Below are 57671 nucleotides of genomic sequence, written 5' to 3'. Positions count from 1 at the left end.
GAGCAGTTGGCTTCCGGCCGGCATGGCGTCCCGGACGGTGCGCAGAATGTCCACGGCGGCAGCGTCCGGCCAGTTGTGGATGACCGACTTGAGGATGTAGACGTCACCACCGCTCGGCACCGCCCGGCGGATGTCGCCGGTCTGCACGGCACACCGCTCGTCCAGGCCGGCCTCCCGCACGGTCGCTGCGGCGTGTGCCGCCATCGAACCCTGTTCGACGGCGAGCCCCCGGGCCTTCGGGTAGCGGGCCAGGACACCACACAGCAACGTGGCGTCCCCCGCCCCCAGGTCCACCACGAGCCGCGCGGCGGTGAAGTCGTAGAGCGCGAGGACGTCGGACAGGGCCCGGGCGGAGTTCCAGCGCATGGTACGGGCGAAACCGGCGGCGAGGTCCGGCTTCCCCGCCGCCATCTCCCACAGCCCGCGTCCGTGTCGGGCGTGGAACGCCGACTCGCCGGTGAGCAGGCAGTGGTCCAGTTCCTGCCAGGCGCCGTAGTACTCGTCGCCGGCCATCAGGGCCTGACCGTGGAGCGAACCGGTGTCGCGCCGCAGCAGCCGTCCGAGCGGCGTGACGCGGTACGTGCCGTCGGGCTCGCACCGGACGATTCCGAGCCCCTCCAGGGCCGGCAGGTACCGGTTCAGCGCGGACACCGGTATCCCGGTCCGTGCGCTGATGCCGGCGACCGGGAGGGCGTCCTCGGCCAACAGGTCGGGTATCCGGAAGCGAGCCGCCGATGCGAGCAGTTGCGTGACGGCGTGTCCTTGAAGGAGCGTGGCGAGACGTTCGACCTGGTCAGGGTCGGGCGGTACTTCCACTGTCGGGCCCCTTCTCGCGCGTACGGAATCGGTGCCGCCCGCCCTTCGTGGACGCGTTGCCGGCGGTGCTGCTCCGCTCAGTCCCGGACAGGCGGGTACGCGGCCTGCCGGTCCGGCCCCGCAGCGGTCGCCGCCCGGACGTCCCGGACGTCCTCGGCCAGCCGCCCGAGCACCCACGCCACGGCGGGAACGTTGGCGTCCAGGGCCTGCCGGTTGAGGGTGTCGAGCCGGTCGCAGCTCTGGTGGTAGCAGTGGTCGAACATCTGCCCGGCCTGGCCCCCGAAGCGGGCCTGCTGCGCCGGCGTCTTGACCTGTAGGTTGCCGCCGTCGATCCCGCCGGTCGGAATGCCCACGGCCTCGAACGCCAGGTGGTCGGACCCGACGGACTCCGGGCCGGTCCGCTCGTAGGGCAGCCCCCGACGGTCGAAGTACCCGGCGAACAGGTCGGCGAGCACGTGTCCGCCGCCGGTTCCCGGGTCCCAGACGAAGCGACCGTCGTTGGGCGAGGCGATCAGCTCCCCGTTGAGCACGGCCGCGATGCGCCGCCGCTCGTCGCCGGAGAGGGCGGCCACGTAGTGCCCCGAGCCGACGTTGATCATTTCCTCCGCGCCCCACCAGGCGAACCGCACCTTGTTGGTCACGGCGTGCTGGCGGCTGGCCAGCGCCAGGGCCACCTGGAGGACCGTGGCGGCCATCGCCGCGTTGTCGTTGATGCCGGGCGCCTCGGGGACGCTGTCGAGGTGGGCACCGAGCAGCACGACGTTGTCCGGGTCGCCACCGGTGGTCTCGGCGAGCACGTTCACGGTGGTCCGGGCGACGGCCCGGGCCCGCAGCGTGAGGTGCACGCGGGCGCCGTCGCCGCGCGCGGCGCGGGCCAGCGCCTCCCCGTCCCGCTGGGCGACCGAGGCGGTCGGGATCGTGAACGCCTCCGGGGTGAAGGCGTGGAACCGGTAGCTGTTCTCCGGGGACGGGGTGACGTAGTACAGCAGCACCCCCCGTGCGCCAAGGCCGGCGGCGACCTGCTGTTGGCGGGTGTAGCCGCAGGCGGCCCGCGCGAGCACCACGACCGCTCCGGCGGCGTCGACGCCGGCGTAGTCGGCCGGGTCGCAGCCGGTGCGCCCGTCGATCGGCGCCGCCACGGACGCCTCGATGCCCTCGGCCGGCGTCGACGGGGTGAACCGGGTCATCAGCACCGGCACGTCCCCGCCGGCCCCGTCGATTCGTAGCCGCTCGGTGGTGATGTCGAAGTCGGTGTAGGGGACGGTCTGCTCCACGACCTGGTACCCCGCGGCCCGCAGCACGGTGCTGACGTACCGGGCCGAGCGGGTGAACCCGACGCGGTTGTAACCACGGTCGCCGCCACTGGCGTCGGCGATGTGCTGGAGCGCCGCCAGGTGACGGTGGACCCCGGCGCCGGTGACGGTCGCGGCCAGCCGGTCGGCCAGGGAACCCGGCGCGGCCCGGGCGGCCCCGCCCGGGGGCAGGGCGACGCCGGCCAGCAACAACCCGCCGACCAGCCCGGCCAGTCTGTGGTACACCCTCACGCTACGCACGACACCTCCGGTTGTTGTCGGGCACGGTCAGTCAGCCTGGTGCGACTGGCGCACCGATACGGAAAGCTCGGCCAGCCCGCGCAGGGTGGCCGTGGGTTCGTACGTCGCCGGGCCGGCCGGCGCGAGCCGCAGCCCGCCCGCGCGCAGTGCCCTCAGCACCTCGCGCAGTTGGAGGGTCGCCAGGCCGGCCCCCAGGCAGGCGTGCGCGCCCCGCCCGAAGGCCAGGTGCAGGCCCCTGCGCCGGTTCAGACGCACGGCGTCGGGGTCGGGGAAGACCGCCGGGTCGCGGTTCGCCGCCGCGATGAACAGCACCAGCACGTCGCCCCGCCGCACCGCCTGCCCGCCGACCTCCCGGTCGCGTACGCACACCCGCGCGTCGGCCTGCACCGGGCCGTCCAACCGGATCAGCTCGTCGATGAGGGCCTCGTCGGTGGTCGCCGGTCCGGCCAGCAGCTCCGGGTGCCGGACGAGCCGGGTGAGGACGCCGCCCAGGAGCCGGCTGACCGACTCGTAACCGGCGTGCAGCACCGCGCGCAACGAATTGGCCAGCACCGCGGCCGGCACGTCCTGAGCTCGGGCGGCGCGCCGGGCCGCCCCGACGAATCCCCGCTCGTCGGCGTCGGCCAGCCACTGCGTGACGAGCCGGCTCAGCTCCGCCCGCGCCTGGTTGCCCGGCTCCGCCCGGGCGGGTTCGATGCCGGCGTCCATGCTCCGCACGATCGCGTTGGACCACTGCTCGAACTCGGCGCCGTCGGGCGGCGGCACGCCCAGGAAGGCGGTGATCGTCCGCAGCGCGACGGGGCGCGCGAACCGGCTCACCAGGTCGACGGCCCCGGGCTGCCCGGACAGTTCGGAGAGTTGCCGCGCGACGATCGTCGCGAACTGCTGTCGCACGGTGGTCAGCGGCTGCTCGTGCAATGCCGAAACGAGCAGGTGTCGAATGGTGCCGTGCTCGGGAGGATCGAGTGACTGCACGCTCAACTGGGTGTCCGGGATTTCGACACCGATCCGCCGGAAGTCGGAGCCGAAGTTTGTGGTGTCGCCGAGCACCTGTCGGCACTCCGCATACCCCGTGACGACCCAGGAATCCAGAAACTCGTGCCAGTGGACCGTATTCGTTTCCCGGAGTTTCCGGTAGTACGGGTACGGGTCCGCGATCACGGACGGGGCCAGTGGATCGTAGATCGGGTCACGCACCGCAGCAGTGGCCTCGTCCGCCACAGGAGACGTCCCTTCCGAGGTGGTGGGCTGTTCGCGGGCACATGGCGCCGCGGCCGCCCGGACGCGCCGGACGGCCGCGGCAGCGCGACATGTCAGTGGAGGTAACGCATTTTGGGCCCCCCTTCCGCTCGGCTCTCGGATCGTCGGTGAAGCTGACGGCGACCCGGCAGTAATCCGTGATACGGGTAGGACGAGGCCAGGAGTGCCACACCCCGAAACGGCGAAAACGCCGAGATTAAGTTTCAGAGGGTGGGCGCCCCGTGCCATTCGTCAACCTGCCACAGGAGCTTCAGGGTGTCAACGTTCGACGTCGAACAATGCGCCGACCTTCATATGGTGAACCTTGTGCGATGCGTCCGACGCATAGTCGGGCGTATTTGCTAGCCGTCGATCCGGGTGATGTTGCGGATCTTGTTGGACGCGTCCAGGGCGGCCACCTTGTACGCCTCGGCCAGGGTCGGATAGTTGAAGACCATGTCGACCAGGTAGTCGACCGTACCGCCGCAGCCCATGACCGCCTGCCCGATGTGGACGATCTCGGTGGCGCCGGTCCCGAACACGTGCACGCCGAGCAGGCGGCCGTCGTCCGGCGAGACGAGCAGCTTCAGCATGCCGTACGAGTCGCCGACGATCTGGCCGCGGGCCAACTCGCGGTAGCGCGCGACGCCGACCTCGAAAGGCGTCGAGCTGTCGGTGAGCTGCTCCTCGGTCCTCCCGACGAAGCTGATCTCGGGAATCGTGTAGATGCCGATCGGCTGCAACTCGTGCAGCTCGCGGACCGGCTCGCCGCAGGCGTGCTGCGCCGCCAGCCGGCCCTGCTCCATCGACGTGGAAGCCAGCGCGGGAAAGCCGATCACGTCACCGACCGCGTAGATGTGGTCCACCGTGGTGCGGTAGTTCGCGTCGACCGCGATCCGGCCGCGCCGGTCGGCCGCCAGCCCGGCCGCCTCCAGCGCCAGGTCGTCGGTCTGGCCCTGCCGGCCGGCCGAGTACATGACGGTGTCCGCGACGATCTTCTTGCCGCTCTTCAGGACGCACAGCGCCGCGGTCTGGTGCTTCTCCACGGCGGCGACCTCCTCGCCGAAGCGGAACGTCACGGACAGGTCGCGCAGGTGGTACTTGAGCGACTCGACGACCTCCTCGTCGCAGAAGTCGAGCATCCGGTCGCGGCGTTCCACCACGGTCACCTTGGTGCCGAGTGCGGCGAACATGGACGCGTACTCCATGCCGATCACGCCCGCGCCGACCACGACCATGCTGCGGGGTACGGCCTCGAGGTTGATGACGCCGTCGGAGTCGACGATCGTGCGGTCGTCGAAGTCGACGCTGTCCGGGCGGGCCGGGCGGGTGCCCGCGGCGATGACGGCCCGGTCGAAGGTGATCCGGGACTCCTGCCCGGAGCCGCCGTCCACCCAGATCGCGTGCGGGTCGGCGAACCGCCCGGTGCCGGTGATCAGCGCGACCCGGTTGCGGGCCAACTGGTTGCGGATGACGTCGGTCTGCCGGCTGATCACATGTTGGGTCCGGGCGGCCAGGTCGCCGACCGTGATGTCCTCCTTGACCCGGTAGCTGCTGCCGTACAGGTCCCGCTGGCTCATGCCGCTCAGGTAGAGCACGGCCTCGCGCAACGTCTTGGAGGGGACGGTGCCGGTGTTGATGCACACCCCACCGATCATGTCGCGGCGGTCCACGATGGCGACCCGCCTGCCGAGCTTGGCGGCGGCGATCGCGGCCTTCTGACCGCTGGGCCCGGAGCCCAGCACCAACAGATCGTAGTCATACACGGCGTAAGCCTCGCAAGCTCACGCAAGCCCCGCCAGTGGGGTCGGCAGCCGCTCATTCTGCACCGGGACGCCGCCGCCCGAACGGGCCGGGGGTCCGCTGCCCGTACGGCCGAGCGGCGGGTGTCCCGACCACCCGGGACACCCGTCTCTGGTGGACGGGCGCGACCGCCGGACAGACTGCCGTGCGCCGCTACCGCAGCGGCCGTGGCGCGTTCACCGTGCCGCGAATCAGCGGTCGCCGGCAGCGACGGGTGAGACTCCCCGCCGGCCCGCGCGGTGCACCGACCCACACGGCCGGATCCGGCTCGTGGAACTGCGAAAGGAACCTCGACGATGGACGCTCCGGGCGGACCACCCCACGTTGTCTGTGGGCCGATCGTGCGCCGGGTCGACCCGGGCAGCGTGGCGGTCTTCGTCGCCGTCCGGTCCGCCTGCACCGTCGCCCTCACCGTGTTCGAGGTGGGCCCCGGTCCGGACTTCGCCCGGGGTGCCACGGTGGCCACGGGCAGCCGGGCCGCGGTCCGGCTCGGCGGCAACCTGTACGTGGCCACCGTCCAGGCCGTCGGTGGCCTCCAGCAGGGCCGGCTCTACGGCTACGACCTGTCCTTCCCGGGCTCCACCGGCGCCTGGTCGAGCCTGCTGGCCGCAGGGGCGGTGGCCGTCGACAGGACCGCCGCCCGATCGCTGCTCAGCTACGCCGGTGACCCGCTGAACAAGGGCGGTGCGCCCGAGTACCCCAGCTTCGTGACGCCCCCGGCGGACCCCGGGCAGCTCCGGATCTTCCACGGGTCGTGCCGCAAGCCGCACGGCGAGGGCCACGACGCGCTGGCCGTGCTGGACCCGATCATCGCGGCGGCCGGCGGGAACCCGACGCTCCGCCCGCACCAACTGGTGCTCGGCGGTGACCAGATCTACGCCGACGACGTCGCCGACGTCCTGCTGTCCATGGTGCACGGGCACGACGCGGTCCCCGCCCGCGACGGGCTGCCGGCCGTCCCGGCGTCGCCCGGCATCGGGGCCGCCCTGGGCCTGCCGCCGGAGCTGCTCCCCGACGGCTCCACCAGTCCGCCCGCCGACCGGCTGTTCACCCCCGGCAACCGGGCGGTGACCCTGGCCCGGGACGCGAAGTTCACCTCCGGCGAGGCCGACAGCCACCTCATGTCGCTGCGCGAGTACGCCTGCATGTACCTGCTGACCTGGTCGGACCAGCTCTGGCCGGCGACGTACCCGAGGTTCGAGCACGTCTTCCCGGCCGACACCCGGATCCTGCGCGACCCGCAGAGCGGCGGGCCCGGCGACACCGTCTACGACCGGCTGCTCGCCGGTCGCGCCTACGACGCCAGCAGCCAGCAGCAGAAGATCATCCACCGCTACCTGCGGTGGCGGGAACAGACCATCCGGCTGATGAACTTCCAGCGCGGGCTGGTGGCCGTGCGCCGGCTGCTGGCCAACGTGCCCACGTACATGGTCGCCGACGACCACGAGGTCACCGACGACTGGAACATGACCCGGGAGTTCGTCACCGGCGCCGTGATCACCTCGGAGCTGGGCCGGCGCGTCGTGCGCAACGCGATGGCCGCGTACGCGGTCTTCCAGGCCTGGGGCAACACGCCGGACCGGTTCGCCGAGCAGGGGGCGGCCGGCGAGCCGGGCCGGGACCTGCTGGCCGCGCTGAGCGGCTGGCTGGCCGCCCCGGGGGCGGTGGACGACCTGCGGCTGCGGGAACGCCTCGGCCTGCCCACCGCGGTCGGAACCGACGGTCGGCCGGTCCGCCCGGCCGGCGCGCTCACCTACCACTTCACGGTCACCTGGCCGCGCTACCAGCTCGTCGCCCTGGACACCCGCACCTGGCGGGAGTTCCCGGCCGGCGCCGAGCACCCCGGCGGGCTGCTGCTCGCCGACCACCCGCTCAACGAGATGATCAGCGGCGGCGGGGTGCTGGACGACGAGTCGGTCACCGTGCTGGCGCAACCGGTCGCCGTGTTCGGCATGCCGCTGCTCGAACAGGTGGCCCAGCCCGCCATGAAGGCCCTCGCCGGCCGGTACGAGGCCGACGCCGAGGACGCGTGGATCACCAGCGACGCGGCCACCCACAAGTTCCTCGGCCGGCTGCTCTCCGCCGCCCCGCCCGGCCCCGACGGGGTCCGGCGCCGGCGGATCGTCATGCTCGGCGGCGACATCCACTTCGGCTCGGCCGAGCGGATCCGTTACTCCGCGACGCTGCCGTACGCCTGCGGTCCCGACCCGGCCCACCCCTTCCAGGGGGTCAACCGCACCGAGGGCGTGATCGCCGGCTTCGTCTCCAGCGCGTTGCGCAACGAGGTGTTCCTGACCCGCATGCTGCACGACGTCGGCTACGTGCCGTTGCTGGACAGCCTCGGCCGCATCGACCTGGTCGGCTGGGCCAACGAGGAGGAGCAGCGGCAGGGTCGGCGCTTCAAGGCCGGGTTCCAGGTGAGCGTGGCCGCCGACGCCGTCTCCGAATGGTGGGTCTCCGGCCGGCCCGCGGTCAGCGACTACGACCGGCTGAAGCTGCTCAGCCGCCCGCCGGAGTGGAGCATCCAGGTGCAGTTCGCCCACCACGACGAGGCCGACCCGACGGTCCGGCGGGACGGGGCACCGGAAGGCGTCCTCGACCCGACCGGGCTGCCCCGCGACCAGGCGCTGGCGCAGTACCTGGCCGCCGCCCGCAACCTCGACGGGTACCTCGGCAAATGGGGCAACGGCAAGGAGATCGTCGGCCACAACAACCTCGGCGAGATCACTTTCAACTGGCCGGCGGGCGAGGGCAAGTCGGCCACCCAGCGCCTCTGGTGGCACCTGCCCTCGGAGAACCGGGCCGCCGCGCTGACCAAATACACCATCGACCTGTCGTACGGCTGTTCGCTGCTGGCCGACCCGCCGTACGGCTACGTGCTGCGCCCCGACGACCACGACGCCCGCTCCGGGGCCAAGGCGCACTACGACGGCGCAGACCGGCCGCCCGCCCTGGTCACCGACCGATGGGTGACCCGGTTGCAGGCCGACCTGGCCACGCTGGGGTTCGGCCCGGCGCGCAACCCCGGCGAGTTCGACTCGACGACCTACTGGGCGGTACGCGAGTTCCAGACGTACGCCCGCGCGGCCCGGGTCGCCCACGAACCCGCCGAGGCGCCCGCCACCCGGTACTCCGACCGGTTGGCGCCGGTCGACGTGCCGGAGGCCGAGCGCTATCCCGGACCGGTCACCGGGGTGGCCGACCTGGCCACCCAGCTCGCCGTCCGGCACTGGCTGGACAAGCGCTGGCGCTGCCCCGTGGTGGTGGAGGCGTGGCAGGTCGCCGGCGGCAGCCCGCAACAACTCGCCGCCGGGAACGTCTGGCACGCCGACACCGCACACCCGGCCGACCAGCGGCTCTACTCGCGGGTGGTGACCGGCCGCCCGGCCGGCGCCGGGCCGGCGCCGGCCAACCACCCCGAGCTGATCCCGCTGGGCGGCTGGAGCAGCCGACCCGCCGCGCCGCAGTGGGCCGGCCCGCTGGTCGAGCCGACGGTCGAACTGCTCCCCGAGGCGCTGATCCCGCCGGGGGAGGGGGAGACCGTCGGGCCGTCGCTGGCCGCGCTGGTCGCCGCCACGGGCAGCGCCGACCCCGCGACCGCCGACCCGGCCCGCCGCCGGCTGTCCACCTTCAAGGTGCTGCGGGCGGTTGCCGAGAACACCCGGCCCGGCTCCACCGGCGGCTGGTTCGACGTGCTGGACGGCACCGACGCGGGGGTGCTGCGGATCGGCCCGTTCGGCTGGCCGGCGGACGGGCCCCGCACGACGCCCGTGACCCTGCCGCCCCGGCCGGACTGGCGCACCGAACCCGGCCAGCTCTGGGCCTGGCTGGCCGCGCTGCGCGCCACCGACCGCGACGCGTACGAGGCCATGGGCGGGCTGGCCGGGCTGTCCGCGACGCCCGGCTGGGGCATCGACGGCAGCGCCCTGCTTTACCCCGAGCTGCGGGTCAGCCGGGCCCGACCCGCGATGAGCGACCACACCGGCGGCGCGGGCCAGCCGATCGAGAACGTCGTCGAGCTGCTCGACCTGCGCGGCTGGCACTGGGTGCACCGCTTCACGACGGGCCTGCGAACCCAGCGGGGAGTCCGGCACAGCATTTGGCGCTTCGCCCGCCAGGGCCTGCACGACCTGCTCAGCACCGCGTGGGACCCGCCCGGCGCGGCCCCGGTGACGGTGCCGGACGTGCCCGGCCCGGACGGTAATCCCCGCCGGGCCCGGGTCGGTGACCTGTTCACCTCGGAACGGGCGGTGGCCCAGCTCGCCTGCTGGCAGGCGTACCGCGCACACCACCTCGTCGCCCTCGGGCCGCCGGTCGCCGGCGAGCCGCCCGAGCAGCGGACCGTGCCCCGCGCCGCCACCGAGCTACGCACCGTGCTGACCGTGGCCCGGACCCTCGGGCCGGACTTCACCGGCCCGCCCACCGGCTGGACCGACGCCCACGAGACCGCCCTGATCACCGCGATCGGCCAGGTCGCCGGGGCCACGGCCGACGCCGGGCTGCCCGCCGCGCTGGCCGCGGTGCGGGCCTGGCCGGCGTGGCCGGGCGGCACCGGGTACCAGCTCCCGGTCGCCGCGCTGCCGGCGGCCGACCGGACGCTGTCGACGCGGCGTGGCTCGCTGCGGCTGGACACCGGCGAACTGTCCCGGGTGACCGGATGAGCCCCCGGCGCCATGACCACCACCGCAGTGAAGGAGACCCGGACGCATGAGCGACGACGTCGAGCGGAACCGTAACGTCCTCGCCCTGCTCTGGGGCGAGCTCCGCATCCTGGCCGAGCCGGTGCTCGGCTCGTACGACCCGTGGCGGCGGGCCCGGCTGATGCGGGCGCTGGGCTGGGATCTGGAGGCGATCAGCGGGGTCGACGCGCACACGTTCGAGACGTGGGTCGGCACCGTCGGAACGGCGGTCGACACGCTGGACGCGGCGATCGCCGACGGCCTGCCCGACTCGCTGGCCGACCTCAAGAAGATCGCCACCGCGGCCGGCACCGCGTTCGGACAGGTCGGCACGCTGCCCCCGACGGTGCGCGGGAAGCTGCCCCCGGTGGACGGCCTGCCCGAGGAGCTGGTCGACGACCTGGTCGACCACCTGATCCTGACCTACCTGCTGCGCCGGGCACCCTGGACGGTGCCGCTGCTGACCCTCCTCGGCCTGGTCACCCCCGGCGTCGAGTTGCCGCCGAGCCCGCCGATGCCGGCCGGCGACGCGCCGATCCGGCTGCCCCGCCACCGCGACGAGCTGCACCTGGAGCGGCTCGTCGAGCTGGTCGCCGACCCCGGCGGGTACCTCAAGGACCTGTACGCGCCCGCCGGCTGGGGCACCCCGGAGGCCGTCGAGGCGCTGGCCGCGCGGCTGCTGCCCCGGCTGGCCGCGACGCTGCGCGCGTTCGGGGTGGACGCCGCGCACGGGGTGCGGCCGGGTATCGGCCCCGACCAGGGCGAGGCCGGGCTGCGGCTGGCCGACGGGCTGCTCCGGGTCCGGTTCGCCGTCGCCGGGCCGCCCGGCGGCGGGGAGCCGGCCGCGCTCGCCGGACAGCCGGGACCGCGCCCCGTCCTGTCCGACATCCACGGCGTGCCGCACGCCGAAGCAGGCGCGGACATCGACGCCGACCCGGACGCCCAGCTCCACCTCGGCGTCACCCTCGCCCTGGCCTGCTGGGACGGCCTGCTCACCGGGATCGTCGCCCCCACCGGCGAGACGCACCTCGAAGGCGCGTTCGGTCGCTGGAACGTCGCCGCCGACCTGGCCGGGGCCGGCCCCGCCATCGCGATCAACTCGGCCGGCGTGACGGTCGCCGGCGGCGGACCGGCGGTGAAGTTCTCCGCCGAGGTCGCCCGGATCGCGCCCAAGGACGAGCCCGGCTGGGTCATCGGCGCGCCCGACGGCACCCACCTGGCCATCGGGCAGCTCGTGCTGCGCGGCCGGGCGGCGCTCGGCACCGGCCGCGACGACATCGAGCTGATGCTCGCCGCCGGCCGCGCCGAACTGGTGGTCAAGGCCGGCGACGGCGACGGGCTGCTGGCCCGGCTCCTGCCGCCCGACGGCCTGCGGTTCGGCTTCGACCTCGGCCTCGGCTGGTCACTGCGGACCGGCCTGCACCTGTCCGGGGCCGCCGCGCTGACCGCCGAGTACCCGATGCACCTCTCGCTGGGCGGCGTACACCTGGAGGGGCTGCGGGTCGCGCTCGCGGCCAGCACGCACACCGCCAGCGTCGACCTGACCGTCACCACCACCGTCCGGGCCGAGATCGGTCCGCTGCACGCGGTCGTGGAGAACATCGGCATCCGCGCCGACCTGACCTTCCCGCCCGCGTTGCCGGCCGGCACCGGCAACCTCGGCGGCGCCGACCTGGTGCCCCGCTTCAAGGCCCCGGACGGGGTGGGGCTGCGGATCGACAACGGCTTCGTCAACGGCGGCGGCTACCTGTTCATCGACGAGCCGCGCGGCATGTACGCCGGGGCGCTCCAACTGGGCATCGCCGCCAAGGACGGGCTGTCGCCGATGCGGGGCTTCCTGCTCCAGGCCACCGCGATCCTCAACACCCGCAACCCGGACGGCAGCCGACTGGCCGAGGCCGACGGCGAGCACACCTTCTCGATGCTCGTCGTCGGGACCTTCCAGTGGTACCCGGGGCTGATGCTGTTCTGGGGCATCTCGATCACCGGCCTGGGCCTGGTGGTCGGGCACAACCGGCGCAGCAACCCCGAGGAGGTCCGCAACGCCGCCCGCGCCGGAACCCTGGACTCGCTGCTGTTCCCCGAGGACGCGGTGGGCCGCGCGCCGGCGGTGATCGCCACGCTCAGCCGGATCTTCCCGGTCGACCCCACCGGCACCGTGCTCGGCGCGATGGTCCGGCTGAACTTCCTCTCCGGGCAGATCGTCGCGGACCTGGCCGTGCTGGTCGAGTTCCCCGACCCGGTCCGGGTGCTGCTGCTCGGCAAGCTGGTCATCGACTTCCGGCCGGCCGGTCGGCTCCGGCTGGACTCGGTCGGCATCGTCGACGTCGCCCGCAAGGAGATCAGCCTCGACGCGGCCCTGATCGACTCCAACCTGTTCGGCCAGCCGGTCTCCGGCGAGATGGCCCTGCGGGCCCGGTGGGGCGGGGACAAGTCGTTCGCCCTGTCGATCGGCGGGTTCCATCCGAGGTTCTGCCCGCCGGCCGGCTTCCCGTCGCTCAAGCGGTTCGAGATCAAGCTGCTGAAGCTGGGCAAGGGGATCAGGCTCAACGCGTACCTGGCGGTCACCAGCAACACCGCCCAGTTCGGCGCCGAACTGCTGATGCGCTTCGAGGCGGCCGGGTTCGTCCTCGACGGCCGGGCCTGGCTGGACGTGCTGTTCCAGTTCAAGCCGTTCTGGTTCACCGCCGAGATCGGCGCGTACGTCGCCCTGACCTACGACGGCACCGAGCTGCTGGTCATCCGGCTGTTCATCGGGGTGAGCGGCCCCGGCCCCTGGCGGGCCTGGGGCGAGGCGCGCATCAAGTTCCTGTGGTGGGAGGTGTCGGCCAAGCTCGACTGGACCGACGGGAAGAAGGCCGACCAGCCCGAACCCACCTACCTGGAAGCCGAGGACCTGCTCCGGCCGGCCCTGTCCACCCCGGACGCCTGGGAGATCCGGGCCGCCGCCGTCGGGGGCGAACCGGTGGCCCTGCGGGCGGTCGAGGACACCGGGGGAGCGCTGCTGCTCTCCCCGGGGGCCGCCCTCGGCGTACGCCAGAACGTCCTTCCCCTCGACGTCGAGTTGCAGCGGATCGGCACCTCCCGTCTCCGTGGCCCGAACCGGTTCACCCTCACCGAGGTCAGCGCCGGCACCGGCGACGACACGGTGCGTGGCACCCTCGGCGCGCCGATCCTCGACGACTTCGCCCCCGGCCAGTTCCGCGACCTGACCCCCGAGCAGCGGGTGCTCACCCCCGGCTTCGAACGGCTGGAGGCCGGCCGCGAGGTGACCCTGCCCGACGGCACCGCCCTGCCGACGGACGGCAGCACCGTGTTCGCCGGGCTCGACGGCGACGGCGCCTACGACCGGGTGATCATCGACGACCCCGACGACGCCGGCCGGGAGATGCCGGCTGCGGCGCACCCGCTGTCGGCCGCCGACGCCGTACCGGGCGGGCTGCTGGCCCTGTTCGCCGCCACCGGACCGGCCGCCAACGCCAGCGCCCGCACCAGCGGGGCGGCCCGGTTCAGCGGCGCCGGCCTCGGCCTGCGCGACGCCGGGCCGTCCTGGCTGGCCGGCCGGGGCACCCCGCACCCCGCCGGCCGGCGGGCCCGTCAGGCCCCCGCCCGGGTACGCCCACCGGTGACCGCCCTGCCCACCGCGACCCAGGCCGCCGAGGTGGCCCCCGGGGGCGACCGCGGCCGGCTGATCCGCCGGGCCGGCGTCCACGTGCCCGAACCGACCATCGTCCTGCCCGAACCCGAGAAGGTGTCCTGACATGGGTGGCCTCCGCTTCCTGCCCTGGGTACGCGACGGCGTCGCCCGGCTCGTCTCCGAACCCGACCCGCTCACCGGTCCGCTGCCGGCCACCCGGTCCGAGGTGACGCTCTCGGTGACCGCGCGCGGCACCGGCCCCGCCGGGGTCGACCCGGTGGACGTCGTCGGCACCACCACCGCGCTGCTGCACGGACCTGGTGACGTGACCGGCCTCGACGGCCAGCAGATCATCCGCAGCCACCCGGCGGCGGGCGCGGACAACGTCGACGGGACGCTGTTCGCGGCGGTCGAGTTCGACCGGCCCGACCTGCCCTGGCTGTACACCCCGGCGAGGCCCGACCCGCAGGGCCGGCTGCGGCCCTGGCTGGTCCTCGTCGTCGTCCCGGTGGGCCCGCAGGGCCGGCTGGAGACGGCGGCGGGGCAACCGCTGGCCCGGCTGGGCACCATCGTCGGGCAGCTGCCCGACCTCGTCGAGTCCTGGGCCTGGGCGCACGCCCAGGTGCTGGTCGTCACGGAGAACGAGGACGTCGCCGACGTCATCGCCGACGCACCGGAGCGCACCCTGTCCCGGCTGGTCTGCCCCCGGCGGCTGGACCCGGACACCGACTACCTGGCCGCCGTTGTGCCGGCCTTCGACGCCGGCGTGCGCGCCGGACTGGGCCTGTCGCTCGACGACGGCCCGCTGGTGCCGGCCTGGGGCCCCGGCTCCCCGGCGGCCGATCCGCAGGCCCCGATCGTCCTGCCGGTCTACCACCACTGGACCTTCCGCACCGGTCCGGACGGCGACTTCGAGTCGCTGGCCCGGCGGCTGCGTGGCCGGGCCCTGCCGGCGGACGTCGGCCGGCAGCCGGTGGACGTCGGCGCCGCCGGCGGCGGGCTGCCGGACCTTGAGCCGGCCGGCGTGGAGGGCCGCTCCGTGCTGGCCTTCGAGGGCGCGCTCGCCTCGCCCGCGATGACCCCCACCGTCTGGCAGCCGGCCGCCGCCGGGCCCTGGCAGGCCCGGATGACCGAGCTGCTGGCGCACGTCGAGGACTGGCTCACCCCACCGCTGTACGGCGAGATCCACAGCAGGCAGGGGCAGGTGCCACCGCCGGGGAGCGAGCCGCGGTGGCTGGCCGGGCTGAACCTCGACCCGCGCTACCGGGCGGCGGCGGCGCTGGGCACCCGGGTGATCCAGAAACACCAGGAGGACCTGGCCGCCGCCGCCTGGCAGCGGGCCGCCGAGCTGCGCGAGGTCAACGAGCAACTGCTGCGCGGGCAGGCCGCCCGGGACAGCGCCGCCGCCCTGTTCGCCAAGCGGGTGGACCCGGCCGCGCCGGGGAACGCCCTCGGTGACGACCAGCTCGTCGCGCTGGCCCGGCCGGTGCACGACCTGGTCGCGGCCCCGGCCGCGACCGGGCTGGCCGGCTCCGGCGCGGCCCCGGTCGAGTCGCTGGACGAGCTGCTCGACGGCAACGCCGGCGCCCGGGCGGCCACCAGCGCGCCGTTCCGCCGGTTGGCCCGCCCGCGTGGTCCGCTGGCCCGCCGGCTGCGTCCCGCCGCGCCGTCGTCGTCGGCGCTGCTGCGGCTGGCCGGCGGGGCGAGCCCGGTGCCACCGGCCCGGATCCCGGCCGGCGGCGTCGTCTTCGACACCCTGGTCCCGCCCGGGCAGGGCATCGCCCGGCTGACCCGGGCCGCCATCGAGGCTGCCGGCCGGAACCCGTGGTGGCACACCGCCGCTACCTGGGCCCCGGCGGCCTGGGCCCCGGCCGCGACGGACGATCCGGTCACCACGCTGTTCAGCAACGGCGGCGACCTGCTCGGCCCGGACCGGTTCTTCGTCGCCGCCGCCGACGGCCGGCTGTTCGAACGCCGCAGGCTCGACGGCGTCTGGACCTGGCGGGACCACGGCACCCCGGCCGGCACCCAGGTCGTCACCTCCGGCGCCACCGTGGCCCCCGACCGGGTGTACGTGCGTACCCGCGACAGCCGGCTCTACGAGCGCCGCTACGACGGCGACCGCTGGGTGTGGACGGACTGCGGCAGCCCACCCGGCGGCACGGCGAGCCGGCCCACCGCCCGCGGCACCGACGTCTTCATGCTCGGCCCGAGCGGTGACCTGTACCGCTTCGGCACCGTGGCCCGGACCTGGGCGTCACTGGGCCGCCCACAGCTCGCCACCGGAGAGCGGTTGTGGGGCTCGCCGCGCCCGACCCCGGCCGGCGTGTTCGTGGCCACCACCGCCCAGCGGCTGTTCGTCCACAACGGGCAGTGGAGCCTGGTCGCCGACGGTCCCGGCCAACCGCCGCCGATCTGGGGCTCCCCGGCGGCCTACCACACCCTCAGCCATCCCCGGGCCGACGGCTTCGGCTACCTCACCCCGACCGGCGAACTGGTCACCCGGGTGCCCGGCTGGGGCGGGTTCCTCAACCACGGCCGGGTCTCCTTCCGCGCGCCGCTGCCGCAGAACCTGCGGATCGTCTCGCTGGGCCAGCAGACCGTGGTCAGCGGCCACGACGAGGAGCCGGAGCTGCTCGTCCTGGCCCACCCCGACGCCGACCCGGCAGACCTGCGGCTGTACGGCCGCTACCAGTGGCGCAACGACGAGACCGGGGTCTACTCCTGGTACTGGGAGGAGATCGGCCGGCCGGCCAACGGGATCGCGGCGCACCGGCCCGGCCCGGTCACCGGTGACGACCGCGACGGGGAGGTCTTCGTCCGGACCGCCGACGGGCGGCTGGCCGCGTACTCCTGGGGCAACCGGGGCGGCGGGTGGGTCGACCACGGCACCCCGGCCGATCCCCGGGGCGCCGGCCCGGACACCGCCCCGGCCCCGGCCCACGTCCGCTTCGCGCCCCGGGTCGGCCTGCTCTCCTCACTGCTGGTGTCGTACACGGTCGACGAGGGGTCCGGCAGCCGGATCCGCTCGCAGGCCGCCCACCACCTCGGTGAGGACGGCGTGCTACGGGAGAACGCCCTCACCACGGCGGCGGCCGGACCGTTCACCGGCGTGCCCGCGCTGGCCACCGCGGTCACCGCCGCGCCGCTCACCGGCGGCCGGCCGTCGCAGCTGTTCGCGGTGGCGGTCCTGGCCGGCAACGTGGCCGGCACCCGGCGACTGGCCTACTGGGTGGGCAGCGGGATCGGCGCCGACGGCGCCGCCACCGGCGGCTGGGCCGGCCCGTACGACCTGCCCGACCCGGTCGGCGGGTACGCCGGCGCGCTCGACGTCACCGTCGCCGACCTGGACGGCGACGGGTCACCCGAACTCGTCGTCGGTTACGCCATCGACGGCCCCGACGCCGCCGCGAACCGGGTGTACTACCGGGTCGGCTGGGGGCTGGACGCGGCCGGCCGGGTCACCCGGGGCTGGACCGACTCGCTGCCCACCCCGTACACCTTCAAGGCGATCCGCTCGGTCAGCGTCGACGTGGTCGACATGACCGGCGACCAGGTGCCGGACCTGCTGGTCTTCGTGGCCGGCGAGAACACCGCCGGGCAGAAGGTGGCCCGGTACTTCACCGGCCGGGGCGTCAACCGGCGCGGCCGGATCGCCGACGCCGGGTGGACCAGCCCGCTGCCGGTCGGCGGCGAGGCGGAGGTGGCCGCAGGCGTCGCCGCGGGGGTCGCGGTCGTCGACGTCAGCGGCACCCGCCGGCCCGACCTGGTGGTGGCACACCGTTCCCGGGTCGGTGTGCTCACCACCAGGGTCGGCTTCGACCTGGACCCGGCCGGCGTGCCGGTGATCTGGAGCCCGCCGCAGGACATCCCCGGGGCGGCGGACGCGGCGGCCGGGCGCGGGTGCGGCCTGCTCGTCGCCGACCTGCGTGCCGACCTGGTGGCCGCCCGCGCCACGATGGGTGACCGGTTCATGGCCGCCGCCGCGAACCACCAGGACCGGCTGGCCCCGGCCCAGGCGTTGGCCGTCGACCCGAAGCCGCCGACGGTGCCGCTCGGCCCGGCGGCCGGCGCGGTACGTGCCACGCTCCGCCCGGAGACCGCGGTCGCCGGCGAGGTGCTGGCCGGCCTGAGCGTCGGCGGTGAGCTCCTGGTCGACGCGTTGCCGGACACCGGGGACCCGCTGCGCCGGCTGCTCGCCGGGATCACCTTCGACGTGCCCAGCTACGAACTGCTGCGCGGGCTGTCCCAGGAGCACGTGGTGCCGAACCTGCCGGCGGTGGCGCCGGAGACGATGACCGCGCTGGCCGCCAATCCCAGGTTCATCGAGGCGTTCCTGGTCGGGCTCAACCACGAGATGAGCCGGGAGATGCTGTGGCGTGGCTTCCCCGCCGACCCCCGGCAGACCTGGTTCCGGCAGTTCTGGGACGTCCGCGGCGCGTTGTCGGCCGGCGCGCCGCTGACCGACATACCGCCGCTGACCGACGCGGCCTGGCTCACCGGCCCGCTCGGCAGCCACCTGACCGCGGTCGGCGCCCCCGGTGAGCAGTCCCTGGTCCTGGTCATCCGGGGCGAGGTGCTGCGCCGCTTCCCGTCCACCGTGGTCACCATGCGCCGCGCCCGCTGGACCGGGCCGCAGCGGCGGGAACCGACCGGGGTGGACCTGCCGCCGATCTTCAACGCCTGGCTCTCCCCGGACCTGCTGCTGTTCGGCTTCCCGTACACCGCCGACGAGGCCCGTGGCGCGACCGACCAGGCGCTCGGCGATCCCGGCTACTTCTTCGTCCTGCGGGAGCAGCCCACCGCGCCCCGGTTCGGTTTGGACGCCGAGCCGGACGACTGGCCGGAGTCGGACCCGCCCGACATCCCCGCCTGGGCCGGCGAGCACTGGGACGACCTGCACTGGGGCCACCTGCCCGGTGGAGCGCTGTTCCTCTCCCCGTACGCGCCGGGCTTCCCGGGCACGGCGGTGGACGGTGCGGTGTTCGGCCGCAACGCCGCCGACATGGCCCGGGTGGCGCTGCAACGGCCCGTCATGCTCGCCCGCCACGCCAGTGACCTGCTGCTCACGCCGGAGACCCAACCATGACCGTCACCCCCCGCCGCTCAGTCGGCACCACCTCCGCCGCCCCGCCGCCGCTGTCCGACGCGCTCACCGGCACCCCGTGGACGCTGTCCACCGGGTACCCGGTGGCGCTGCTGCCGGTCCGGCTGGAGACCCGGTTCGCCGGCGCCACCCTGCGGATCAGGGTCTACCCCGACCAGATCCACATCGACGGCCACGAGCCCCGGCTGACCGACGACGAGGTGGCGGCCGGCCGGGCGTACTGGCTCGGCCCGACCGCCGACGGCGACCCGGCGTCGCCCGGCGTCGACGGTCCGGTCGACGGCCCGGCCGACGGTCCGCTGCGGGCCCCGCCCGGCGCGGAGGCCTGGACCGAGCTGGTCCGGCGGTTCGGGGCGACCCGGGCCGGCTGGATCGCCCGGGTGATGGAGCCCGACCCGGCCACCGGCGAGCTGCCCGATCCGCTGCGCCGGCCGGCGCCGTGGTGCGAAGCGGCCCGGGTCCGGCTGCTGCCGACCCGCTGGTACGCGGTGGGCCGCACGACCGGCAACGTGCTGTTCACCGGCGTCTCCGGGCCGGTCACCCGCGACCTGGCCGCCGGGCCGACCCCGGTGCCGCCCGGCGGCCCGGCGACCGGGACCCCGATCGGGACGGGCACCGCCGAGTCGCCCCCGGTCGACGAGGGCATGCGCTGGATGGTCGACTACCCGGCCGCGGTGGCCGCCGGAATGGCCTTCGCCGTCGACGTACCCACCGACGGTGCCGGCCGGCCCCAACCGGTGGACCGCCTGCTGGTCTTCGGCGTCGACGCCGACACCGCGCCGGACATCTCCGCGGCGCGGCTGAACCGGCTGCTGGAGGCCCACGCCGCCACCGACGGGCTGGCCTTCCTGCCGCCGGGCACCCCGACCAACAACACCGAGACGGTCACCGTGGCCGAGCGCTCCCCGGTCGCCCCGGTCACCGGCACGGACGCGGTACCCGGCGGCACCGGGCCGCAGGTCGAGAACGCCGCCGCCCTGGCCGGCCGGGCCCTGGCCGTGCCGCTCAGCGCCGTGCCGCTCAGCGCCGTGCCGGCCGGGTCGACCCCGGCCGTGGGCGCACCGCCCCAGCCGGCCGCCGAGGACCTGGCGACCGTCCGCCGCCGGGCGGTACGCCCCGACGCGCCGACCGCGCTGGCCCGCGCCGCCTCAGCCGACCGGGACGAACGCCGGCTGGCCCGACTGGTCCGCCGGGCCCTCTGGCCGGCCGGACCGGGCAGCATGCTGCGGCACCTGCTGCCGGTGGCCACCCCGGCCGAGCAGCGCAAGCTGCGCGCCCACTTCGTCGAGCACCTGCACCCGGAGGGGCCGTTGCCCACCCTGCGGATCGGCGCGCAGCCCTACGGACTGCTGCCGGTGGCGGCGCTGCGCGGCTGGCAGCCGGCCAGCCCCGCCGAGGCCCGCGCGGTCACCGTGCTGCGCAACCTCTGGCAGCAGGTCTGGCTGGCCGCCCCGGCGCCCCGGATCCGGCCCGGGCTGGCCGACCCCGAGCAGACCATGGTGGAGATCCTGGCCACCGACGCCCGGGTGCTGGAGGTCCGTGCCCGCAGCATGCTCGGCAACGAGTACGTGAGCTGGCTGTGGCGGTTCGCCCGGCTGGACCTCGGCCCGGGCTGGCGGCAGCAGGTCGTCGAACCAGGCCGGGCGCTGCTGGCCGCGCTCGGCCTGGGCGGGCCGGTCGACCCCCGGTTGTCCCTGGCGGTCTTCGCCAAGGGCGCATTCGCGCTGGGCACCCCGCTGGTGGCCGCACCCGGTCAGGACCGGGCCGACCGGATCCGCGCGTACCTCGACGCGCTCGCCGCCGTGGGCCTGCGCGGCGACCAGATCCCGGCGGCACCCGCCTCGGCGGGGCCGGTGCCGCTGTTCCACCGGCTGCTGCGGGCGGCGCTGATCGCGGAACACTCGGCCGCCGCGGGCCTGCTCGCCGAGGCTGCCGGGCTGCCGGCCGCCGCCGAGATCCCCGAGCCGGAACTGATCGACATCCGGCCGGGCGAGATCACCCCGACGCTGCGCCGACGGCTGGCGGTCACCGTGCCCGGCACCGGCGGCAGGAGCGTGGGCGAGTACCTCGCCGCCGCGGCCGGGGACGACGACACCCGGCACCGGCTGGCAACCACCGACCTGCGCGAACTACGCGACGCGCTGGCCGACCTGGCGACCGGCCTGACCCCCACCGGGGGCGACCCGGCCGCCCTCGACCCGGCCGACCTGGACCGGTACGTCGCCGGGACGCTCGGGCTCACCGCACACCGGCTGGACGCCTGGATCACCTCGCTGGCCAGCACCCGGCTGGACCGGCTGGCCGCCACCCGCCCGGCCGGGACGCCCGACGGGGTGCACGTCGGCGCGTACGGCTGGCTCACCGACCTGCACCCGGCGCCGCCGCCCACGCTGGTCGACCGGCCCGCCCACGTACCGGACACCGCCGCGCCCCCGCAGCTCGTGGCGGCCCCGGCCGGCGCCGGCCACGTACACGCCCCGTCGCCGGCGCAGGCGGTCACCGCCGCGGTGCTGCGCAGCGCGTGGCGCTCGCACGGCGGCGGCGACGACAACCCCGTCGCGGTCGACCTCTCCTCGCGCCGGGTCCGGCTGGCCGGGCAGCTCCTCGCCGGCATGCGCGACGGGCAGGCGCTGGGCGAACTGCTCGGCTACCGCTTCGAGCGCGGCCTGCACGATCACCCGGGCGGCCCGCTCGACCAGTACATCCCGCTGTTCCGCCGGCTGGCCCCGGTCCGCGCGCACCGGGTCGACCCGAACGGGGACGGCCCGCCGGACATCGTCGGCACCGTCGCGTCCACCGCCGTCGCCGACGGGTTGGAGCTGCACCGGCTGCACCGGGCCGGCGTGCTCGCCACCGAGCTGGCGAAGCTGCCCGGCAGCGCCCGGGTCGCCGTCGGTGAGGTGCTCGCCGAGCTGGCCGACCATGCCGACGCGGTGGCCGACGCCCTGCTCGCCGAGGGCGTGCACCAGCTCGCCGTGGGCGACATGGACCGCGCCGCCGCGGCGGTGGACGTCGCCTCCGGCGCGGCCACCACCCCGCCCGAGCTGCACTTCACCCGCACCCCGGCCAGCGGGGTGAGCGTCACCCACCGGGTCGCCGTGCTGTTCAACCTCGACGGCCGGTTCGCCAACCGGCGCGCGGACTGGCCGGCCGGCCAGTCCGCGCAGCCCCGGATCATCGGCGCCGCGGTCGACGCGCTGACCGCCGCGCTGCTGCCGCCCGCCAACCGGGTGTGTTGGCGGGCGCGCTGGCACGCGCCGGACGGCGTCGTCGTCACCGACCACGTCGAGGGCAGCCTGGACCGCCTCCAGGCGGCGGCGGTGGACCACCTCGCCGCACCGCCGCATCCGGGGGCCCCGGCCGGCACCGACCTGGACCGACGGATCGAAATGGTCGCCTGGAGCCGCCTCGCGCCGTCCCAGGTGACCCCCGAGTGGCGGTTGGAGCTGGACTACGACCGGGCACCCGGCTGGCCGGCCTCCCGGGTCAGCCTGGCCGAGTTCCTCGCCGCGGTCGCGGCGCTGCGCGACCTGTTCGGCCGGGGCCGGCAACTGCTCGCCGCCGACCTGGGCACCGACTCCGACGCGCCGGCGCAGGTCGACGATGCCACCCGGCACCAGGCCACCGAGCTGTGGCAGCTCGCCCTCGACACCGCCACCGGGCTGAGCGCCGCCGGCAGCCCGGACGACCCGGGCTGGAACGAGACCACCGTGCACATCCTGCTGCGGACGGCCGCCGGCTTCGGGATCGTCGGGGTGCTCCCGCCGCTGCCGGGGCCCGGCGCCTCCGCCACCGCGGCGGAGGCCGCCCGGTCCGCCGGGGACGAGCTGGCCCGCCGGGTCGCCGCGCACTGCCGGCTAATGGCCGAGGCGCGCGGACGCACCCCGTGCCCGGTGGGCGGCTGCGTCTGCGATCCGGAGACCGACTTCGACACCCCGACCGCGCCGCCGGCGGACCGGCGCGAGCTGCACGTCGCCCGGATCCGGGCGCTGCTCGGCGCCGACATGCCGGTGCTGTCGGCCAGCCGGGCCCCGGACCCGGTCGCGCTGACCACCGCGCTCGCCGCCAGCGACGCCCTCCAGGGCGGCTCGCCCCACCCGGTACGGCGCTGGCTGGCCCGCTACGGCCGGGTCCGCCCGGCGGTGGGCCGGTTGCAGGAGGTGCTGACCTACGCCGACGCGCTCGGCGCGGGCGGGGTGGTGCGGGTGCCGGCGCGGGTCCGGGTCGCCCAGCTGCCGTACCAGGCCGGCGACCGGTGGGTGGGTGAGGCCGCACCGAGGCCGGACAGCCAGCCGACCTCGCTGGTCCTGGTCAGCCTCGGCGACCTCGACCTCACCCAGCCGGTGCACGGCCTGCTCGTCGACGAGTGGACCGAGGTGGTGCCGGCGGCCACGACGCGGACCGGGCTGACCTTCGAGTACGACGCGCCCGCTGCCGCCGCCGGCCAGGCGGTGCTGCTGGCGGTCAGCGCCGACGGCGCCGCGACCTGGCAGCCGGCGGGGCTCGCCCAGGCCGTCGAGGAGACCCTCGACCTGGCCGTCGCCCGAGTCACCGACCTCGACTCGCTCGGTGCCGGCGGGCAGTACCTGCCCGCGTTCTACCTGCCGACCAACGTCGCCGAGGCGGCGACCACCACCGACTTCGTACCGGACGCGGCACCCGTCGCACCGGGTGAGCAGGAGGGCCGATGAGCCACCTCGTGCACGACAACCAGGTGGCGCCGGGTGCCGGGCCACCGGCCGCGCCGCAGGACCCGCCGGGGTCGGTGACCACCTGGACCCGGCTGGAGCCGCGTACCCGGCGCGGCGACCTGAGCCCGGCGTTGGAAGCGCGCATCGCAGACCCGCTGTGGCTGCTCGCCCGGCAGTGGCAGCTGGGCGAGTTCACCGGCGAGGACGCCGGCTCGCCGGTGGTCGCCCGGGTGCACGCCGAGGTGACCCCGTTCACCCGGTACCGCCCGGGGGCCGCCTCGGGCAGCACCATCGGGCTGCCGTCCGGCATCCCGCTGGAGGCGCTCGTCGAGCGGGAGGGCGCGGCCACCGCCGACGACCTGCGACTCTCGGCGGAGACCGGCCAGCAGTTCCTGCGGCTGCTGGCCGAGGCCGGCGCCGGCGAGCTGGGCCCGGCGGTCGCCGGCCGCTACCGGATCCCCGCGGTGCCCCCGGACGCCCCGTCGGCGGCCGACGCGGGCACGGTCGGCTACCTGCGGGTGGTCGCCGGCCGGGTGCCGCACGGCGACCTGCTGCTGCGCGCCTGCGCGGCCGGGACGGTCGAGGACGACCTGCCGGTGCCGCCGGCGCTGGCCGGCGCGCTACGTACCGCGATCACCGGCTGGCTGGCCTGGCTCGGGGTGCCACCCCGCCCGCCCGGCCCGCCCGGGGGATACCTGTTGCAGCTACCGGCGGTCATCGCGCCGGGGGTCGACCCCCGGCCGGACACGCCACCGTGGCCACCGGCCGACTTCCACCCGCTGATCAGCGCTGCCGGGCTGGAGGGCACCGCCTGGCAGCGCGAGCGGATGGAGTACGAGTTTTCCGTCGGCGCCGCCGGATCGGCCGGTGAGCTGGTGCTCGCCGCCCGGGAGTACGACGGTGACCGGCTGGACTGGTACCACTTCGACCACGCGCCGGTCGACACCCTGCAGGCGCAACCGGCCAGCCAGGAACTGGTCCGGATCACCCTGCCCACCCCGGTCGGCTACGCCGGGATGCCGGCCACCCGGTTCTGGGAGATGGAGGACTCCCGGATCAACCTGGGCCAGGTCGGGGCGGGCGCCGGTGACCTGGCCCGGATGTTCCTGCTCGAGTACGGCCTGGTCTACGCCAACGACCACTTCATCGTCCCGCTGGAGCTGCCGGTCGGCTCGGCCACCCGGATCCGGTCGCTGATCGTCACGGACACTTTCGGCACCCGGACCCTGGTGCCGGCCGCCCCCGGTGGGCGGGGCTGGGCGTTGTTCCGGCCGTCCGGCGCCGTCACCGACGGGCCCGCCGACGTGCTCGTCCTGCCCGCGACGGCCGCCGCCACCCTGGACTCCGAGCCGGTCGAGGAGGTCCGGTTCGGCCGGGACGAGATGGCGAACCTGGCCTGGGCGATCGAGCGTACGGTGACCGGCGCGACCGGCCGGCCGATCGACCGCAGCGCGCAGGTCGCCCGGCCCGCCGTACCGGCCCGACCGCCGGTGCCCGACCCGCCGCCGGTCGACCCGGCGACCGGCCGTCCCGTGGTCGTGCCCGAGCTGTCCTACGCCTTCGCCACCACCGTGCCGGAGAACTGGGTGCCGCTCGTGCCCACCCCGCTGGCCGGCGACCCGACCGCGGTGCGGCTGCGGCGGGTGCCGATCCAGCAGCCGACCCGCGACGGGCCGCCGGTCCCGGTGCTCGGGCACAGCCGGGTGCTCGACTGGCGGCCGGGCCCCGGCGGTGCCGGGGTGGTCGAACTGGCCGTGCCCGAGGAGGAGATCGGCCGGGCCGGGGTCCGGGTGCTGCGCCGGTGGCAGTTGGCCCGTGGCGTGGACGGCTCGGTGCACCTGTGGCTCGGCCGCTCCCGGCACGCCACCGGCGGCGACGTCTCCAGCGGCCTGCGCTACGACGCCGTGGAGCCCCGATGAGCCCTGCCGCCCCGCCCGTATCCACCGATCTCGAAACCGCGCGGAGAAACCGATGACGATCAACTGGAAGAACGACGTGCCGCTGCCGATGGCCCGGCCCCGGTACTACGACCACCAGTACCTGCGGGCCGCCGACCTGGCCCAGGCGGTGGACTACCTGCTGTCCCGCCAGCACCTCACCGCCCGGCTGCGGCAGCCGGTCGGGGTGGTCAGCGGGCTGGAGCTCACCGCGACCGGGGGCGACGTCACGGTCACCGAGGGGGCGGCGGTCGACGCCGACGGGCTGCTCATCGTGGTGCCCGCCAGCCGCCGGGTGAGCCCGCCCGGCGACGGCACGTTCCACGTCACCCTGCGTTACCTGGAGACGCTGACCGACCGGCGCGACGAGGGCGGGGTGGCCGCCGAGACCCGGTGGACCGAGGAGGGCCGGGTGGAGCTGACCAGCGCCCCGCCGGCCGACCCGGGGCGCGCGATCGTGCTCGGCCGGGTGGTCCGCAGCCAGGGCGTGGTGACCGTGCAGGCCACCGGCCGGCTGGTCGCCGGCCTGCGGGTGCCGGCCGGGGCGATCGTGCCGTCCGTCGGCAACTCGCCGCAGGCCGGCATCCAGTTCCCCGCCAACCCGGGGGGCGGGGTCGGCGACGAGGCGTTCATCCGCTACTGGGCGGCGGCCGGCGAGAACACCGTCCTGCGGATCGGCAACAACAACGACCCCGACGACGCGATCACCTTCCACCAGGCCGGCGCGGACCGGCTGCGGATCAGCCAGAGCATGCTGCACCTGGGCAGCCTCGACGGCACCGCCGTGCAGGCCGACCAGGTGGTTGCCAGCCTCGGCTTCTGGGGGGTCGGCGTCCAGCACGGGCAGCTCTCCTTCCGGGCCGGCCGCGGCTTCGAACTGGTCGACTCCAGCACGGTCACCCCCTCGTTGGGTTACCCGTTGCACAGCCGCGAGTACGCGGACCTGGAGGTGCGCGAACTGCGGGCCGCCCGGGTGCGCGGACGCGGCGGGCTGAACCTGCTCAGCGACGGCCAGGTGGCGGTCCGGGCCGGCGCCGGGCTGTTCGTGGTCAAGGAGGCCGGTTCCAGCGGGAACCTGACCGTGCAGGGGGCGCTCGGGGTGGGCGGGAACGTCAACCTCCCCGCCTCGGGATATCTCGCCGGGGCCGGCCGGCTGCACCTGAGCGGCCCGGAGCGGCTGTTCCTGCTCAACACCCAGGGCGTGTACGTCGGGCACGGCGGCAGCTCCGAGCCGGACGCGGGCTGCCTGTGGGTGGAGAAGCGGGGCCTGTTCGGCGGTGACCTGCAGGTCAACGGCCGACTCGGGGTGAAGACGAGCCCGAACTCGATTCCCGACTGGAGCGGCGGGGGCGTCAGCACCTTCGACCTGTTCGTCTCCGGGGCGATGTACGCCGGGCCGGCCGGCGGCCCGTACCCGATCTCGCTGGAGGCCGCCAGCGGCAAGATCGTCGGCCGGACCAAGCAGTTCGTCATCGACCACCCGCTCGACGACCCGGCCGATCCGGACCGCCGGCTGCTGGTGCACGCCGCGTTGGAGGGCCCCGAGAACGGCGTCTACTACCGGGGCGAGGGTCGGCTCGTCGACGGGGCCGCCACCGTCGACCTGCCCGAGTACTTCGAGGCGTTGACCCGGCTGGAGGGCCGCACCGTCCAGCTCACCCCGGTCTTCGACGACGACGAGCCGGTGTCGCCGCTGGCGGCGTCCCGGGTCACCGCCGGCGAGTTCCGGGTCCGCGCCGTCGACGGGTCGAAGGCGTCGCACGCCTTCTTCTGGCAGGTCTCGGCGATCCGCGCGGATCTCGACCCGTTGGTGGCCGAAATTCCCGCCGCCGCGCCGCACACCGTCCGGCCCGCCCCGGCCGCCACCGATCCGACGCCCGATCCGGCGTCGGCGACCCCCACCGCCGCGTGACGACCCCACCGGCGATCAGCAGAGAGGAGCACGAGGTGGACGCGGTGATCGATCAGGTCGACGTCGACCGGACCCCGGAGGACGACGATCCGGGCAGCCGGATCGGGGAGGCGGTCGAGTACGACCTCTTCGCCGCCGAGGAGGAGCCGTCGCCGGAGCCACCCGGGCTCGTGGCGTACCACCTGGCGCCGACGCTGCGGCTGTTGCGCGACGAGATCGACCGGCGCTGGCCGCACCGGGACCGCGCCTCGGACGGCTGGATCGGCGACGCCGCCCACCAGGCCGGCACCTCCGACCACAACCCGGACGCGGACGACCGCTCGGTCAACGCGCTCGACGTCGACCGGGACGGCATCGACCCGCCGCTGGTGATCCGCAAGTGCATCGCGCACCCGTCCACCCAGTATGTGATCTTCAACCGGACGATCTGGAGCCGGACGCGGGGCTTCACCCCCGCCCGGTACACGGGCAGCAACCCGCACGACAAGCACCTGCACGTCAGCGTCAGCCACACCCCGTCGGCGGAGCGGAGCGACCGGAGCTGGGGGATCGTCACCGCGCCGGTGCCGAAGCTCGGTGACCGGGTGCTGCGGCGCGGCAGCCGGGGCAGCGACGTGCGCGAGTTGCAGACCGTCGCCGGCCGGCTGGGCGCCAAGCTGGCCGTCGACGGGGACTTCGGGGTCGCCACCGAGGCGTGGGTGCGTACCTTCCAGCAGGCCCGGAAGCTGGCGGTGGACGGCGTCGTCGGCCCGTGGACGGTCGCCGCGCTGCGCGAGGCCACCACGCCGCCCGCGCCGACGCCGGCCGGGCGGGTGCCCGGCTCACGCACCCTGCGCCGGGGGACGAACGGCGACGACGTGGCCTTCGTCCAGCGGTTCGTGGGGGAGCGGCGGTGCGGCCGGGCGACCGGTGCCTTCGACGCGCGGACGGAGGCCGGCGTGCGTTGGTACCAGGGGATGCGCGGAATCACGGTCGACGGGGTCGTCGGCCCGCAGACCTGGCGGCAGATGCAGGTCAAGGTCGGCTACTGACCCTCGGACGGGTACGGCGGTCCCCGGGACCGCCGTACCCGTTCCCGCCGGTCACTTCGCCGCGATTTCGTCGTTTGCCAGAACGGCAAATTTACTTGTCGGATCGGCGGGGCCCGCGGAACGGTTGGCCCAGACGAGCGGAGGGGACGCACATGGCGGACGAGACGTACGACGTGGTGGTGGTCGGTGGGGGCGCAGCCGGGCTGGGCGGGGCGCTGGCGCTGGCGCGGGCGCGACGGTCGGTGCTGGTGGTGGACGCCGGACAGCCGCGCAACGCGCCCGCCGGGCACGTGCACAACTACCTGACCCGGGAAGGCACTCCGCCGGCCGATCTGGTGGCCGAGGGGCGCGCCGAGGTGACCCGGTACGGCGGCGAGGTCGTCGCCGGGCGGGTCGAGACCGCGTCGCGGGAGGGTGCCGGGTTCGTCGTGACGCTGGACGGCGGGCGCGGCGTGCGGGCGCGTCGGCTGCTGGTGACGACCGGGCTCGTCGACGAGCTGCCCGACGTGCCGGGGGTGGCCGAGCGGTGGGGGCGTGACGTGCTGCACTGCCCGTACTGCCACGGGTGGGAGGTCCGGGACCGGCGCCTCGGCGTCCTGGCCACCGGCCCGACGGCCGCGCACCAGGCGGACCTGTGGCGGCAGTGGAGCCCGCACGTGATGCTGCTGCTGCACGGCGCGACGCCCGGCGTCGAGGAGACCGAGCGGCTCGCGGCGCGCGGGATCACCGTCGTGGACGGGCCGGTCGCGGGGCTGGAGGTGGCCGGCGACACGCTGACCGGGGTACGGCTGGCCTCGGGCGAGGTGGTCGCGCTCGACGCGCTGGTCGTCGCGCCGCGGTTCACCGCCCGCGCGGGCGTGCTGGAGTCGCTCGGCCTGAAGCCGGCCGATGTGGAGTTCGGTGGTCAGGTGATCGGCAGCCAAGTCTCCGCCGACCCGACCGGGGCCACCGCCGTGCCCGGCGTGTGGGTGGCGGGCAACGTGGCCGACGTACGCGCCCAGGTGATCACGGCCGCCGCGGCGGGTCTGGCCGCCGGCGCGGCGATCAACGCGGACCTCGTCGCCGAGGAGACCCGTGACGCCGTGGCCGCCTACCGGCACCAGGCGGACACGATGTTCGAGGAGGCCGCCTGGGAGGAGCGTTACCGGGCCCGAGCGGCGGTGTGGAGCGGACGCCCGAACCCGCAGCTCGTCGCGGACGCCACCGGGCTGCCCCCGGGCCGGGCGCTCGACGTCGGCTGCGGCGAGGGCGCCGACGCTGTCTGGCTGGCCGAACGGGGCTGGCGGGTCACGGCGGTCGACATCTCCACCACCGCCCTGGAGCGGGCCGCCGCCCACGCCGCGGCCGTTGGCCCGCAGGTCGCCGGCCGCATCGAGTGGACACACGCGGACCTGCGTGACCAGCCGCCCGCCGAGGGCGCGTACGACCTGGTGTCGTCTCAGTTCATGCACCTGCCGGGCGCGGCGCGACGGGAGCTGTTCGCCCGGCTGGCCGCCGCGGTGGCCCCCGGCGGAACCCTGCTGATCGTCGGGCACCACCCGCTCGACCTGCGTACCACCGCCCGCCGGATGCACTTCCCGGAGATGATGTTCACCGGTGAGGAGGTCGCGTCCTCGCTCGACCCGACCGCGTGGCAGGTGCTGGCCGCCGAGGCCCGACCACGCGTGGCGGTCGACCCCGAGGGGCGCGAGATCTCCATCCACGACGCCGTCCTGGTCGCGCGCCGCCGAGCCTGACCGGCCCCGACGGTCGCTGGCCGAGCCGGTGACCGTGGTCGCCGGTGCGCCGGTCGACCTGAGCCGGCGTGCCGGTCGGTGCCCGCAGCCGCCTCCCGGCCCCGGCGGGTCTCCCACTGCGGGTGCGGGGAGGAGAATCGGTCTCGGCCCATCGGAAGACCTCCACGCGCGTCGGGTGGGCCGTGTCCCTTCGGGTGGTGCGTGCCGGCTCCACGGCCCGACCCCCGCGCGTGGAGTCGAGCCGTGGAGCCGCAGGGAGGCGACCGGTATGTCGGGTGGAATGGTCGCGGCGGTGGCAGTCGGCACACCCGTGCTCTTTGCCGCGGTCCTGCTGTCGATCATCAAGGTGCTGGGGCGCCGTGCGAGGGCGGGGCTGCGGGCGGGCCGGTACACGTCACGGCGGGGCAACTCGTCGGACAACAGCTCGTCGACCATGGGCGGTGGCTGAGAATCGGGGCGCTGCCACCCTGTGGCTGCTCGGCGAACGGTCCTTCGGCCGGCCGCCCCGATGTTCCAGCCCGCCTTGACCGCCCGAAATAGGATCGAAGCTCGTCATGTCGCGAGGAGGGGTGTCGATGGGGCGGACGCTGCGGGTGGGTATCCCGATTCTTCTGCTGGCCGCCGTCGGCTGGTACGCCTCGTACGTCACCACCATCCTCGTGTGGGAGGCGCGCAAACTGGTGCCCTGGCTGGTGGCGCCGGCCCTGGTGGTCCTGCTCGCCGGGGCGCCGTTCCTGGTGCGGCTGCTCACCCACCGGCTACGCCGACGCCGGACCACGCCCGCGGCGGCCGGCGGGATCGTGGTCCTCGGCTGGCTGGGCGCCGCCGTCGGGCTGGCCCTGGGGGCGTTCTGGCTGGCCTACGGCGAGTACCTCCAGGACCGGGCGTACGTGACCACCATGCGGGTCGTGACCGATCCGGTCCCGGAGCTGACCGCACGCGCGCCGTACGTGGTCGGCCAGGCACAGGCCGCGCCCAACCTGGGTGACGTCACCGGCGAGATCACCGACGTCAGCTACCTACCCGACTCCGACCGGTTCGCCGTCCTGGTCGAGCGGCGCGGCTGGTTGACCGGTTACGAGGTCGGCCTGGTGCAGGAGGTACCGCTCGGCGGCAACAGCCGGGCACAGCAGCGGTGCCAGTTCGACGTGTCGACCGCCGACGCGCGGATCGGCGGCTGGTTCACCCACAACCTGGGCCGGAAGATCTCCGCCGAGCGGCGTGGGGTCCGGTTCTCCGCCGACGACGCGTACGTCCACTGCCGGGGCGACACCCCGGTCGTGGTGGTGCCGCTGAAGCGCCAGACCGGAGTCCTGGTGGTGACCGAGCGGCCGGCCGGCGTGGCGCTGTACGACGGCCGGACCGGGAAGGTCACGATCACCGACGACACGACGAAGGTGCCCGGACCGTCCTATCCGATCAGCCTGGCCGCCGAGCAGCGGGAGGGCACCGCCGCCGTCGGCGGCTTCGCCGACTGGTGGTTCGAGCGCAGCGGCTGGGACGCCTCCGAGGACGGCGCGAACGAGGGCAACGAGTCGGAGTTCACCCTGCGCCACCGCGACGGCAGCGGAGGCAGCGCGTACGTCACCCCGCTCACCCCGCAGGGCGAGGCCAGTTCGGTGGTGGCGGTGTCGACGGTGCCGACCCGGCACTCCGGCGGCGGGCTCGCCCCGCTGACCGTGCACCGGCTCAGCCCGACCTGGTCGTCGCCCCAGGCGATCGTCGCCCTGATCAAGGCGGAGTACCGGGACGTCTGCTGCTGGAACGACGACCAGGTGTTCGAGGTGGTGCCGACCGGCGGCAGCACCTGGACCGCCACGCTCGGCAGCGCGCAGAGCATCCGGTACCGGGTGGAGGGGCGAGGCCAGGTCAACGGACGGGAGGCGACCTGCCTGAAGAACGCCGACGGTGTCCTGGTCCGGTGCGCGTACGCCGCCCCCGGCTCGCCGGAGGAGCAGGAACTGCAACGTCGGGAGCGGCAGAAGCAGCAGGAGGAGGCGGCGAACGGCAGCCCCGACCTGAAGAACCTGGCCACGTACACCGACGAGCGGTTGGCCGAGCTGAACCGACGGATCTCCGAGGAGGTCAACCGCCGCCTCAAGCAGCGGTGACGGTGGTTCCCGGCCCGACGGCACGGGACGGGGCTTTGATATTTCCATGTGTGTACATGTAGGAATACCTCTGCCGTGGTTGATCAGCCACGCTCGGGAGAGGAAGCACATGGGAGTCGCGAGGAGAAGTCTCATCCGTGGCGTGGCGGCCCTGACCGGCCTGTCCGCCGGGGGGCTCCTGGTGCCAGGTCGGGCCTACGCCGGCCCGGCGATCCACAACCCCTTCGGGGGGTACCCGATCACCAACGGGTGGCAGGATCACCTCAACCGGGGCTCCCGGGGCGGCATCGACTTCGGGATGCGCGTGGGCACACCACTGCCCGCGTGCGGGGCGGGCACGGTCACCAACACGCCGTTCAACGGCGGCGGCGGACACACGGTCACCATCAGCCATTCCGAGGGCTATCGCAGTCAGTATCTCCACCTGTCCCAGTTCGCACTGGCCAACGGGACGTACGTTCCGGCCGGTGCGGTCGTCGGATTGTCCGGCGGCGCCGCGGGCGCACCCGGATCGGGCAGCTCGACCGGGCCGCACCTGCACTGGCACATGATCAACCCCGCCGGGGCCTATCTCAATCCGCTGGCCTACATCGCGCAGAACCCGCCGGTGGACGTCGGCGGCCCGATGTTCCACCAGATCCGCGTCGCCAGCGGGGCCTGGACCGGATTCCAGCCGCTCAACGGTTACCAGACCCCCGCGCACGGCAGCGCCAAGGACATGGCGGTGGCCGGCCTCCCCAACGGCACGGCGCAGATGCTGATCGTCGGCCTGGACGACGGCGTCTACCACCGCGTCCGCAACGCCAACGGCACCTGGAGCGAGTTCCAGCCGCTCAACGGCGTCGGCACCACCGGCACCGCGCGGGGGAAGCGGGTGGCCATCGCCGGCCTGCCCGACGGCTCGGCCCAGGTCGTGATCATCAGCGCCGACGACACGGTCTACCACCGCATCCGCAACGCCGACGGGAACTGGACCGCATTCGGCAGGCTCAACGGTTTCGGCACCCCGAGCCCGGCCGGTGCCAGGGACGTCGCCATCTCGGGGCAGCCCGACGGCACCGCGCAGGTGGTCATCGTCGGCATGGACAGCGGCGTCTACCACCGGATCCGCAACACCAACGGCACCTGGAGCGAGTTCCAGCCGCTCACCGGCACCGGCACCAGCACGACGGCGATCGGCAGCGCCGTGGCCGTCGCCGGCCTGCCCGACGGGTCGGCGCAGGTGGTCATCGCGGGCGTCAACGGCTACCTGCACCACCGCATCCGGTCCGCCAACGGCGCCTGGAGCCAGTTCCAGCCGCTCAACGGCGTCGGCACCAGCAGCCCGGCGGTGGCCAAGGACGTCACCGTCGCCGGGCTGCCCGACGGCACCGCGCAGGTGGTCATCGTCGGTTCGGACGACGCCATCTACCACCGGGTGCGTGGCGCCGGCGGTTCCTGGACGGCGTTCAACAGCCTGCCGGGCGTCGGAACCCCGACGCCGGCCAGGGGCAGCCGGGTCTCGCTCGCCGGCCTCCCCGACAACTCCACCCAGTTGGGGCTCGTGGGTCGATGACCAGGGGTCCGGTGCCGGACGCGTTCGCCGGGACCGGACAGCGGGCGGTCCGCGCCCGGCCACGCACGGCGTGCGGCGCGTCACCGACCGAGCCCGTGGTCAGCGACCCTTGCGCACGTGGCGGGTGATCTCGGTGCCCTCGGACAGGCTGAGCGGCCCGGTGCTCTCCAGCGGTGCGACGCCGAGCGCGACGGCCAGCGTGCGGCCGTGGACGTCGAGCACGGCCTCGCTGAGATCGGCGAGGTCGGCCACGGCTGCCCTGGCCCGGACCCAACCGGTCAACCCCACCGCCAGCGCGATCAGCAGCGCCGGCCACCACACGATTCCCAGCACGACGTACGGCAGCGCCCACGCGGTGGTGACCACCGTGGCGGCGAACTGGCCGTTGGCCGTGCCGAGGTCGGCCCGCACGGTGTCGGGCAGCACGAGCCACAGGCGCGACCAGCCGAAACGCAGGTCCAGCCCGTACCGGTCGAGGGCGACCTGTTCCACCGTCGCGATCCGGTCACCCATCCAGGTCGGTCGCGTCGGTGCGGCCAGGGCGAGCCGATTGACCCGGGCTGCCGCGTCGTCGATCTCGGCCTGCTGAGCGGGTGTCCGGCTGGCCGCCGGATACCCGTTCTGCAGTTTCCACCGGTCCGCCACCAACCGGTGCCAGCGGCTGCTCCGCGCGCCGGCCAGCCGCTTCCGTGCCCAGTGCAGCCCTGGCGGCCACAGCCCCAGCAGCCAGGCCCGGACCGGCGCGGCAAGTGCCTGCACGGTCAGTCCGACACCGCTGGCGGCGAGGAGCAGCCCGATCGCGACCAGCGCCTGGGCCGGCCCGGGGGCCCTACCCAGGGTGGATCCGAGTTCGGTCGCCCCCGACGCCAGCAGCGGCAGGTCGACGGCGTGCGACCAGCCGAGCCGGAGGCCGGCCCAGGCGGTGGCGACGAAGAGCAGACCGGGTACCGCGAGCAGACCGACCCAGCGCTCCGCGAGCTGCTTGGCCAGTTCCCCGAAGAAGTTGTTCACCGGTCATCGCCTGCTCATCGGCAGGCCGGTGAGCAGGCATCGCGGTGCCGGCCCGGCCGGTACGGCGGCGAGCACCCGGTCGCACGCGTGGTCGGGGCAGCCGAACGACTCCTCGTCGGCCCGTCCGGGGCCGGAGCCCGGTAGGCCGGCGCCCAGGTTGCGCGAGGTTCCGGTAGCCCCCGCGCCCAGCAGCCGGGTGACCAGCCCGGCGACCGGTCGGCGTGCCCGGGCCTCGGTCTCGATGCTGGCGAGCAGCAGCCGTTGCTGCTCGGATCCTGCGGCGAAGTACGCCCGTAGCGCCGGCAGGTCGTCACAGAGTCCGGCCAACGTGCACCGCTCGACCAGCCTGACCCGCTCGTCATCCACGGCCGGGAATGTATCGGTAGGCGGCGCACCACGCCAAAACCGGCGCACGGCACGCAGGTGTGTCCCTTGTGGTCGGTCATGGTGACGCGGCTAGCATCAGGTGGGTGGCCAGTGATCCCATCGCGGAGTTTCCCGTGGACGACACGCGCCGGGTCGCCGTCATGCAGTGGGCGGTCGACGAGCCGGCTGCGGTAAGTAGCACCGTGCACCTCCAGGTCGGGACCGTCGCGGGCGGCGGATGGTACGTCCGGCACCGGGGGTTCGGCCTTCGCGAGTTCGGCGACCGGCATGCGGCCTGGCGGGCCGCCCGTGGGCTGATGGGCCACCACGACGGGCAGTGGAAACAGATCGACATCGATCATGCGCCCTTCTCGGCGGTGTGCCGGCCCGATGGTTCACGGGTGCTCTACGCCACCCACGAGGATTCGCTCTACGCGTGCTGGGGCCGCGGACGGGAGCGGATCTGGGGCAGGTTCCTGCGGGCGATCAACGAGGGCACCACGCTGCGCCGCACCGAGACGCATGCGCTTCTCGACGGCGCCATCGAGCTGGTGAGGTACCGGGACCCTTACCACGGGCGGGACCGCTATGCCGCGTCGACGGCCCGGGAGTCGGGGGTGGACTGGCTGGTGGTCGACCACGCCGATCAGGCGATGGCGGACGCCGACTACGAGGAGTCGGTCCGCGACAGCGCGGACGAGGACCTCCCGCACCGGTCCAGCGACGTGCCCGACGCACTGGTCAGCCGCAGGTCCAAGCCGCCGGCGGGGCTCCACGTCCTGGCTGACGGCGTCATTCTCGCCGCGGACGACCTCGACGAGTACAACAGCCTCTACGGCCTGCCGTACCGGTCCCGGTGGCCGGTCACCACAGACCCCGCGCCGGTACCGCCGGGCGCGGTGGGCCCGATGACCGCCGAGCCCCGGGACTGGGGGCCGACCTCGACCGATGTCTGGGAGGTCACCCCCGCCGCGTGGCGGAACGAGGACTGGCCGTCGTCCGTCAACGCCCTGGCCTTGGCTGTGCTCCCCGACGGCCGGCAACTCCTCGCCGCCGGCCACGACGACGGCGCGACGCTGTGGAACGTCCGCACCGGCCGGCGCGTCGTCGACGTCTCCGGCCACAGCGAGTGGGTCCTGTCGGTCGGGACGGCCGTGCTCTCCGACGGCACCTCGGTGCTGGCGACCGGAGGTAAGGACGGGCTGGCGCGGGCCTGGTCCACCAGGGACGGGGCAGCCCTGGTGGAGATCGAGGCGCACCGTCGTCCCGTCAACGCGCTCTTCTGGGCCCTTCCGCAGGGGCGGGTGCCGCTGCTGGTCACCGGGGGCGACGACGCCACGATCCGGGTCTGGAACGTCGAGAACAGGGCGCTGCTGACGGAGCTGACGGTGGGGGAGCCAAGCGTCAATCTGGTGTGGTCGACAGCCGGCGCGCTGCTCGCCGACGGGCACCTGTGCGTGGTGGCGGGGGTGGACCCGCTGGGCGTCGCTCCGGTCCAGGTCTGGGATGCCACCACCGGGCGCCGGTTGCACGAGCTGACGATGGGTCAGGACGGTTTTGGCCAGCACCGGCCGGCGGTCGCGGTGGCGACGCTGGCCGACCGGTCGTTCCGGGTGGCGGCCGTCGCCGGTGCCGAGGTGCGGGTCTGGGACGGGCACACCGGCCGGGAGATACGGACGCTGGCCATGCCCGAGCCCGGCATCGGTGACGTCGCCCTCGCGGTGCTGCCCGACCTGCGGGTGGTCGTCGTGGCCACCGTCGGCCGACACACCAGGGCCTGGGAGGTCGAGTCGGGGGCGCTGCTCGCCGGCCTGGACCACGGTGACACGAGGCCCCACCCGGCCGTCGACCTCGCCGTCGCGCCGGACGGTCGACTGCTGCTGGCGGTCGGCGGCGCGGCCGTCCCGCCCCGCGTCGTCCAACTGGACGTGCGCTGGTGACGGCGTACGCGGCATAGGGCACCCACGTGCTCATCGACGAACTCACCTGGCTGGTGGCCGACCGGGTCACCGGCTACCACCGGGGCAGTGGCCCGGAGCCGCTCTTCTCCGTCACCGCGGAACGGGACGCGGCAGCCCTGTGGCGGCTGCTGCGGACGAACGACCCGGAGACCGCCTCCGCCGCCGTCGAGGCACGGGTCGCCACGGCGAGCCTCAGGCTGGGCTGGTTCCACTACCACCGCTGGCGTCATGCCCCGCAAGGCGGTGGTCACGTCGATCTGGCCCGGTCCCTGCTCTGCGTGGACGAGGTCGCGGACGACGTCCGGGCCGTCCCGGCGCAGCTGCGGCCGATGGTCGGCCGGTTCACCGAGCCCGGCGAGCAGGCGGCCGCGGCGGTGACGTTGCTGGACGCGTCAGCCGTCGATGACGAACCGGCCCTGCTCGACGCGGCCATCCTCCTGCTGGAGCCCGCGGCCCGACGGATGCCACGGCGGGATCCGCGCCTCGCCGGCCTGCTGGCCCGGCTCTGCCTGGCGCTGCGCCGCCGCCACGAGCGCGACGGCTCCGCGAGTGACCTCGACCAGGCCATCACCTGGGGCGAACAGGCGGCAGCGGTCGCACGCCGCGACGGTGGCCCACCCGCCGCGCTGGAAGCCGAACTCGCCCGGGCCTACCGGTGCCGGCACCGGTTGCGGGCGGAACCTGCCGATCTGCGTCAGGTCATCGACCTGCTCACCGCGGCGACGGCCCGGGACGGCCGGGACGCCGCCCTGTTGACGGAGCTGAGCGCGGCCCACCGGCAACGCTACGGCCAGGACGACGAGCCGGCAGACATCGAACAGGCGGTGACCCTGGCGGAACGGGCCGCCGCGCTGTCGGGCGGTCGGGAGAGCACCACGGTTCTGGTGAATCTCGCCGAGGCGTTGCTGTGCCGCTACGAGCGGTCCGGGAACCGGGCGGACCTGTGGCGGGCGGCCGACCTGGCCGAGCAGGTCGTGACCCAGGTACCGGACGACGATCCGCAGCGGGCCGTCCAGTTGGCGGACGCCGCCGCGATCCTGCTGAAGCGGTACGAGCGCAGTCACGAAGTGCTCGACCTGCGGCGGGCCGTGGAACTCAACGAGGACGCGCTGGCGCTGCTGGAGGACGAGCATCCCCGCCGGCCCGACGTACTCCGCTGCCTCGCCGCGGCTCTGCACCAGCGCTACCGCCGTCTCGGCGCGGACACCGACCTGAACCGCGCCCTGACCCTCCTCGGGTGGGCCCTCGCCGCGATTCCGGCCGGCCGTCCCGAACGGGCGCAGGTCTCGATGGACCTCGTGGCCGTGCGGCTGACCCGTCACCTGGAGACGGGGGTGCTCGTCGAGTTGGCCGCGGCGATCGAGCTGGGCGAGCAGGTGACTGCCGGTGCGCCGGCCTGCCGGCCGGAATGGGCGTCCGTCCTGGGACAGGCGTACCAGCTACGCAGCCGCGTCAGCCACGAGCTGGCCGATCTGGACCGGGCGGTCGACCTCGGCGAGCGGTCGATCGCCGCCACCGGTGACGACGACTTCGCCCTCGCCGCCCGGCAGGCCCGGACCGCCGCCGCCTACCTGAGCCGGCACGTCCAGCGGCCGGGCCGGGAGGACCTGGGACGGGCGATCGACCTCGGGGGCCGGGCGGTGGCCCGCACCCCGGACGACCACCTCGACCTGCCGGAGCGGCTGGCGGACCTCGCCGCGGCCCGGTTGACCCGCTACCGGTTCGCCCGGTCACCGGCGGATGTCGAGGCCGCCGTCGCCCTCGCCGAGCGGGCGTTGGCGGTCACGCCGAGCGGCCACCCGGGCCGGTCCCGGTTGGTGGCCCTGCTCTGTGCCGCCGGGGAGGAGCGCGCCGGTGGCGAGGGTCGCGGCCTGGACGGGGCGCGGCTCCGGGAACTGGCGGGGGAGGTACGCGAGGCGGCATCGGCCGCCCCGGTCGACCGGGTGGCGGCCCACCACGCGGTCGGTGCCCTCGCCCAGACCGTCGGCGATCCACAGCTCGCCGTGCGGATGCTGGACGCGGCGGCGGCGTTCCTGCCGTCCGTCGCGCCCCGGGAGGCCGGCTGGGCGGACCAGCAGCATCGGCTCGGCGAACACTTCGGCCTGGTCGGGGCCGGGGTGGCCGCGCACTGCGTGATCGGCGACCCCGCCGGGGCGGTGGAGTTCGCCGAGCGCGGCCGGGGGGTCCTGCTGGCCGGTCAGGCGAGCACCCGCGTCGACCTCGACGGGCTCCGTCAGCAGGATCCACGGCTCGCCGCCAGGTTCCGGTGGGTGTGCGAGCGGCTCAACACTCCGGGCTTCCCCGCCGGGGAACGGAAGCGGTGGTGGTCGGACTACGACGGCCTGCTGGCCGAGATCGGTGCCCTGCCCGGGCTGGACGGATTCCTGGCCGCGCCACGGCTGGTCGACCTGCGACCGGCTGTACAGGGCGGGTACGGCGTACTGATCAACGCCAGCCGGCACCGCAGCGACGCCGTCATCGTGCCGGCGGACGCCGACCCGGTCCTGGTGGAACTGCCCGACCTGCGGATGGTCGACGTGGTGGCCAGGGTCGACACGCTGCTGGCCGCCGTCACCGCCGCGCCGAGCCTGGCGGCCTCGCTGCGCAGGCGTCAGGTCGTGAGCGACGTGCTGGGCTGGCTGTGGGACGCCGCCGTCGCCCCGGTGGTGCGGGCCCTGCCGGACCGGCCGGCCGGTGGGCATCGGGTGTGGTGGTTGCCGACCGGGCTGCTGGGGCTGCTGCCGCTGCACGCCGCCGGGCGTCCCGGCCGGCCGGGCGCGCTGGACGCCCTCGTGTCGTCGTACGTGCCCTCCCTGCGGACGCTGCGCGAGGCCCGCGAGCGTCCGCCCGCCGGGAACCGACGCCCCCTCACCGTCGCGATGCAGCAGACGCCCGGGCAGGCCGAGCTGCCCGGTGCCCTGGACGAGGCGACGGTGCTGGGTGGGCCGGTGTTGCTCAATGAGGACGCCACCACCGACCGGGTCCTCGACGCGATGACCGAGGCCACCTGGACGCACTTCGCCTGCCACGCTGTCGTCGAAGCGTCCTCCCAGGCCGACAGCGGACTGCTGCTGCACGATGCGACGCTCCGCCTTCCCGACATCGGCGCCCTGCGGTTGCCCCGGGCGGAGCTGGCCTACCTGTCCGCCTGCTCCACCGCGAACCACGGCAGCAGGTACGCCGACGAGGTGCTCCACCTCGCGTCCGCGTTCCACCTCGCCGGTTTCCGGCACGTGGTGGCGAGCCTGTGGCCGCTCGTCGACCAGGTGGCCGTTCAGGCGGCACGCTCGTTCTACCGCAGGTTGCCCGACACCCCGACTGCGGACGCCGCCGCGCACGCGCTGCGTCAGGTGACGCTCGAACTGCGCGACGAGCACCCGGACTCCCCGGAACTCTGGGCCCTGCTGGTGCACAGCGGCCCATAGTGCCCCGGCACGGGACGCCGACGCGTCCGGGCCAGCGCCAGCACGATCGGCGCGGCGGCCAGGGCCAGCAGGCCCCAGGGATAGCGGGCCGCCTCGACGGTGAAGGCGAGCGGCCGGTCGGGCGGTTCGATCCGGCCCTGCAGCTCGTGCCGGCCGACGGTGGCGATATCCAGCGGGACCCGGATCCGGTACTGCCGGGTCTGCCCGGCCGCGATCGTGCCGAGCGCCGGGGCGTCGACCACCCCGTGCACCCGCCCGGGGCGGCCGAACAGCAACGTGAACGCGGGGTCGACCACGTCGACGGGGCCGGTGTTGCGCAGGGTGAGGTCCACGGTCAGGTCCCCGGGGAGGCCGAACCAGCCGGCAATCCCGGAGCCGTCGGCGGCGCGCAGGCCGACGACGACCAGCTCCGGGGTGCCGGCCGGGGCCGGGGCGGGGCGCGCGGTCACGCCGGTCAGCGGCAGGGCGACGGTGGCGCGGGCGGAGCCGGTGGGTGTGCGGGCCCGCAGCACGCAGGGGCAGGCGACCGGCGGGGCGGCGAGCACCACCGGCAGGGTCGCCGCCCCCGAGGGCGGTACGTGCCCGTCGCTGGCGTGGCTGGCCGCGCAGTCGAGCGCGCCGCGCCGGCCGGCGTTGCCGCAGACCTCGATCTGCACGGTGCCGGGCGGCCAGCCGCGCAGGGCCACTAGGACCTGCTGACCGGCCCGCAGCGGGCCGGCCGGAACAGTGATCCCCGGTACCGCCGACGGCGTGCCGGTCGGCGCGGGGGTGGGCGCGGCGGCGGCCAGCGCCAGCAACGCGACGCCGATCGGCGTGAGCGGGGTCACGGCGTACCGGTCGCGGGGCCGGTGGCGGGCCGGGCCGCTGGTGGCGGGCCGCCGGCCGGCCGACCCGGGTCCGCCCCCGTGGCCCCGGCCGGTCCGCCGGCGGGGGAGGCCCGCGCGGCGGCGACGCGGCGGCGCCAGCGGGCGGCGAGCCAGCCGGCCAGCACGGCCAGCCCGGCGAGCAGCAGCCACGGCGGGGCCCAGGTGGTCGCGGTACGCAGCACCGGCGGCAGCGCGGTGTCCACGGTGGTCGGCGCGAGGTCCACGGTGGTCGGCGCGAGGTCCACCTCGGCGGTCAGCCGCAGCGCCGGCGGCACGCCGGTGACCCGCTCGGTGACGGTGAAGACCGCGCCGGGCAGCAGCTCGGGCAGGTCGACCGGGTCGGTGCGGGCCAGCTGCCAGCCGAGCGGACCGTCGAGGGTCACCGTGCCGGTGCCGCCGAGGCGTACGTTGCCGGTGTTGCGCAGCCGGTAGGTGACGACGGCGTCGCCCCCGCCGACCGGGTTGACCGGGTTGTCGTAGCTGACGCGTACCGACTCGATCGTGGCGGTGGGGCGGAGGTCGCCGGCGACCCGGAGGTAGACCCGCGCGGCCAGCCGCTGGTCCACCCGGACCTGCTGCCCGTCGGCGGTGGTGCGGGCCTGCGCGATGGCGGCGATCACCCCGCCCGCGTGGTCGCCGGGGGTGGCGTTGGCGGGCACGCTCAGCCGGAACGGGAGGTCGGCCCGCTGGCCGGGCTGCACCGTCCAGCTCCGCCGCTCGAAGCTGATCCAGGAGCCGACGTCGGTGGCCCCCCGGTCCGCCGGCAGCAGGGCGAACGCGCCGTCGGCGGTGGTGTACGCGTCGGTGCCGTACACCTGGAAGGTCAGCGGCCGGTTGCTGAGGTTGCTGACGCCGACGTGGTCGGTGAGGGTGCTGCCGGGGGCCAGGTCGTAGACGAAGTAGTTGCGTCCGGTCGGGCCCTTCGGCCCGGACGGCTGGACCGCCCACCGGGTGGCGGCGGGGCTGGGAGCCGGCGACGCCGGCCCGGCCCGGCCCGGCGCGGGCGTGGTGCCGGCCGGCGACGGCGCGGGCGCGGCGGCCGGCGTGGCGGCGGCGGCCGGTGGCGTTGCGGCGGCGGCCGGCGGCGCGAGCGCCGCCGTGAGCAGCGCGGCGGCGAGTGCGGCGCCGGTCCGGGACAGGAGGGTGACGAGGGACATGCCGGGCTCCGGAGGGGTGGACGCGGTGGGCCGGACGGCCGGTGGGGCGGGACGGGGAACGTCCCGCCCCACCGGTGACCCGGTCCCGACCTAGGAGAGGGTCAGGGTGAGGGTCGTCGTGTAGTCGCCCGCCGCGGCGGACGCCGGCACGCCCAGGTTGAGCTGGGCGCCGCAGGCGAAGGTGCCGCCGCTGGCCCCGGTGGGCGAGGTGCACAGTGCCCGGGCCGCCCCGAGGCCGGCGCCCGGCGCCGCGACCGCGCCCGGCGTGACGGTGCCGACGGTGCCCCCGAGCGGGTCGTCGACCGTGACCGCGCTCGGCGTCCAGCCGAGGTTGTCCGCGGCGATGACTGCGCCGGTGGCGGAGGTGAAGTCGGACACCTCACCGACCAGGCTCCATCCGGCGTTGGTGCCCCGCAGGTCCGCCACGGTGGCGTCGTGCAGGGCACCGCTGGCCACCTGGCCGTTGGTCACGGCCGGCAGCGCGACGGCGGAACCGGCCACGCTCAGGGTCAGCGGACCGCCCGTCACGGTGGCGGTGATCCGCTGCTGGGCGTCGCCGCCGCCGGTACCGGCCCGGGTGAAGGTGACCGGGGCGAAGGTGTCCTGGCTGCGGTCGGTCGAGCCGTGTGCGGCGAAGGTGACCACGTAGCACTGCACCGCCAGGCAGTCGACCTGCTTGCCGGTGCTGTCGGTGTAGGCCGCGCTGATCGGCAACGTGGTGCGGAAGGTGCCGTCGGCGTTGAGCTTGTCCCGCGACTCGGTGGGCTGGTTCGTCGGGCTCACCCACTTGGTCACCTGGAACACGCCGGCGTTCAGCCAGTGCTGGTCGACCTTCGGGCCGAACGAGACGTAGAAGCCGGCCCCCCGGTTGGCCGCCGGATCGAAGCCGGAGCCCTCGACCGTGATCGTCGCCCCGGCCGGGTCGAGCCCGCTGGACGGGGTGACCGACACCGCCGGACCCGCCGGCCCGGTGCCACCGGTGGTGGCGGTGAACGACACCGGGTCGAGCGCGTCGCCGGCGGCGTAGAAGCCGTTGAACGCCGAGGCGCCCGCGCTGGTCAGCGTCGCCGCGAGGCTGGTGCCGGTCACCGTGCCCGCGCCGCCGCCGGGGTTGCCGCCGTTCACGGCGAGGGTGGCGATGGTCGCCTGCCGCACCGAGACCGGTTCGGCCGCCGTCGTGACCAGGTCCACGTCCGCCTTCAGGGCGGCGGTGCCGCCGGAGACGTCGACGGTCGGGTTGGCCAGGGTGATTTTGAAGAAGTGCCCGGGGTACGAGAAGACCACGGTGCCGCCGTACCGGGCGCTGGTGGCGCCGGTGGCGGAGTCGTGGGTGCCCCCCGTCGACGGGAAGGTGAACGTCCCGTCGGCGTTGACGGTGGCCCCGTTGCTCACCGCGATCGGCGGGCTGCCGTTGCCGCCCGAGACGTAGGTGCGGAACGTCTGCTTGAAGCCCCAGGTCAGGCTGCCGCCGGTGATGTCGGCCTCGGCTGCCGAGGCGGGGCCGGCACCCGCGAGTGCGGCCGACAGGCCCAGGCTGGCGACCGCCGCCCAACGCATCGACCGCCGCCAGGCGTGACCGGCTCTGGATCGGACCATGCTGATTTCCTCTCTCGATCCGTTACGGACGGTGATTGAGGTTAGGCAAACCTAACTTCTGCCGCCATCCGCAATCGAGTCAAGATCCGAAACCGAACAACCCCTTGTGAGCAGCGGGTTCGTGACTTAGGTTAGGCAAACCTAATTCCGGGTCGGCCGCCGATGCCGTTCCCTGTCGCGTGAGGAGTCCGATGCGAGCACGGCGCCACGCCACCCTGGCCACCGCCCTGATCACTCTGGGTGTCTTCGCCGCTCCGGCTCCCGCGCAGGCGGGCACCGGCCGCGGCGCGGGCGGCCAGACGCTCACCGTCACCCCGAGCACCGGGCTGGGCAGCTCGGGCGCGACCGTGACCGTCTCCGGCCGTGGGTACGACGTCACCAAGGGCATCTACGTGGCGTTCTGTGTGGACAACGGGGCGGGCGCGGTGCCCAGCCCGTGCGGCGGGGGCGCCGACACCACCGGCGAGCTCGGGGCGTCCCACTGGATCTCGTCGAACCCGCCCTCCTACGGTGAGGGGCTGGCCGTGCCCTACGGCGCGGGCGGAACGTTCCGGGCCACCCTCCGGGTCACCCCCACCATCGGCGCCGTCGACTGCGCCACCCGCCGGTGCGCGGTCATCACCCGCGCCGACCACACCCGCGCCGCCGACCGGTCCCAGGACGTCCGGGTGCCGGTGACCTTCGCCCGCGCCGCCGCCTCCAAGCCGGCCCTCCCGCGGCCGGCGCCGACCGGCGCCGCAGCCCCGGGCCGGACCGCGTCGGGCGTCACCGGTGCTCCCACCGCCCCGCCGGCCACCGCGGCCGGTCGGACCGGTCCCGCCACCCCCGCCGGTGCCCCGGTGGCCGGAACTCCCGCCACCGACGGCGCCCCCGGGGCAGGCGTCGGCGCGACCGAGCTGGCGGTCAGCCGGGTCAGCGCGGCCTCGGGTGTCTGCCGGGGGTGGCCCCTCGCGCTGCTGCTCCTCGTGGCGGCGGCCACGGCGCTGCTGGTCCTGCGCCGGTGGCGCCGCCGGAAAGCGGCCCGGTGACCGCCCCCGCCGGCCGCCGCCGGACCACCCCGAAAGCCGCCCGCCGTCCCTTCCTGCCCGCTGTGCTGGCGCTGCTCGTCGGAGCCGTCGCCGCCTGCTCCACGCCCAGCGCCGGCGTCGCTCCGGCAGACCCGGCCGCCTGCGGGCCGGTCACCGCCACCGTCGGCAGCGCCGACGTCACCGCGCTACGGCCCGCGCCGACGCCCGTCCTCCCGGCCACCGTCGCCTCCGCCGACGGCGTCACCGTCACCGTCACCGACGCCGGCCGGATCCTGCCGGTGAACCTCTCCGGGTCGATCGCCGAGACCGTGTTCGCACTCGGCCTCGGCGGCGACGTCATCGGGCGCGACACCTCGACCACCTTCCCGTCCGCCGCGCACCTGCCGGTGGTGACCCCGGCCGGGCACGACCTGTCCGCCGAGGCGGTGCTCGCCCTCAACCCGAGCGTGGTGCTCGCCGACGACACCATCGGGCCGCCGGAGGCGTTGCGCCAGCTCCGCGCCTCCGGCATCCCCGTCGTCATGGTCGAGGCCGAGCAGACCCTCGCCGCCGTACCGGGGCACATCCGCGCGGTGGCGGCGGCCCTCGGCGTCGCGGCGGCCGGTGAGCAGCTCGTGGCCCGCGTCGAGGGCGAGATCGCCGCCGCCCGCCGCGCCGCGCCGCAGGGCAGTGCCCCCCGGATCGCCTTCCTCTACCTGCGCGGCACCGCCGGTGTCTACCTGATCGGCGGCCGGGGAGCCGGCTCGGACGCGATGATCGAGGCGATCGGCGGGGTGGACGCCGGCAGCGCCGCCGGCCTGACCAAGTTCCGCCCGCTGACCAGCGAGGGCCTGATCAACGCGGCACCGGACGTGATCCTGGTGATGAGCGCCGGCCTCGCCTCCGTCGGTGGCGTCGAGGGCCTGCTGAAGCTCCCCGGGATCGCGCAGACCCCGGCCGGCGCGGCCCGCCGGATCGTCGACATGGACGACGGCGTCCTGCTCACCTTCGGCACCCGATCAGGGCCGGCCGTGCAGGCCCTGGCCTCGGCCGTGTACTCCTGCGGGAAGCCGTCGTGACCGGCGTCGACACCACCGCCCGACGCCCGGCGGGCCCCGTCGCGGGCCGCAGGAGCGGGCGCGGGCCGGCGCTCCTCGCCGGGCTCGGTGCCGCCCTGGTGCTGGTCGTCCTCGTCGCGGCGGGCCGGGGGCAGGTCCAGGTCTCCCCGGCCGAGGTGCTCGGCTCCGTCCTGCACCGGCTCGGCCTGGACATCGGCACCCCGCCGGCCAACCCCCAGGGCGAGAACGCGCTGTGGATCGTCCGCTTTCCCCGGGTGGTGCTGGCCGCCGTGGTCGGTGCCGCGCTCGGCTGCGCGGGCGCCGTCATGCAGGGCGTGTTCGGAAACCCGCTGGCCGAACCCGGCGTGATCGGGGTGTCCGCCGGGGCGGCGGTCGGGGCGGCCCTGGCCATCGTCACCGGCGTCACCGTCCTGGGTGGCTGGACGGTGCCCGCCGCCGCCTTCGCCGGCGGGCTGGCCACCACGTACGCCGTCTACCTGCTGGCCCGCTCCGGCGGCCGGACCGAGGTGGTGACCCTGGTGCTGACCGGCGTGGCGGTCAACGCGGTGGCCGGCGCGGCGATCGGCCTGCTCATGTTCGTCGGCGACGAGGCCGGGGTGCAGGCCATCGCCTTCTGGAACCTGGGCAGCCTCGCCCCGGCGAACTGGTCGGCGGTGGCCCTGGCCACGCCCTGCCTGGTGGTCGGGCTCGGCGTCGCGTACGCCGACGCCCGCAGGCTCGACCTGCTAGCCCTCGGCGAGTCCGCCGCCCGGCACCTCGGGGTCGACGTCGAGCGGCTGCGAATCCGGATGATCGTGGTGACCGCGCTGCTCGGCGCGGCGGCCGTGGCCTTCACCGGCATCATCAGCTTCATCGGCCTGGTGGTGCCGCACCTGGTCCGCATGGTCGCCGGCCCGGGACACCGGGTGCTGCTGCCGGCCAGCGCGCTCGGCGGGGCGATCGTGGTGATCGCGGCCGACCTCGCCGCCCGCACCCTGGTCGACCACCAGGAACTCCCGCTCGGGGTGCTCACCGCGGTCGTCGGCGGGCCGGCGTTCTTCTGGCTGCTGCGCCGCACCCGCGGCCGGGCCGGAGGCTGGGGATGAGCCCGCTCGCAGGCGGGGCGGCGCGCAGCCGGCCGCGCGGCCCGCGCCGCTGGTCGGCGCCCCGGGCACCGGTCCCGGTGCCGTTCGGCGCCACCCGCGTCAGTGTCGCCGGCCTGCGCGTGGCCCGCGCCGGGCGGCCGGTGCTCGACGGGGTCGACCTGCGGGTCCGTGCCGGCGAGGTGCACGCCCTGGTCGGGCCGAACGGCGCGGGCAAATCCACTCTGCTGGCCGCCGTCAGTGGCGATCTGCCGGCCGCAGCGGGCACCATCGAGATCGACAGGGTGCCGCTGGCCGGCTGGTCCCCGGTGGAGCTGGCGATGCGCCGGGCCGTGCTGCCCCAGCGCAGCACGCTGAGCTTTCCGTTCACGGTCGACGAGGTGGTGCGGATGGGACGGGCGCCCTGGGCGGGCAGGCCCGAACAGCGGCGGGACGACGAAATCGTCGCCGAAGCCCTGCGGCGGTGCGACGTGGCCGGGTTCGCCGCCCGGCCGTACCCGTCGCTGTCCGGCGGAGAGCAGGCGCGCGTCGCGCTGGCCCGGACGCTGGCGCAGCAGGCCGTCGTGCTGCTGCTCGACGAACCGACCGCCGCCCTCGACCTGCGTCACCAGGAGTTGGTCATGCGGATCGCCCGCGACCGGGCGCGAGCCGGCGACGCCGTGGTGGCCGTGCTGCACGACCTGGCCCTGGCCGGCGCGTACGCGGACACCGTCACCCTGCTCGCCGACGGCCGGGTGCGGGCCGTGGGCCCGCCGGCCGAGGTGTTCACCGCCCCGCTGCTCAGCGAGGTCTACCGGCACGATGTCGAGGTCGTGCCGCACCCACGTACCCGACTGCCGCTGATCGTCCCCCGACGCCGGCCAGCGGTGCGACCCCCCGTCACCCTGGAGGAGAGATGACGATGACCAGCATCCCGTTCTCGGCGCAACTACGTGCCACCGGCCAGGAGGCCCACCAGGCCGCCGAGTCCCAGCGGTACGTCACCGCCCTGGTGGCCGGCGACCTGGACCGCGCCGGCTACACCGCGATGGTGGTCCAGCACCACGTGATCTACGAGGCGCTGGAGCACGCCGCCGAGGCGATGCGCCACCACCCGCTCGCCGGCCCGTTCGTCGACGACGCGCTGACCCGGCTGCCCGCCCTCGCCGCGGACCTGGAGTTCCTGCTCGGGCCCGACTGGCGCGGACGGGTCGACCCGGACCCGGCGACCGTCTCCTACGCCGGGCGCATCGGCGAGGTCTGCGCCGGGTCGCCGGAACGGTTCATCGCCCACCACTACACCCGCTACCTCGGCGACCTCTCCGGCGGGCTGCACATCGGTCGGTCGCTCGCCCGGCACCACGGCCTGACGGGGGAGGCCGGCGCGGCGTTCTACCGGTTCGACCGGATCCCCGACCCCAGGGCGTACAAGGACGCCTACCGGGCCAGGCTGGACGCCCTCCCGTTCGACGAGGCGGGGCGGGCCACCCTGTTGGCGGAGGTGCTCGTGGCGTACCGGCACAACACCGAGGTCCTCGCCGGCCTGTCCCGGCTCGTGCCGGGCGACGGCGCGGAGGCAGCAGCGTGAGCGCCCCGTTCTCCCCGGAGGTGGTCGCCGCCGTCAGCCGGCACATGAACGACGACCACGGCGGGGACTCGCTGCTCATCTGTCGGGCGCTCGGCGGGCAGCCGGCTGCCACCCGGGCCCGGGTCACCGGGCTGGACGTCGACGGGATGGAGTTCGCCGTCACCGTGCACGACATCGAGGTTCCGGTGCGCGTCCCGTTCGCCCACCGGTTGACCGAGCGGGTCCAGATCCGGCAGGAGGTGGTGCGGATGTACCAGGAGGCGTGCCAGCGGCTCGGGCTCCCGCCACGTCCGGCCGGCTGACCCCGCCGTGGCGGGCCACCTGGTCCGCCCGGTGGTTCCGCTGCCGGTGACGATGTCGAGGGTGCCGCCATCGGTGTCGGTGGCGGGAACGTCGACCACCACGGCGGCACCGCCGTGGTGGTCGCGGCGACGGGTGGGCCGCTGACCGGGGCCCCGGTGACGGCACCCGTGGCACGTGCCGCGCCGGCACGGCCGTGCCCTTACGGCACCGGTGGCGTCGGCGTCTCGGTCAACGGGTTCCTGCTCCCCGCCTGGCTGATGGGGGCGAGCAGCATCCCGGTGATGGCGTCGGACAGGAAGTCGCCCACCGAGTGCCAGCGCGGGTCCTGCCCGCCCCGTTCGGCGCGTGCCTCGACCTCCGCGCAGGCCGTCGCGACGATCAGGGCGATCAGGCTCGCCCGGGCGGTCACCACCCCCTGATCCAGGTGGGCGAGGCGGGACGCCACCGAACGGGCGATGAGGGTCGCGGTCGGGACGGACTCCGTGGACTCGCGCATCAGCGTGGCCGTGGCCGGGTCGTTGATGGCCTGGTTGAGGAAGCGGGCCCGCCAGCTCGGCCGGGGCAGTGCGGCCAGGGCGTCCATCGACGGCATCACGAGGCTCCGCACGTCGTCGAGGACCGAGTCGGAGCGGGCGAACATCGCCCGGCGGGGCTCCTCCAGCGCGATCCCGTGCCGCGTGACCAGCGTCCGCAGCAGGCCCTCCCGGCCGCCGAAGTAGTAGTGCACGGCCGAGTGGTTGGTGTTGCCGGCCTCCTCGGCCACCCTGCGGTCGGAGACCTGCGCTATGCCCGCCTCGGCGAACAGGCGTTCCGCCGCGTCGAGCAGCGCGGTCCGCGCCGCCTCTGAGCGGGCCATCGGGGCACCTCCTCGCACGTCGGGGCGGGTGTGACGGACATCAAGGTACCCGACCGCGACTTCGTAAGCCACGTGACTTACATTTGTTCGGTGGGTCAGTACGCGTGGCGAAATCCGCGACGGCCTCGTCCCTTCGGTGCCCGTCCGACAACACCCCAGGAGTCACGCCTATGGAGTCCCCGCCGGACCCCTCGTCCACCACCGCCCCCGGAAATGCTCCGGCCGCGGAGGACCGAAAGACCCGGATCGCGCGCTACATCGCACTCTTCGCCATGCCGTTCATCATGGTCACGATGATGTTCGCCACCTACATGGGCACCATGCACTCACCGCACCCGCGGGAGATGCCGGTGGCCGTCGTGGGAACGGGACCCGGGGCGGAGGCGATCGTCAACGCGCTGAACTCCGCACCGGGACAGGCCGTGGACGCGCGACTGGTCCCGGCGGGCAGCGACGCGGTGGAACTGCTGAGGGACCGCGAGATCGCGGGCGCGCTGCAGGTTCCCGCCGAGGGGTCGGACCGGGCGACGATCTACACCGCGATGGCGGCCGGAGCCTCCCAGGCCACCACCGTCCAGCAACTGCTCGCCCCGGTCGCCGTGGGACAGAACTGGACGACGGCGGCCGAGAACATCGTTCCCCTGCCGGAAGGCGACAGCTCGGGCACCGCGGTCCTGTTCGCCGCCATGGGCATGATGCTCGCCGGGTACGTGCCGCTGAGCATGCTGCTGATGGCGGTTCCCCACCTGCTGTCCGTGCGCCGGTTCCTGCCGCTGCTGGCCGGCTGGTCGGCGCTCACCAGCACCATCATCTGGTTGATCCTCGGGCCGATCGTGGGCGCCGTCGACGGTCACTACCTCCAGTTCCTCGGCGTCGGAATGCTGGCGACCGGGGCCGTCGGCCTCACCCAGTTGTTCCTCACCAAGCTGATGGGGCCGCTCGCGGTCATCATCGGTATGCTGCTCTACGTCGTACTCGGCATGCCTGCGTCGAACCTGGCGCTGCCGGTCGACGTGATGCCCGGATTCTTCTCGTTCCTGCACGGGGTGCTCCCGCTCCCGGCGGCGGGCGAGACGCTCCGCGCGCTCCTCTACTTCGACGGCCGTGGTGCCGGGGCGTACCTGCTGACGCTGGCCGTCTGGCTCGTCGGCGCGCTGCTGCTGTGTCTGCTCAAGGAGCGCACGGGCGGATCCAGGATCCCCGGCGCCCCGGTGGTCAGCCACCCCGACGCGCCGCTGCCGGCGCTCGCCGGCGGCCCGCCGAGGTCCAAGCGGTTCCGTTACGTGGCGGTGGCGGCGTTCCCACTCTCCATCCTGGTGATGGTGGTGGGGCTGATGAGTTTCTCCATGCACAAGCCGGAGGTCCATGACCTACCCGTCGTCGTGGTCGGCGCCGTGACCGAGCAGGCCGAGCAGGTGGCCGCCGGCCTGGAGTCGAAACTGGGCGGGATGCTCGACGTCCAGGTCGCCGCGTCGGTGACCGAGGCCACCGACCGCATTCTCGACCAGGACATCGTGGCCGCCTACGTGCTGCCGCAGGCGCCCGGCGGCGAGGCGACGCTCTACACCTCCTCGGGCGCCGGAGTCAGCCAGCAGAGCGTGGCGAAGGCGATGTTCCAGCAGGTCGCCGCCCAACAGCAGAGTCCGTTGAAGCTGACCGACGTGGCACCGCTGACCGACACCGACACGATGGGCAGCAACAGCCTGTACATGGGCATGTCGTGGATCATGGCCGGGTTCCTGATGCTGGCCGTGCTGCGCGGCGGGGCACCGGAGCTGAGGCGGCTGCGCCAGTTCCTGCCTCTGCTCGGCGGCTGGTCGATCGGGATGGCCGGGTGGCTGTGGCTGCTCTTCGACGTCATCATCGGCGCGGTCGGCGGGCACGCCTGGGAGATGATCGGCTTCGGCGCCGTCACCATCTTCGCCGTGTCCCTGGTGACCGGGGTGTTCACCCGGACCTTCGGCCTCGCCGCGATCGTCCCGGTGATGGTGGTGATGATGTTGGCAGGTGTGCCCGCCTCCGGCGGTGGACTCTCGGTGTACATGGTGCCCGAGTTGTTCCGTGCCCTGCAGGACATCCTGCCGCTGCCGGCCGCGGTCGACACGGCCCGATCGCTGATCTACTTCGGCGGCGACGGAGTCGGCAGGAACCTCCTGGTCATCGCGATCTGGGGGGCGGTCGGCCTCGTGCTGAACCTCGTCGTCGACCAGTGGCAGCGGCGCAGGGACGGCCGGGTCGGGACCGCCGGCCCGGACGGTCCTCCGCCGGCCGCCGGGACGGCCGACGTCGGTGTCCGCTTCGGCGGCATCGGTGAGCTTGAGCAGGCCGCAACGCGCTGAGCCCGAGTCGGCCGGGCCGGCGCCGCGCCTCGATCCGTCGAGGCAGCCGCGGCGCCGGCCCGGCCGCGCGGCTGCACGTGCCCCGAGCGTGCGCCACGTCGGCGTTATCATCGCCCTTCCACATGGAGGGCTGATGTTCGCTCCGCTGCGGTACGCCGCGTTCCGTCACCTGGCTGCCGGCCGGCTGGTCAACATGCTGGGCAACGCGATGGCGCCCGTCGCGCTGGCCTTCGCCGTGCTCGATCTGACCGGCTCGGTGCGCGACCTGGGCCTGGTGGTCGGCGCAAGGTCGCTGATGAACGTGCTGTTCGTGCTCTTCGGCGGGGTGCTGGCCGACCGGATTCCGCGCCGGCTGGTGCTGGTCGGCTCCAATGTGCTCGGTGCGCTCACCCAGGCGGTGGTGGCCGCCCTGGTGCTGACCGGCACGGCGACGATCACGTTGCTGCTGGTGCTCGGCGCGGCCAACGGCGTCGTGAGCGCGCTGGCTCAGCCGGCGTCGGCCGCCGCGACGCCGCAGACCGTGCCGCCGGAGCTGATCCAGCCGGCGAACGCGATCATCCGGCTCGGCATGAACGCCGGCATGATCGGCGGGGCGGCCCTCGGCGGCCTGCTGGTCGCCGCTACCGGGCCCGGCTGGGGCCTCGCCGTCGACGCGCTCACCTTCGCCCTCGCGGCGGTGGCCTTCGCCGGTGTCCGGGTGGCCGCCACCCCGTCGGCGAGCACCGGCACGGGCATCCTGGCCGACCTGCGGGAGGGCTGGAGCGAGTTCACCGCGCGGACCTGGGTCTGGGTGGTGGTGCTCGGCTTCATGGTCCTCAACGCGGCGCTGGCCGGCGGGGTGAACGTGCTCGGCCCGGCCATCGCCGACGAGACGATCGGGCGCGGTGCCTGGGGTGTGGTGTTGGCGGCGGAGACCGTCGGGATGGTTGTCGGTGGGCTGATCGCCCTACGGATCCGGGTGCGCCGGCTGCTGCTGCTCGGGGTGGCCTGCATGTTCGCCGAGTCGTTCCTGCTGTTGGGGCTGGCCCTGGCACCGACCGTCGTCGTGCTGGTGGTGGCCGGGGTGGCGGTCGGGATCGCCGTCGAGCAGTTCGCGGTGGCCTGGGAGACCTCGATCGCGCAGCACATTCCCGCCGAGCGGCTGGCCCGGGTCTACTCGTACGACATGTTGGGGTCCTGGGTCGCCATTCCACTGGGTCAGGTGGCGGTGGGGCCGGTCGCCGGGGCGATCGGCACCCGCGAGACGCTGCTGATCCTCGCGGCGCTCGTGGTGCTTTCCGTCGTCGGCATGCTGGCGAGCCGGGACGTCCGCCGGCTGCGGACGGTGGCCCCCGCCCCCGCCCCCGCGCCCGATGCGGTGCCGGCCGGGCACGCCGACGGCGGACCGGGGGACCGCCCTGTCACCGCGCCCGCCGAACCGACCGGCCGCGCCTGACCCGGCTCGGGTGGCGCCGGCAACGACGCCGGAAGAGGCGCCCTGCCCCGCGTCCGGCGGGCGTCCCGCCGACCGCTGCCACCGGAAGCCGGCTTACGGCAGGCGGCGGGGGGACTGACCGGGCGCACGACGATCCTCCGCCACGAGTGACTGCACCCGGCGGATGGTCGCGCCTGGTGCCATGATCACTTCCCGCCACCGCTCCAGCGTCCTGGTCAGGTCCCACACCGTGCTCCGAAGCTCCTGCAGTTCACGCTGGGATGCGGTCAGCTGCTCCCGGACGGTCAGCGCCTCGGCCTCCAGTTCGGCGACCCGTGCCCGCAGCGGCTGCACCAGGGCAAGCGCCGCATCGGTCAGTGCTCCGGCCGTCTCGGCCTTCAGCTTTCGCCGCTGCACGGTCACTGTGGCCAGCACGGCAAGCCCGCCGGCGCCCCCGAGCATCCCGAGCATGGAGATCATCAACTGCGCCCAGTACGGGGTGTCCGGGTTCGATGCGGCGATCATGTCTGCACCTTCGAGCACGGATCAGCCTGCGGATGGTGCATCCGGATCAGCCAGCGCAGTGATCCCACGATCTCGGCCGAACGCAGCCACGATCCGAGCGCCACCGCCCCGACGAACGACGCGGCCACCACCGCCTGGTCTCCGGCGACCACCAGGACGGCGATCACGTACATCGCGGCGATCGCGCCCAGCGCCAGCACCGCGGAGAGCTCGATGCCGAGCCCGGTGCTGAGCTGCCCCGGCCAGAACATGCCGAGCAGGCCTGCGGCGCCGACCACGATCAGGCCGAACTCCCACAGGACCCTGACCGGGTCGGGCATAGCCACCTCCAGCGAATGCGGCCGGATGCCACCAATGGCCATCAGCAGGCCACACACGGGTGTGGTGGCGAGGACCGCGAACTCGTACACCCGGTTGCTCGTCCGATCCCGCAAGCTCCCCATTGCACACTCCCTTCCCCAGGTGCGGCCCCGTCGACGCACGGACAATCGATGATCTTCGAACGTGGCACCGCGCGACGACGCTGCCGCTGCGGTGTCGGGACATGACGCCGGGAAACGGCCCGCCGGCCCGCCGGGTGCGCGTGCTCGCATCACCCTCCGTACCGCGGGCCACGTCGCACGGCCCGCCTGCGGTCCCAAACCACATGAATCAACCATATGTGCAGGTCAGACGCCCATTGGCGGCCTGGAAGGGGGACTGGATCACCGTAGCGCTCAGGGGGACGCGTGTCAGAATGTCGACAGTTGTTTGCGTTGTCCGCAGTGCCCGCTTTCGCCGTGTTTCCGCTGCTGGGGTCGCCAGTGGTGCCGGCTGCCTCCGGGGCCGTCGACAGCGCGCTCGACCGGTGTCGCTACACCGGTGTCGCGCACCTTGCCCGGCGGGCCGCCGTCACCGCAGGCTCGGTCGGAGGGCTGAGGACATCTGCCTCTGTGGATATAGTGTCGGTCCGGGATGACCTTCCACCGAGGTCCTCGATGGACCCGCGTCCCGCCCGGGGCCAGGAGGGATGGCAGTCATGGCGAACGAGCCGCAGTCTCACCGCGGCGACGGCGGCGGGTTGCCGGCCGTGGGCCGCAGGGAACTGCTGCGGGGTACGGCGGTGGTGGCGGGTGGTGTGGTGCTCGGCGGGCTGTTCCAGTCGGCGCCCGCGCTGGCGGCACCGGTGATCTACAACCCGTTCAGCGGCTACCGGATCACCGACGGGTGGCAGGAGCACATCGACCGCGGTTCCGCCGGGGGAGTCGACTTCGCGATGTCGGTCGGCACGAACCTCCCCGCGTGCGGCGCCGGGACGATCTCGAACATCCCGAACAACGGCACGGCCGGTCACACCGTGACCATCAACCACTCCGACGGGTACCGCAGCCAGTACCTGCACCTGTCCCAGTTCCTGCTGGCGAATGGGACCTCGGTGGCGTCGGGAGCCATCGTCGGCAGGTCCGGCGGCGCGGCCGGCGCTCCCGGCTCCGGCTCCTCGACCGGGCCGCACCTGCACTGGCACATGATCGACCCCGCGGGCCGCCGGATCAACCCGTTGACCTACGTCAACCCGACGCCGCCGCTCGATCTGTGGAAGGACGACATGAGGCTGATCCAGTCCACCAACCGGGGCATCGCCCTGGTCGGCCCCGGCTACTTCCGCCAGCTCAGCAACAACGAGGAGGTGACGGCCGCCGTCGCGCTGGTCGGCAACCCCCTGATCGGCAACGACCGCCAGTTCGACCTGTGGCGCAGCATCGCCTTCGACGGCCAGGTCAAGGCCCCGTCCTGACAGTCGACCCGGCGAACCGCCCGGGCGGCGTCGGCAAGCTCCTCGACTGCCCGCCGCTGCGCGCGTCCCGGAGCCGGCACCGGCGGATGACGGCGCAGGCAGGGTGAGGAAGCGCTTCCCGGCCCTGCGCCGGTGGCGCACGCGCGTGCCGGTGGCGCTGGCGGTGGAGGCCGTCGCCGTCGTCCTCACCGTCGAGCTGGTGGCCCGAGGTCGCCTGCGACCGAAGCCGGCGTGAACGGCCTGCCCGTCGTTGCCCGTCGTTCCCGTCGCTGCGCGTTGCCAGGGGGTCGGAATCCGGTTCGGGCAAATTGTCGGGCTTAATGGTCGGACCACTGGGCCGTGTTGCCTGTCGTGAGGGGGACCGCCGTTCCACCTTTCGGCGGATCGAAGGGGCGGGCGTCCGGGGTGCTGGCCGACCCGCGTCAACCGCTGCGACTCACCAGGGCCGTCCTGACCTGCGGGAACATTGGCGGATTGAGGTAACGGTCAGGTCACGAGGTATTCCGGACCCGTTCTAGCTCGGCTAGCGTCCGGTGAGGCCCGAGGTCAGACCTCATGCCTCATACCTCTAACCCGACGAGGTGAGTTGACGAGTGCAGGAACCCGCCCCCCGCTATGCCGGATACCGGTCCTTCGACTACTTGACGCCGCAGGCCGACTACAAGGTCTTCGAACTCGCGCCGCAGCTCGGCCGGGTGCCCGAACACGACCTCGGCCTGAGCGACGACCAGCGCGGCCGGGTCTCCCGGCTGCTCCACGAGCACATGGCCATCTCGCTGCACGAGCACCCGAAGATCCTGCCGGCCGATGTGTCGCAGCTGCGCGACTACAACCGCACCGGCCGCAACTCCTTCGGCTTCGAGGGCCTGGCCCGGTCCGGCATGACCGCGGTCTTCGACAACTTCATGAACGGCACCGGCTGCGTGACCAGTGAGCACGCCTGGAAGTGGGAAGACGTCATCTACGACATCGGCCTGCGCTTCGCCGATGTCGCCAAGCAGGACCACGTGGTTGTGGCAACCACGCTGGAACAGATCTTCGAGGCCAAGCGCAACGGCCAGATCGCCCTGGTGGCCGGTCTGGAGGCGGCCACGATGATCGAGAACGAGCTGGACCGGATCGACATCCTCTACGGCTTCGGCGTCCGCCAGATGGGCATCGCCTACAGCCAGGCCAACATGCTCGGATCCGGGCTCTCCGAGGACCGCGACGGCGGGCTGACCCACTTCGGTCGGCGCGCGGTGGACCGGATGAACAAGCTGGGCATCGCCATCGACATCTCGCACTCCGGCGACCAGACCTCGCTGGACGTGGTCGAGGCCAGCCGGGTCCCGGTGTTCATCACCCACGCCGGTGCCCGCTCGGTCTGGAACACCCCTCGGATGAAGCCGGACGAGGTGATCCGGGCCTGCGCCGAGCGCGGTGGCGTGATCGGCATCGAGGCCGCTCCGCACACCACCCTCTCGGCCGAGCATCCGCACCACTCGATCGAGTCGGTGATGGACCACTTCACGTACTGCGTGGAGCTGGTCGGCA

At 74.6% G+C, this 57671-nt stretch carries 36 protein-coding genes (2 of these 36 only partly in view); 24 read left to right on the top strand and 12 right to left on the bottom strand.

Annotated elements, in window-relative coordinates; translation table 11 throughout:
• From ACH4T9_RS17985 to sthA, 4 genes are all read right to left on the bottom strand, one after another.
• Positions 1-816: the 5' portion of a methyltransferase gene (locus ACH4T9_RS17985; protein WP_396672314.1), read on the bottom strand. Its footprint begins 249 nt before the window's first position; only the first 816 of its 1065 coding nucleotides appear in the window; its start codon is at positions 814-816; the stop codon falls past the left edge of the window.
• 77 nt (positions 817-893) lie between these two features.
• Positions 894-2354, bottom strand: a complete 1461-nt coding sequence (locus tag ACH4T9_RS17980; RefSeq protein ID WP_396672315.1) for a M28 family peptidase — start codon at positions 2352-2354, stop codon at positions 894-896.
• 42 nt (positions 2355-2396) lie between these two features.
• Positions 2397-3590, bottom strand: a complete 1194-nt coding sequence (locus tag ACH4T9_RS17975; RefSeq protein ID WP_396672316.1) for a cytochrome P450 — start codon at positions 3588-3590, stop codon at positions 2397-2399.
• A 380-nt stretch (positions 3591-3970) separates the two neighbouring features.
• Complete coding sequence (gene sthA, locus ACH4T9_RS17970; protein ID WP_396672317.1) at positions 3971-5374, bottom strand: Si-specific NAD(P)(+) transhydrogenase; 1404 nt, start codon at positions 5372-5374, stop codon at positions 3971-3973.
• Between the two features lie 333 nt (positions 5375-5707).
• On the opposite strand from sthA, the gene ACH4T9_RS17965 reads away from it, so the two are divergent.
• From ACH4T9_RS17965 to ACH4T9_RS17915, 11 genes are all read left to right on the top strand, one after another.
• Positions 5708-10072, top strand: a complete 4365-nt coding sequence (locus tag ACH4T9_RS17965; RefSeq protein ID WP_396672318.1) for a hypothetical protein — start codon at positions 5708-5710, stop codon at positions 10070-10072.
• Positions 10073-10118: 46 nt separating this feature from the next.
• Entirely contained in the window at positions 10119-13850 is a 3732-nt protein-coding gene (locus tag ACH4T9_RS17960; protein WP_396672319.1) for a DUF6603 domain-containing protein, read from the top strand.
• A 1-nt stretch (position 13851) separates the two neighbouring features.
• Positions 13852-18816 (top strand): hypothetical protein, encoded by a 4965-nt coding sequence (locus tag ACH4T9_RS17955; RefSeq protein WP_396672320.1) that lies wholly within the window; start codon positions 13852-13854, stop codon positions 18814-18816.
• On the top strand, positions 18813-23525 hold the full coding sequence (locus ACH4T9_RS17950) for a hypothetical protein (protein ID WP_396672321.1): 4713 nt from the start codon (positions 18813-18815) through the stop codon (positions 23523-23525). The genes ACH4T9_RS17955 and ACH4T9_RS17950 overlap by 4 nt, the downstream gene beginning before the upstream one ends.
• On the top strand, positions 23522-25444 hold the full coding sequence (locus tag ACH4T9_RS17945; protein ID WP_396672322.1) for a hypothetical protein: 1923 nt from the start codon (positions 23522-23524) through the stop codon (positions 25442-25444). The genes ACH4T9_RS17950 and ACH4T9_RS17945 overlap by 4 nt, the downstream gene beginning before the upstream one ends.
• Positions 25445-25496: 52 nt before the next feature.
• Positions 25497-27374, top strand: coding sequence for a hypothetical protein (locus tag ACH4T9_RS17940; RefSeq protein WP_396672323.1), 1878 nt, complete (start codon positions 25497-25499; stop codon positions 27372-27374).
• Positions 27371-28405, top strand: a complete 1035-nt coding sequence (locus ACH4T9_RS17935; RefSeq protein ID WP_396686837.1) for a peptidoglycan-binding protein — start codon at positions 27371-27373, stop codon at positions 28403-28405. Before ACH4T9_RS17940 ends, ACH4T9_RS17935 begins: the two co-directional genes overlap by 4 nt.
• 152 nt (positions 28406-28557) lie before the next feature.
• The gene (locus ACH4T9_RS17930; RefSeq protein WP_396672325.1) at positions 28558-30141 is read left to right on the top strand and encodes a methyltransferase domain-containing protein; all 1584 of its coding nucleotides are present in this window, start codon (positions 28558-28560) and stop codon (positions 30139-30141) included.
• 268 nt (positions 30142-30409) lie between these two features.
• A complete protein-coding gene (locus tag ACH4T9_RS17925) occupies positions 30410-30589 on the top strand; it encodes a hypothetical protein (protein ID WP_396672326.1) in 180 nt (59 codons plus the stop codon).
• Positions 30590-30716: 127 nt separating this feature from the next.
• Positions 30717-32252, top strand: a complete 1536-nt coding sequence (locus ACH4T9_RS17920) for a hypothetical protein (protein WP_396672327.1) — start codon at positions 30717-30719, stop codon at positions 32250-32252.
• A 142-nt stretch (positions 32253-32394) separates the two neighbouring features.
• The gene (locus ACH4T9_RS17915; protein WP_396672328.1) at positions 32395-33807 is read left to right on the top strand and encodes a peptidoglycan DD-metalloendopeptidase family protein; all 1413 of its coding nucleotides are present in this window, start codon (positions 32395-32397) and stop codon (positions 33805-33807) included.
• A gap of 99 nt (positions 33808-33906) precedes the next feature.
• Here the strand turns inward: ACH4T9_RS17915 and ACH4T9_RS17910 are convergent, their stop codons facing one another.
• The gene (locus ACH4T9_RS17910) at positions 33907-34818 is read right to left on the bottom strand and encodes a hypothetical protein (RefSeq protein ID WP_396672329.1); all 912 of its coding nucleotides are present in this window, start codon (positions 34816-34818) and stop codon (positions 33907-33909) included.
• A gap of 3 nt (positions 34819-34821) precedes the next feature.
• Complete coding sequence (locus ACH4T9_RS17905) at positions 34822-35184, bottom strand: hypothetical protein (RefSeq protein WP_396672330.1); 363 nt, start codon at positions 35182-35184, stop codon at positions 34822-34824.
• Between the two features lie 104 nt (positions 35185-35288).
• On the opposite strand from ACH4T9_RS17905, the gene ACH4T9_RS17900 reads away from it, so the two are divergent.
• Positions 35289-37124 (top strand): WD40 repeat domain-containing protein, encoded by a 1836-nt coding sequence (locus tag ACH4T9_RS17900; protein ID WP_396672331.1) that lies wholly within the window; start codon positions 35289-35291, stop codon positions 37122-37124.
• Between the two features lie 26 nt (positions 37125-37150).
• Entirely contained in the window at positions 37151-40570 is a 3420-nt protein-coding gene (locus ACH4T9_RS17895) for a CHAT domain-containing protein (protein WP_396672332.1), read from the top strand.
• Here the strand turns inward: ACH4T9_RS17895 and ACH4T9_RS17890 are convergent.
• The 3 genes from ACH4T9_RS17890 to ACH4T9_RS17880 all read right to left on the bottom strand — a co-directional run bounded on the left by ACH4T9_RS17890 (position 40492) and on the right by ACH4T9_RS17880 (position 44189).
• Positions 40492-41397: a hypothetical protein gene (locus ACH4T9_RS17890; RefSeq protein WP_396672333.1), complete on the bottom strand. Its 906-nt coding sequence runs from the start codon at positions 41395-41397 to the stop codon at positions 40492-40494. The two genes, ACH4T9_RS17895 and ACH4T9_RS17890, sit on opposite strands and share 79 nt — an antisense overlap.
• Positions 41394-42593, bottom strand: a complete 1200-nt coding sequence (locus tag ACH4T9_RS17885; RefSeq protein ID WP_396672334.1) for a WxL protein peptidoglycan domain-containing protein — start codon at positions 42591-42593, stop codon at positions 41394-41396. The genes ACH4T9_RS17890 and ACH4T9_RS17885 overlap by 4 nt, the downstream gene beginning before the upstream one ends.
• A 90-nt stretch (positions 42594-42683) precedes the next feature.
• Complete coding sequence (locus ACH4T9_RS17880) at positions 42684-44189, bottom strand: HtaA domain-containing protein (RefSeq protein ID WP_396672335.1); 1506 nt, start codon at positions 44187-44189, stop codon at positions 42684-42686.
• A gap of 191 nt (positions 44190-44380) precedes the next feature.
• Between ACH4T9_RS17880 and ACH4T9_RS17875 the strand changes: the two genes are divergently transcribed.
• Genes ACH4T9_RS17875 through ACH4T9_RS17850 form a run of 6 tightly spaced genes read left to right on the top strand, consistent with a single transcriptional unit; the run spans position 44381 to position 49226 of the window.
• Positions 44381-45217: a hypothetical protein gene (locus ACH4T9_RS17875; RefSeq protein WP_396672336.1), complete on the top strand. Its 837-nt coding sequence runs from the start codon at positions 44381-44383 to the stop codon at positions 45215-45217.
• Positions 45214-46275, top strand: a complete 1062-nt coding sequence (locus tag ACH4T9_RS17870; protein WP_396672337.1) for a hemin ABC transporter substrate-binding protein — start codon at positions 45214-45216, stop codon at positions 46273-46275. The genes ACH4T9_RS17875 and ACH4T9_RS17870 overlap by 4 nt, the downstream gene beginning before the upstream one ends.
• Positions 46272-47360 (top strand): FecCD family ABC transporter permease, encoded by a 1089-nt coding sequence (locus ACH4T9_RS17865; protein WP_396672338.1) that lies wholly within the window; start codon positions 46272-46274, stop codon positions 47358-47360. Before ACH4T9_RS17870 ends, ACH4T9_RS17865 begins: the two co-directional genes overlap by 4 nt.
• Entirely contained in the window at positions 47357-48256 is a 900-nt protein-coding gene (locus tag ACH4T9_RS17860) for a heme ABC transporter ATP-binding protein (RefSeq protein WP_396672339.1), read from the top strand. Before ACH4T9_RS17865 ends, ACH4T9_RS17860 begins: the two co-directional genes overlap by 4 nt.
• Before the next feature lie 2 nt (positions 48257-48258).
• A complete protein-coding gene (locus tag ACH4T9_RS17855; protein ID WP_396672340.1) occupies positions 48259-48924 on the top strand; it encodes a heme oxygenase (biliverdin-producing) in 666 nt (221 codons plus the stop codon).
• Positions 48921-49226, top strand: coding sequence for a DUF2470 domain-containing protein (locus ACH4T9_RS17850; RefSeq protein WP_396672341.1), 306 nt, complete (start codon positions 48921-48923; stop codon positions 49224-49226). Before ACH4T9_RS17855 ends, ACH4T9_RS17850 begins: the two co-directional genes overlap by 4 nt.
• 200 nt (positions 49227-49426) lie before the next feature.
• On the opposite strand, the gene ACH4T9_RS17845 is transcribed toward ACH4T9_RS17850, so the two are convergent.
• Complete coding sequence (locus ACH4T9_RS17845) at positions 49427-50083, bottom strand: TetR/AcrR family transcriptional regulator (RefSeq protein ID WP_396672342.1); 657 nt, start codon at positions 50081-50083, stop codon at positions 49427-49429.
• 170 nt (positions 50084-50253) lie between these two features.
• On the opposite strand from ACH4T9_RS17845, the gene ACH4T9_RS17840 reads away from it, so the two are divergent.
• Together ACH4T9_RS17840 and ACH4T9_RS17835 are read left to right on the top strand one after the other, a co-directional pair.
• Positions 50254-52422 (top strand): ABC transporter permease, encoded by a 2169-nt coding sequence (locus tag ACH4T9_RS17840; protein WP_396672343.1) that lies wholly within the window; start codon positions 50254-50256, stop codon positions 52420-52422.
• A 133-nt stretch (positions 52423-52555) separates the two neighbouring features.
• Positions 52556-53857, top strand: a complete 1302-nt coding sequence (locus ACH4T9_RS17835; RefSeq protein ID WP_396672344.1) for an MFS transporter — start codon at positions 52556-52558, stop codon at positions 53855-53857.
• Between the two features lie 93 nt (positions 53858-53950).
• Here the strand turns inward: ACH4T9_RS17835 and ACH4T9_RS17830 are convergent, their stop codons facing one another.
• Positions 53951-54316 (bottom strand): hypothetical protein, encoded by a 366-nt coding sequence (locus tag ACH4T9_RS17830; RefSeq protein ID WP_396672556.1) that lies wholly within the window; start codon positions 54314-54316, stop codon positions 53951-53953.
• Between the two features lie 41 nt (positions 54317-54357).
• Positions 54358-54804: a hypothetical protein gene (locus ACH4T9_RS17825; RefSeq protein ID WP_396672345.1), complete on the bottom strand. Its 447-nt coding sequence runs from the start codon at positions 54802-54804 to the stop codon at positions 54358-54360.
• Between the two features lie 575 nt (positions 54805-55379).
• Here ACH4T9_RS17825 and ACH4T9_RS17820 point away from each other — a divergent pair.
• The 3 genes from ACH4T9_RS17820 to ACH4T9_RS17810 form a co-directional block, all read left to right on the top strand.
• On the top strand, positions 55380-56135 hold the full coding sequence (locus tag ACH4T9_RS17820) for a M23 family metallopeptidase (RefSeq protein ID WP_396672346.1): 756 nt from the start codon (positions 55380-55382) through the stop codon (positions 56133-56135).
• 103 nt (positions 56136-56238) lie between these two features.
• Entirely contained in the window at positions 56239-56370 is a 132-nt protein-coding gene (locus ACH4T9_RS17815) for a hypothetical protein (RefSeq protein ID WP_396672347.1), read from the top strand.
• 358 nt (positions 56371-56728) lie between these two features.
• Positions 56729-57671, top strand: partial view of a dipeptidase gene (locus tag ACH4T9_RS17810; RefSeq protein WP_396672348.1) — the 5' portion only. 260 nt of this gene lie beyond the right edge of the window; the window shows 943 of its 1203 coding nt (coding positions 1-943); it begins with the start codon at positions 56729-56731; its stop codon lies beyond the right edge, outside the window.

Source organism: Micromonospora sp. NPDC020750 (assembly GCF_044334565.1).
Classification (GTDB): Bacteria; Actinomycetota; Actinomycetes; order Mycobacteriales; family Micromonosporaceae; genus Micromonospora.
Note: the sequence above shows the minus strand (reverse complement) of the source record. Positions and strands in the feature narration are given on the sequence as shown.

Bases quoted from the DNA above. Each gene is read 5' to 3' on its own strand.
- ACH4T9_RS17965 (WP_396672318.1), top strand. From the start codon at position 5,708: ATGGACGCTCCGGGCGGACCACCCCACGTTGTCTGTGGGCCGATCGTG.
- ACH4T9_RS17960 (WP_396672319.1), top strand. From the start codon at position 10,119: ATGAGCGACGACGTCGAGCGGAACCGTAACGTCCTCGCCCTGCTCTGG.
- ACH4T9_RS17955 (WP_396672320.1), top strand. From the start codon at position 13,852: ATGGGTGGCCTCCGCTTCCTGCCCTGGGTACGCGACGGCGTCGCCCGG.
- ACH4T9_RS17950 (WP_396672321.1), top strand. From the start codon at position 18,813: ATGACCGTCACCCCCCGCCGCTCAGTCGGCACCACCTCCGCCGCCCCG.
- ACH4T9_RS17945 (WP_396672322.1), top strand. From the start codon at position 23,522: ATGAGCCACCTCGTGCACGACAACCAGGTGGCGCCGGGTGCCGGGCCA.
- ACH4T9_RS17940 (WP_396672323.1), top strand. From the start codon at position 25,497: ATGACGATCAACTGGAAGAACGACGTGCCGCTGCCGATGGCCCGGCCC.
- ACH4T9_RS17930 (WP_396672325.1), top strand. From the start codon at position 28,558: ATGGCGGACGAGACGTACGACGTGGTGGTGGTCGGTGGGGGCGCAGCC.
- ACH4T9_RS17925 (WP_396672326.1), top strand. From the start codon at position 30,410: ATGTCGGGTGGAATGGTCGCGGCGGTGGCAGTCGGCACACCCGTGCTC.
- ACH4T9_RS17920 (WP_396672327.1), top strand. From the start codon at position 30,717: ATGGGGCGGACGCTGCGGGTGGGTATCCCGATTCTTCTGCTGGCCGCC.
- ACH4T9_RS17885 (WP_396672334.1), bottom strand. From the start codon at position 42,593: ATGTCCCTCGTCACCCTCCTGTCCCGGACCGGCGCCGCACTCGCCGCC.
- ACH4T9_RS17880 (WP_396672335.1), bottom strand. From the start codon at position 44,189: ATGGTCCGATCCAGAGCCGGTCACGCCTGGCGGCGGTCGATGCGTTGG.
- ACH4T9_RS17875 (WP_396672336.1), top strand. From the start codon at position 44,381: ATGCGAGCACGGCGCCACGCCACCCTGGCCACCGCCCTGATCACTCTG.
- ACH4T9_RS17860 (WP_396672339.1), top strand. From the start codon at position 47,357: ATGAGCCCGCTCGCAGGCGGGGCGGCGCGCAGCCGGCCGCGCGGCCCG.
- ACH4T9_RS17855 (WP_396672340.1), top strand. From the start codon at position 48,259: ATGACCAGCATCCCGTTCTCGGCGCAACTACGTGCCACCGGCCAGGAG.
- ACH4T9_RS17845 (WP_396672342.1), bottom strand. From the start codon at position 50,083: ATGGCCCGCTCAGAGGCGGCGCGGACCGCGCTGCTCGACGCGGCGGAA.
- ACH4T9_RS17840 (WP_396672343.1), top strand. From the start codon at position 50,254: ATGGAGTCCCCGCCGGACCCCTCGTCCACCACCGCCCCCGGAAATGCT.
- ACH4T9_RS17835 (WP_396672344.1), top strand. From the start codon at position 52,556: ATGTTCGCTCCGCTGCGGTACGCCGCGTTCCGTCACCTGGCTGCCGGC.
- ACH4T9_RS17830 (WP_396672556.1), bottom strand. From the start codon at position 54,316: ATGATCTCCATGCTCGGGATGCTCGGGGGCGCCGGCGGGCTTGCCGTG.
- ACH4T9_RS17825 (WP_396672345.1), bottom strand. From the start codon at position 54,804: ATGGGGAGCTTGCGGGATCGGACGAGCAACCGGGTGTACGAGTTCGCG.
- ACH4T9_RS17820 (WP_396672346.1), top strand. From the start codon at position 55,380: ATGGCGAACGAGCCGCAGTCTCACCGCGGCGACGGCGGCGGGTTGCCG.